Source organism: Ruegeria sp. AK11 (assembly GCF_056541095.1).
The window spans coordinates 55526-111005 of record NZ_JBQFXU010000008.1 but is presented as its reverse complement, the minus strand read 5'-3'; the positions used below and the strand labels follow the sequence as shown (position 1 = coordinate 111005).

At 57.5% G+C, this 55480-nt stretch carries 61 protein-coding genes (2 of these 61 cut by a window edge); 34 read left to right on the top strand and 27 right to left on the bottom strand.

Features of this window, described 5'->3' with window-relative positions; translation table 11 throughout:
- Nucleotides 1-585, top strand: the 3' end of a protein-coding gene (locus tag ACR0D9_RS16245; protein ID WP_480539449.1) for an amino acid aminotransferase. It extends 600 nt beyond the left edge of the window; the window shows 585 of its 1185 coding nt (coding positions 601-1185); the start codon falls outside the window, past its left edge; the stop codon is at nt 583-585.
- A gap of 71 nt (nt 586-656) precedes the next feature.
- Here the strand turns inward: ACR0D9_RS16245 and ACR0D9_RS16240 are convergent, their stop codons facing one another.
- Together ACR0D9_RS16240 and ACR0D9_RS16235 are read right to left on the bottom strand one after the other, a co-directional pair.
- On the bottom strand, nt 657-1982 hold the full coding sequence (locus ACR0D9_RS16240; RefSeq protein WP_480483879.1) for an ammonium transporter: 1326 nt from the start codon (nt 1980-1982) through the stop codon (nt 657-659).
- Nucleotides 1983-2015: 33 nt separating this feature from the next.
- On the bottom strand, nt 2016-2354 hold the full coding sequence (locus tag ACR0D9_RS16235) for a P-II family nitrogen regulator (protein ID WP_209507249.1): 339 nt from the start codon (nt 2352-2354) through the stop codon (nt 2016-2018).
- Between the two features lie 259 nt (nt 2355-2613).
- Between ACR0D9_RS16235 and ACR0D9_RS16230 the strand changes: the two genes are divergently transcribed.
- Complete coding sequence (locus ACR0D9_RS16230) at nt 2614-4788, top strand: transglycosylase domain-containing protein (RefSeq protein ID WP_480539447.1); 2175 nt, start codon at nt 2614-2616, stop codon at nt 4786-4788.
- A gap of 75 nt (nt 4789-4863) precedes the next feature.
- Here ACR0D9_RS16230 and leuB read toward each other — a convergent pair whose 3' ends face one another.
- Nucleotides 4864-5967, bottom strand: coding sequence for a 3-isopropylmalate dehydrogenase (leuB, locus tag ACR0D9_RS16225; RefSeq protein WP_209507247.1), 1104 nt, complete (start codon nt 5965-5967; stop codon nt 4864-4866).
- Nucleotides 5968-6058: 91 nt separating this feature from the next.
- Between leuB and ACR0D9_RS16220 the strand changes: the two genes are divergently transcribed.
- Nucleotides 6059-6586 (top strand): redoxin domain-containing protein, encoded by a 528-nt coding sequence (locus ACR0D9_RS16220; RefSeq protein WP_480539445.1) that lies wholly within the window; start codon nt 6059-6061, stop codon nt 6584-6586.
- 3 nt (nt 6587-6589) lie between these two features.
- On the opposite strand, the gene ACR0D9_RS16215 is transcribed toward ACR0D9_RS16220, so the two are convergent.
- Nucleotides 6590-7483 (bottom strand): LysR family transcriptional regulator, encoded by an 894-nt coding sequence (locus ACR0D9_RS16215; protein WP_209599231.1) that lies wholly within the window; start codon nt 7481-7483, stop codon nt 6590-6592.
- Nucleotides 7484-7567: 84 nt separating this feature from the next.
- On the opposite strand from ACR0D9_RS16215, the gene ACR0D9_RS16210 reads away from it, so the two are divergent.
- Nucleotides 7568-8470: a Rossmann-fold NAD(P)-binding domain-containing protein gene (locus ACR0D9_RS16210; protein WP_480539443.1), complete on the top strand. Its 903-nt coding sequence runs from the start codon at nt 7568-7570 to the stop codon at nt 8468-8470.
- Here the strand turns inward: ACR0D9_RS16210 and ACR0D9_RS16205 are convergent.
- From ACR0D9_RS16205 to ACR0D9_RS16180, 6 genes are all read right to left on the bottom strand, one after another.
- On the bottom strand, nt 8467-9495 hold the full coding sequence (locus ACR0D9_RS16205; RefSeq protein WP_480539441.1) for an endonuclease/exonuclease/phosphatase family protein: 1029 nt from the start codon (nt 9493-9495) through the stop codon (nt 8467-8469). The two genes, ACR0D9_RS16210 and ACR0D9_RS16205, sit on opposite strands and share 4 nt — an antisense overlap.
- Complete coding sequence (locus ACR0D9_RS16200; protein WP_480474695.1) at nt 9492-10322, bottom strand: hypothetical protein; 831 nt, start codon at nt 10320-10322, stop codon at nt 9492-9494. Before ACR0D9_RS16200 ends, ACR0D9_RS16205 begins: the two co-directional genes overlap by 4 nt.
- A 333-nt stretch (nt 10323-10655) precedes the next feature.
- Complete coding sequence (gene leuD / locus ACR0D9_RS16195; RefSeq protein WP_480483885.1) at nt 10656-11261, bottom strand: 3-isopropylmalate dehydratase small subunit; 606 nt, start codon at nt 11259-11261, stop codon at nt 10656-10658.
- 41 nt (nt 11262-11302) lie between these two features.
- Nucleotides 11303-11845 carry an HdeD family acid-resistance protein gene (locus tag ACR0D9_RS16190; RefSeq protein ID WP_480483886.1) on the bottom strand — a complete coding sequence of 181 codons (543 nt, stop codon included), beginning with the start codon at nt 11843-11845 and terminating at the stop codon, nt 11303-11305.
- Between the two features lie 37 nt (nt 11846-11882).
- Nucleotides 11883-13286, bottom strand: coding sequence for a 3-isopropylmalate dehydratase large subunit (gene leuC, locus ACR0D9_RS16185; RefSeq protein ID WP_480483887.1), 1404 nt, complete (start codon nt 13284-13286; stop codon nt 11883-11885).
- Between the two features lie 43 nt (nt 13287-13329).
- Entirely contained in the window at nt 13330-13425 is a 96-nt protein-coding gene (locus ACR0D9_RS16180) for an isopropylmalate isomerase (RefSeq protein ID WP_245220657.1), read from the bottom strand.
- A gap of 116 nt (nt 13426-13541) precedes the next feature.
- Here ACR0D9_RS16180 and ACR0D9_RS16175 point away from each other — a divergent pair, with 116 nt between their 5' ends.
- From ACR0D9_RS16175 to ACR0D9_RS16160, 4 genes are all read left to right on the top strand, one after another.
- Nucleotides 13542-14894, top strand: coding sequence for a mechanosensitive ion channel family protein (locus tag ACR0D9_RS16175; protein ID WP_480539439.1), 1353 nt, complete (start codon nt 13542-13544; stop codon nt 14892-14894).
- Between the two features lie 164 nt (nt 14895-15058).
- The gene (gene rsfS, locus ACR0D9_RS16170; protein WP_480483888.1) at nt 15059-15418 is read left to right on the top strand and encodes a ribosome silencing factor; all 360 of its coding nucleotides are present in this window, start codon (nt 15059-15061) and stop codon (nt 15416-15418) included.
- Between the two features lie 44 nt (nt 15419-15462).
- A complete protein-coding gene (gene rlmH / locus ACR0D9_RS16165) occupies nt 15463-15933 on the top strand; it encodes a 23S rRNA (pseudouridine(1915)-N(3))-methyltransferase RlmH (protein ID WP_480483889.1) in 471 nt (156 codons plus the stop codon).
- 1 nt (nt 15934) lies between these two features.
- Nucleotides 15935-16420 (top strand): flavodoxin family protein, encoded by a 486-nt coding sequence (locus tag ACR0D9_RS16160; RefSeq protein WP_480483890.1) that lies wholly within the window; start codon nt 15935-15937, stop codon nt 16418-16420.
- Nucleotides 16421-16423: 3 nt separating this feature from the next.
- Here ACR0D9_RS16160 and ACR0D9_RS16155 read toward each other — a convergent pair whose 3' ends face one another.
- Entirely contained in the window at nt 16424-16771 is a 348-nt protein-coding gene (locus ACR0D9_RS16155) for a hypothetical protein (RefSeq protein ID WP_480483891.1), read from the bottom strand.
- 35 nt (nt 16772-16806) lie between these two features.
- Complete coding sequence (locus tag ACR0D9_RS16150) at nt 16807-17517, bottom strand: DUF599 domain-containing protein (protein ID WP_480483963.1); 711 nt, start codon at nt 17515-17517, stop codon at nt 16807-16809.
- A gap of 80 nt (nt 17518-17597) precedes the next feature.
- On the opposite strand from ACR0D9_RS16150, the gene ACR0D9_RS16145 reads away from it, so the two are divergent.
- The 7 genes from ACR0D9_RS16145 to ACR0D9_RS16115 all read left to right on the top strand — a co-directional run bounded on the left by ACR0D9_RS16145 (nt 17598) and on the right by ACR0D9_RS16115 (nt 24917).
- Nucleotides 17598-19037 carry an FAD-linked oxidase C-terminal domain-containing protein gene (locus ACR0D9_RS16145; protein WP_480539437.1) on the top strand — a complete coding sequence of 480 codons (1440 nt, stop codon included), beginning with the start codon at nt 17598-17600 and terminating at the stop codon, nt 19035-19037.
- Nucleotides 19038-19087: 50 nt separating this feature from the next.
- Complete coding sequence (locus ACR0D9_RS16140) at nt 19088-20188, top strand: FAD-binding protein (protein ID WP_480539435.1); 1101 nt, start codon at nt 19088-19090, stop codon at nt 20186-20188.
- Nucleotides 20189-20192: 4 nt separating this feature from the next.
- Nucleotides 20193-21506: a glycolate oxidase subunit GlcF gene (glcF, locus tag ACR0D9_RS16135; RefSeq protein ID WP_480488163.1), complete on the top strand. Its 1314-nt coding sequence runs from the start codon at nt 20193-20195 to the stop codon at nt 21504-21506.
- A 120-nt stretch (nt 21507-21626) separates the two neighbouring features.
- On the top strand, nt 21627-22418 hold the full coding sequence (locus ACR0D9_RS16130; protein WP_480483895.1) for a trypsin-like serine peptidase: 792 nt from the start codon (nt 21627-21629) through the stop codon (nt 22416-22418).
- Nucleotides 22415-23230 (top strand): trypsin-like serine peptidase, encoded by an 816-nt coding sequence (locus ACR0D9_RS16125; RefSeq protein WP_480483896.1) that lies wholly within the window; start codon nt 22415-22417, stop codon nt 23228-23230. The genes ACR0D9_RS16130 and ACR0D9_RS16125 overlap by 4 nt, the downstream gene beginning before the upstream one ends.
- 122 nt (nt 23231-23352) lie before the next feature.
- Nucleotides 23353-23820 (top strand): Hsp20 family protein, encoded by a 468-nt coding sequence (locus ACR0D9_RS16120; RefSeq protein WP_209599221.1) that lies wholly within the window; start codon nt 23353-23355, stop codon nt 23818-23820.
- A gap of 170 nt (nt 23821-23990) precedes the next feature.
- A complete protein-coding gene (locus ACR0D9_RS16115) occupies nt 23991-24917 on the top strand; it encodes a DMT family transporter (protein WP_209507228.1) in 927 nt (308 codons plus the stop codon).
- Between the two features lie 167 nt (nt 24918-25084).
- Here the strand turns inward: ACR0D9_RS16115 and ACR0D9_RS16110 are convergent, their stop codons facing one another.
- Nucleotides 25085-26560 carry an NAD-dependent succinate-semialdehyde dehydrogenase gene (locus ACR0D9_RS16110; protein WP_480539433.1) on the bottom strand — a complete coding sequence of 492 codons (1476 nt, stop codon included), beginning with the start codon at nt 26558-26560 and terminating at the stop codon, nt 25085-25087.
- Nucleotides 26561-26845: 285 nt separating this feature from the next.
- Between ACR0D9_RS16110 and ACR0D9_RS16105 the strand changes: the two genes are divergently transcribed.
- From ACR0D9_RS16105 to ACR0D9_RS16075, 7 genes are all read left to right on the top strand, one after another.
- The gene (locus ACR0D9_RS16105; protein ID WP_267365200.1) at nt 26846-27925 is read left to right on the top strand and encodes a coiled-coil domain-containing protein; all 1080 of its coding nucleotides are present in this window, start codon (nt 26846-26848) and stop codon (nt 27923-27925) included.
- Between the two features lie 298 nt (nt 27926-28223).
- Nucleotides 28224-29342, top strand: a complete 1119-nt coding sequence (locus tag ACR0D9_RS16100; RefSeq protein WP_480539431.1) for a hypothetical protein — start codon at nt 28224-28226, stop codon at nt 29340-29342.
- A 55-nt stretch (nt 29343-29397) separates the two neighbouring features.
- Nucleotides 29398-31329, top strand: a complete 1932-nt coding sequence (locus ACR0D9_RS16095; RefSeq protein WP_480539429.1) for an AAA family ATPase — start codon at nt 29398-29400, stop codon at nt 31327-31329.
- 432 nt (nt 31330-31761) lie between these two features.
- Nucleotides 31762-32046, top strand: coding sequence for a hypothetical protein (locus ACR0D9_RS16090; RefSeq protein WP_480539427.1), 285 nt, complete (start codon nt 31762-31764; stop codon nt 32044-32046).
- 57 nt (nt 32047-32103) lie between these two features.
- Nucleotides 32104-33441: a DUF6638 family protein gene (locus tag ACR0D9_RS16085; protein ID WP_480539425.1), complete on the top strand. Its 1338-nt coding sequence runs from the start codon at nt 32104-32106 to the stop codon at nt 33439-33441.
- 1 nt (nt 33442) lies between these two features.
- On the top strand, nt 33443-33709 hold the full coding sequence (locus ACR0D9_RS16080; RefSeq protein ID WP_480483903.1) for a hypothetical protein: 267 nt from the start codon (nt 33443-33445) through the stop codon (nt 33707-33709).
- 10 nt (nt 33710-33719) lie between these two features.
- Nucleotides 33720-34364, top strand: a complete 645-nt coding sequence (locus ACR0D9_RS16075; RefSeq protein ID WP_480483904.1) for a DUF1523 family protein — start codon at nt 33720-33722, stop codon at nt 34362-34364.
- A gap of 53 nt (nt 34365-34417) precedes the next feature.
- On the opposite strand, the gene ACR0D9_RS16070 is transcribed toward ACR0D9_RS16075, so the two are convergent.
- The 6 genes from ACR0D9_RS16070 to ACR0D9_RS16045 all read right to left on the bottom strand — a co-directional run bounded on the left by ACR0D9_RS16070 (nt 34418) and on the right by ACR0D9_RS16045 (nt 41656).
- Nucleotides 34418-35512 carry a flagellar basal body P-ring protein FlgI gene (locus ACR0D9_RS16070; RefSeq protein WP_480483905.1) on the bottom strand — a complete coding sequence of 365 codons (1095 nt, stop codon included), beginning with the start codon at nt 35510-35512 and terminating at the stop codon, nt 34418-34420.
- The gene (locus ACR0D9_RS16065; RefSeq protein WP_480483906.1) at nt 35509-36516 is read right to left on the bottom strand and encodes a flagellin; all 1008 of its coding nucleotides are present in this window, start codon (nt 36514-36516) and stop codon (nt 35509-35511) included. Before ACR0D9_RS16065 ends, ACR0D9_RS16070 begins: the two co-directional genes overlap by 4 nt.
- A 2-nt stretch (nt 36517-36518) precedes the next feature.
- Complete coding sequence (gene flgK, locus ACR0D9_RS16060) at nt 36519-37970, bottom strand: flagellar hook-associated protein FlgK (RefSeq protein WP_480483907.1); 1452 nt, start codon at nt 37968-37970, stop codon at nt 36519-36521.
- 33 nt (nt 37971-38003) lie between these two features.
- Nucleotides 38004-39299 carry a flagellar hook protein FlgE gene (locus ACR0D9_RS16055; protein WP_267366907.1) on the bottom strand — a complete coding sequence of 432 codons (1296 nt, stop codon included), beginning with the start codon at nt 39297-39299 and terminating at the stop codon, nt 38004-38006.
- Nucleotides 39300-39390: 91 nt separating this feature from the next.
- Nucleotides 39391-40230, bottom strand: a complete 840-nt coding sequence (locus tag ACR0D9_RS16050; RefSeq protein ID WP_480483908.1) for a flagellar motor protein MotB — start codon at nt 40228-40230, stop codon at nt 39391-39393.
- 88 nt (nt 40231-40318) lie between these two features.
- Nucleotides 40319-41656 carry a FliI/YscN family ATPase gene (locus tag ACR0D9_RS16045; RefSeq protein WP_480539423.1) on the bottom strand — a complete coding sequence of 446 codons (1338 nt, stop codon included), beginning with the start codon at nt 41654-41656 and terminating at the stop codon, nt 40319-40321.
- An 87-nt stretch (nt 41657-41743) separates the two neighbouring features.
- On the opposite strand from ACR0D9_RS16045, the gene ACR0D9_RS16040 reads away from it, so the two are divergent.
- From ACR0D9_RS16040 to ACR0D9_RS16000, 9 genes are read left to right on the top strand one after another with little or no spacing between them, the layout of a single operon-like run.
- Nucleotides 41744-42130 carry a FlgB family protein gene (locus ACR0D9_RS16040; protein ID WP_480488145.1) on the top strand — a complete coding sequence of 129 codons (387 nt, stop codon included), beginning with the start codon at nt 41744-41746 and terminating at the stop codon, nt 42128-42130.
- Between the two features lie 12 nt (nt 42131-42142).
- On the top strand, nt 42143-42529 hold the full coding sequence (flgC, locus tag ACR0D9_RS16035) for a flagellar basal body rod protein FlgC (RefSeq protein WP_480483911.1): 387 nt from the start codon (nt 42143-42145) through the stop codon (nt 42527-42529).
- Between the two features lie 11 nt (nt 42530-42540).
- Nucleotides 42541-42831 (top strand): flagellar hook-basal body complex protein FliE, encoded by a 291-nt coding sequence (gene fliE / locus ACR0D9_RS16030; RefSeq protein ID WP_480483912.1) that lies wholly within the window; start codon nt 42541-42543, stop codon nt 42829-42831.
- Nucleotides 42832-42835: 4 nt separating this feature from the next.
- Nucleotides 42836-43108 (top strand): flagellar biosynthetic protein FliQ, encoded by a 273-nt coding sequence (locus ACR0D9_RS16025; RefSeq protein ID WP_480488141.1) that lies wholly within the window; start codon nt 42836-42838, stop codon nt 43106-43108.
- A complete protein-coding gene (locus tag ACR0D9_RS16020) occupies nt 43108-43818 on the top strand; it encodes a flagellar hook-basal body complex protein (RefSeq protein ID WP_480483914.1) in 711 nt (236 codons plus the stop codon). The genes ACR0D9_RS16025 and ACR0D9_RS16020 overlap by 1 nt, the downstream gene beginning before the upstream one ends.
- Before the next feature lie 21 nt (nt 43819-43839).
- Nucleotides 43840-44625 carry a flagellar basal-body rod protein FlgG gene (gene flgG, locus ACR0D9_RS16015; RefSeq protein WP_480507187.1) on the top strand — a complete coding sequence of 262 codons (786 nt, stop codon included), beginning with the start codon at nt 43840-43842 and terminating at the stop codon, nt 44623-44625.
- Complete coding sequence (gene flgA, locus ACR0D9_RS16010) at nt 44625-45041, top strand: flagellar basal body P-ring formation chaperone FlgA (RefSeq protein WP_480539470.1); 417 nt, start codon at nt 44625-44627, stop codon at nt 45039-45041. Before flgG ends, flgA begins: the two co-directional genes overlap by 1 nt.
- The gene (flgH, locus tag ACR0D9_RS16005; protein ID WP_480488139.1) at nt 45041-45772 is read left to right on the top strand and encodes a flagellar basal body L-ring protein FlgH; all 732 of its coding nucleotides are present in this window, start codon (nt 45041-45043) and stop codon (nt 45770-45772) included. Before flgA ends, flgH begins: the two co-directional genes overlap by 1 nt.
- Before the next feature lie 9 nt (nt 45773-45781).
- The gene (locus tag ACR0D9_RS16000; RefSeq protein WP_480539421.1) at nt 45782-46282 is read left to right on the top strand and encodes a flagellar basal body-associated FliL family protein; all 501 of its coding nucleotides are present in this window, start codon (nt 45782-45784) and stop codon (nt 46280-46282) included.
- A gap of 34 nt (nt 46283-46316) precedes the next feature.
- Here the strand turns inward: ACR0D9_RS16000 and ACR0D9_RS15995 are convergent, their stop codons facing one another.
- The 8 genes from ACR0D9_RS15995 to ACR0D9_RS15960 all read right to left on the bottom strand — a co-directional run bounded on the left by ACR0D9_RS15995 (nt 46317) and on the right by ACR0D9_RS15960 (nt 53481).
- Complete coding sequence (locus ACR0D9_RS15995) at nt 46317-46700, bottom strand: hypothetical protein (RefSeq protein ID WP_480539419.1); 384 nt, start codon at nt 46698-46700, stop codon at nt 46317-46319.
- The gene (locus ACR0D9_RS15990; RefSeq protein WP_480539417.1) at nt 46697-47785 is read right to left on the bottom strand and encodes an EscU/YscU/HrcU family type III secretion system export apparatus switch protein; all 1089 of its coding nucleotides are present in this window, start codon (nt 47783-47785) and stop codon (nt 46697-46699) included. Before ACR0D9_RS15990 ends, ACR0D9_RS15995 begins: the two co-directional genes overlap by 4 nt.
- A complete protein-coding gene (locus ACR0D9_RS15985) occupies nt 47782-48555 on the bottom strand; it encodes a flagellar biosynthetic protein FliR (RefSeq protein ID WP_480539415.1) in 774 nt (257 codons plus the stop codon). Before ACR0D9_RS15985 ends, ACR0D9_RS15990 begins: the two co-directional genes overlap by 4 nt.
- Complete coding sequence (gene flhA / locus ACR0D9_RS15980; protein WP_480539413.1) at nt 48552-50639, bottom strand: flagellar biosynthesis protein FlhA; 2088 nt, start codon at nt 50637-50639, stop codon at nt 48552-48554. Before flhA ends, ACR0D9_RS15985 begins: the two co-directional genes overlap by 4 nt.
- Before the next feature lie 9 nt (nt 50640-50648).
- Nucleotides 50649-51347 carry a transglycosylase SLT domain-containing protein gene (locus tag ACR0D9_RS15975; protein ID WP_480539411.1) on the bottom strand — a complete coding sequence of 233 codons (699 nt, stop codon included), beginning with the start codon at nt 51345-51347 and terminating at the stop codon, nt 50649-50651.
- A gap of 72 nt (nt 51348-51419) precedes the next feature.
- Nucleotides 51420-51848: an Lrp/AsnC family transcriptional regulator gene (locus ACR0D9_RS15970; protein ID WP_480474766.1), complete on the bottom strand. Its 429-nt coding sequence runs from the start codon at nt 51846-51848 to the stop codon at nt 51420-51422.
- 52 nt (nt 51849-51900) lie between these two features.
- A complete protein-coding gene (locus tag ACR0D9_RS15965) occupies nt 51901-53220 on the bottom strand; it encodes an MFS transporter (protein WP_480483922.1) in 1320 nt (439 codons plus the stop codon).
- A 3-nt stretch (nt 53221-53223) separates the two neighbouring features.
- Nucleotides 53224-53481, bottom strand: coding sequence for a metal-sensing transcriptional repressor (locus ACR0D9_RS15960; RefSeq protein WP_480474768.1), 258 nt, complete (start codon nt 53479-53481; stop codon nt 53224-53226).
- Nucleotides 53482-53614: 133 nt separating this feature from the next.
- Between ACR0D9_RS15960 and ACR0D9_RS15955 the strand changes: the two genes are divergently transcribed.
- The 3 genes in view from ACR0D9_RS15955 to ACR0D9_RS15945 are tightly spaced (at most 11 nt apart) and all read left to right on the top strand, a layout consistent with a single transcriptional unit that may run on beyond the window.
- Entirely contained in the window at nt 53615-54229 is a 615-nt protein-coding gene (locus ACR0D9_RS15955) for a ribonuclease D (RefSeq protein ID WP_480483923.1), read from the top strand.
- On the top strand, nt 54226-55194 hold the full coding sequence (locus tag ACR0D9_RS15950; RefSeq protein WP_480483924.1) for a KpsF/GutQ family sugar-phosphate isomerase: 969 nt from the start codon (nt 54226-54228) through the stop codon (nt 55192-55194). The genes ACR0D9_RS15955 and ACR0D9_RS15950 overlap by 4 nt, the downstream gene beginning before the upstream one ends.
- Before the next feature lie 11 nt (nt 55195-55205).
- Nucleotides 55206-55480, top strand: the start of a protein-coding gene (locus ACR0D9_RS15945; protein ID WP_480539409.1) for an LPS export ABC transporter periplasmic protein LptC. The gene runs 325 nt beyond the window's last position; 275 of the gene's 600 nt are visible here — the first part of the coding sequence; it begins with the start codon at nt 55206-55208; the stop codon falls past the right edge of the window.

The window sequence follows — 55480 nt, the reverse complement described above, 5'->3', positions numbered from 1 at the left end:
CTGGGCCTCGTTGCGATGATCGACATTGCCTATCAGGGCTTTGGTGACGGTCTGGAAGAGGATGCGCAAGGCGTGCGACTGGTGGCGTCATCGGTAAAGGAATGTCTGATTGCGGCGTCATGTTCGAAAAACTTCGGCGTCTATCGTGAGCGCACCGGGTTGCTGATGGCCGTCAGTGACAACGCGGCTGAAACGGCGTTGAATCAGGCCACGCTGGCGTTTTTGAATCGCCAGAACTACTCCTTCCCGCCGGATCACGGCGCGCGCGTGGTGACGACCATTCTTATGGATGAGGCGTTGCGGGCAGACTGGGCAACTGAGCTGGAAGAGGTTCGCCTGTCCATGCTGGGCCTGCGCCAGCAATTGGCTGACGAGTTGCAGCGTCTGGCCGGATCCGACCGGTTTGGGTTCATCGCCCAGCACCGCGGCATGTTCTCGCGCTTGGGTGCGGCCCCGGAACTGGTCGAGAAACTGCGCGTTGAACACGGTATCTACATGGTCGGCGACAGTCGCCTGAACATTGCCGGGCTGAACGCAGCGACTGTGCCGATTTTGGCCAAAGCAATAGTGGATGTCGGGGTGTAGACGCAGACGCGACATTTGAAACGAAAACCCGGGCGCGAACGCCCGGGTTTTTTGTCAGGTGAAGGCAAGGCTTAGCCTTTCGAGAATTCGGGGTATGCTTCCATTCCCAGTTCAGCCATGTCGAGGCCGTTGATCTCATCCTCTTCGCTGACACGGATGCCGACGGTGGATTTCAGGATCGCCCACAGGATCAGTGCGCCGACAAAGGTGAAAACGCCGTATGCGACGATGCCCAGAAGCTGCGAGCCCAGGCTCGCGTCACCGTAGAAAATGACGGCGATGGTGCCCCAGATGCCACAGAACAGGTGAACCGGGATGGCACCGACAACATCATCGATCTTGAGCTTGTCCAGCATCGGGACCGCGAAGACCACGATGATACCACCCACGGCGCCGATCCACAGGGCACCGAACAGGGTCGGGGCCAGCGGCTCGGCCGTGATCGAGACCAGACCGGCCAGTGCGCCGTTCAGCACCATCGTCAGGTCAGGCTTCCTGTACAGAACCTGGGTCAGGATCAGCGCTGCAACCGAGCCCGAAGCCGCGGCCATGTTGGTGTTGGCAAAGATGCGTGACACGTCCGATACATCGCCCACGGTTCCCATCGCCAGCTGCGAGCCGCCGTTGAATCCGAACCAACCCAGCCACAGGATGAACGTTCCCAGGGTCGCCAGTGCCAGGTTAGAGCCGGGCATCGGGTGAACTTTGCCATCTTTGTACTTGCCGATCCGCGGGCCTAGGATAAGGGCCCCTGCCAGCGCAGCCCAGCCACCGACCGAGTGTACGATGGTCGAACCGGCAAAGTCTGAGAAGCCCTTGGCATCCAGCCAGCCGCCGCCCCATTTCCATGAACCGGAAATCGGGTACATGATGCCTGTCAGCACGATGACGAAGATCAGGAAAGGCCAAAGCTTGATCCGTTCCGCCACGGCGCCGGAAACGATGGATGCGGTCGCGGCCACGAACACAAGCTGGAAGAAGAAGTCTGAACCGACCGAAGCATAGTCCAGTGCCGCATCCGCCGGCGCAACACCAACCGCATCAAGCGTTGTGGTCGAAAAGAACGGGCCAAGCCAGCCCGTGATGGACCAGCCGTCGCCTGGATACATCAGGTTGAATCCGATCAGCCAATACATGATTGCGGCAAATGAAAACAATGCCACGTTCTTGATCATCTGCATGGCAACGTTCTTGGATCGCACCAGACCGCCTTCCAGCATGGCAAAACCTGCAGCCATGAAGAAAACAAGAAAGCCCGCCATCAGAAACAGAAGCGTGGTAAAGATATACTGGGTGTGCTGTGCCGCTTCGCCGGTTGCGGCGGCCTCTTGCGCAAGACCCATCTGCGGCAGCGCAACAATGGCGGCGGCAGGGATGAGAGATTTCATCAGGTTCATTGTCAGTCCTCGAATGATTGTGAGTGGGCGCACTTACAGCGCGTCCTCGTTGGTTTCCCCGGTACGCACACGCATCGCCTGTTCGACATCGAGGACAAAAATCTTGCCGTCACCGATCTTGCCGGTTTTGGCGGTTTTGGTGATGGTCTCGACGATCTGGTCGGCCATTGTCGCAGGCACCACGATCTCAAGCTTGATCTTGGGCACGAAGTTCACCGCATATTCGGCACCACGATAGATTTCGGTGTGACCGGACTGTGAGCCGAAGCCCTTGATCTCGGTTACCATCATGCCGCGCACGCCAGCCTCGGTCAGTGCTTCGCGCACCTCCTCCAGCTTGAACGGCTTGATTGTCGCAATGATCAGTTTCACGTCTTTCCCCTATGATTGTCCGGTGGGACCGGCTTGTTTGCACCTGCAGAAAAAAAGCGCGCCGCGGCGCAGTAAGAAACGCTTTCGGGGCCAAAACCTGTCGGAAAATAATGCGAAGTTGCACAATTTTTGCACAACACAGCCGTTGCGACTAATAATTGAGCACTATAGAGAGGGGAAATTCCGGAAATTCGGACCTCTACATACTGCGGTTGTCGAGGTATGGTGACCAAAAAGTATAACCGGGCAGAGTTTGAGCATGACTGAGTCCAAGCGCCGCAAGCCGACATTGGTCGCGGATAGACGGTACCCTTCAAAGGGCCGAAAACCGGCGGCGACCAAATGCGCGGCGGGCAAGAAATCGACGGCGCGCAAAACGGCCACGCGCAAAACCACACGCAGGAAAACCCGCAAGTCATCAGGGGGCAAAGGCGGTGGTATCTTTCGCCGTTTGTTCTGGTGGATCTGGCGGCTGATCTGGGGCCTGACCTGGCGTGTCGGTGCGATTTCGGCCATGCTGCTCGCGCTGGCGGTGGGTATCGTCTACGCCACGTTGCCGGATGTGGATGCCTTGCTGGATGGGCGTGCGCGGGGGTCCGTGACCTTGCTGGATCGTGACGGCAAGGTCTTTGCCTGGCGTGGTGATCAGTTTGGTGGCGTGATCACGGCCGATACCGTGTCTCCGCATCTGAAAAACGCGGTTGTCGCAACCGAAGACAAACGATTTTACCGGCATTTCGGGGTCAGCCCGCGTGGTGTCGCCAGCGCGGTCAGCATCAACCTGAAAGAAGGCCGCGGGCCTTTGTCCGGGCATGGCGGATCGACGATCACGCAACAGACCGCGAAACTGCTGTGTCTGGGTGTTCCCTATGATCCCAGCGATTGGGATTCCGAGGCCGCGTATGAGGCCGACTGCCGTCAGGGTTCCTTGTGGCGCAAGGCCAAGGAGGCTGTCTATGCGCTGGCAATGGAGGTGAAATACTCCAAGGACGAGGTCCTGACGATCTACCTGAACCGCGCCTTTCTTGGCGCAGGCGCGCGTGGGTTCGAAGCCGCAAGCCAGCGCTACTTTGGAAAATCTGCCGCCGAGGTTTCGCCCGCAGAGGCCGCGATGCTGGCTGGTCTGCTGGTTGCGCCTACACGCTATGCGCCGACCAACAACCTGCAACGGTCTCAGGATCGGGCGCGGCTGGTTATCGGTCTGATGGAGGATCAGGGATATCTGACCGCCGCACAAGCCAGCGAAGCGCGTACGCGCCCGGCGCAACTGTCTGAAGCGGCTGCTGCCCGAGCGGGCGGCTATTTCGCAGATTGGGTTGTTTCGGAACTTCCCAGTTATTTTGGCGACAACACAACCGAAGATGTTGTGATTCAGACGACTTTGGATCAGCGGATTCAGCGATCGGCGGAAGAGGCTTTGCAATTCATCTTTCAGGAAAAGGTGCGCGAAGGCTCCAAGGCGCAGGCGGCCATCGTGGTTATGTCCGCGGACGGAGCGGTAAGAGCCATGGTCGGCGGCCGAGAAACACGGGTTGCCGGGGTGTTCAACCGGGCCACCATCGCCAAGCGCCAAACCGGTTCGTCCTTCAAACCTTTTGTCTACGCCACCGCGCTGGAACTCGGCTATTCGCCGCTGGATACGGTGATGGATGAACCTTACTGCGTGGACATTCCCGGGTCCGGTCAATGGTGCCCCAAGAACTATACCAACAAGTACTACGGGCGCGTGTCACTGGCGGATGCGTTGAAGAACTCGCTGAATATTCCGGCGGTGAAAGTTGCCGAGATTTCGGGTTTGGATAACGTCCGCACCGTGGCCAGTGGTTTTGGCATTGCCAGCGATCTGGCGCAAGGTCCGGCCTTGGCGCTGGGCGCGTCGGAAAGCACGCTGATTGAGATGACGGGGGCTTATGCAGGTATTCTGAACGGCGGCTCTGCCGTTGAACCTTATGGCCTGACCGAGTTGAAGCTACTGGGTGATGAAGCACCTGTCATGGTTACGACAACCGGTATCGGTGAACGGGTGATTAACGACGCGGCTGCCAAACAGCTGACATGGATGATGGAACGTGTGGTGTCCGAGGGCACAGGTGGACGGGCCAAGTTGCCCGGCTGGCAGGTGGCGGGCAAAACGGGCACAACCCAGGCGGCGCGGGATGCATGGTTCATCGGGTTTACTGCGGATTACGTAACCGGCGTTTGGATGGGCTACGACGACAACACGCCCCTATCTGGTGTGACCGGTGGAGGTTTGCCCGCGGAAATCTGGAGAGAAACCATGCTGCGAGTCACCGAAGGGATGACACCGACACCCTTGCCGATGATGGCACCAGCGCCGCCGGTTCAGGTCGCACAGCCACAACCGCGCAGAAAGCGCGGAGGCTTTGCCGATGATATCAACAATCTTCTGAAGAATATTTTCGGTGGAAACTAGAGCCTTCTCTGAGGGAAAAAACGAAAAAAGGCGGTGCATCGGGCACCGCCTTTTGTCATTTCGCTGTTTCGTGTTTCAGACGCTGGCATCCAAGGCCGCAAGGATCGCGTCGCCCATTTCAGTGGTTGATACGGGCTGAACGCCCTCATCTGCAAGCAGGTCGCCGGTGCGTACACCATCGGCCAGTACTTTCTCGATCGCGGCCTCCAGACGATCCGCTTCTTCGCCCTGATCAAAGCTGTAGCGCAGGGCCATAGCAAAGCTGAGGATACAGGCGATCGGGTTGGCTTTGCCCTGACCGGCGATATCCGGGGCCGAGCCATGGACGGGTTCATACATTGCCTTGGGCCGACCATTAGCCATCGGCGCGCCCAGAGAGGCCGAAGGCAACATGCCCAGCGACCCGGTCAGCATCGCGGCGCAGTCGGACAGGATGTCACCGAACAGGTTGTCGGTCAGGATCACATCAAACTGTTTCGGTGCGCGCACAAGCTGCATCGCGCCGTTGTCAGCGTACATATGGCTCAGCTCAACTTCGGGGTAGTCCGCTGCGACGCGGGTGACGACTTCGCGCCACAGGATGCCCGATTCCATGACGTTGGCTTTTTCCATCGAGCACAGCTTTTTGTTGCGGCGCATTGCCAGTTCAAAAGCCGAGCGCGCGGCGCGTTCGATCTCGGATTCGGTGTAACGCTGGGTGTTGATGCCGACGCGTTCGTTGCCTTCCTCGAAGATGCCGCGCGGCTCACCGAAATAGACGCCCGACGTCAGTTCGCGCACGATCATGATATCCAGACCGGCAACGATGTCTTTCTTCAGCGAAGAGAAATCGGCAAGCGCGTCAAAACACTGCGCGGGGCGCAGGTTCGAATACAGGTCCATTTCCTTACGCAGGCGCAGCAGGCCACGTTCGGGTTTCAGGCTGAAATCCAGATCGTCGTATTTCGGACCGCCGACGGCGCCCAGCAGAACCGCGTCAACCTCTTGCGCCTTTGCCATGGTCTCATCGGACAGAGGCTTGCCGTGGGCGTCATAGGCGGCACCACCCACCAGGTCCTCGCTCACGTCAAATTGAAGACCACGATTGGCACCGAACCAATCGATGATTCTGCGCACTTCGGCCATAACTTCTGGGCCAATTCCGTCTCCGGGCAGGATGAGGAGCGAGGGGTTGGGCATGAAGGGTCTCCTTGCGTTTTGTTGCACAGGCCCTAGCGTCTGCGCAGCATCGGGTCAATGAGACAGACCTGTCAAAACACAAGGAAAACACATGCTGACACCCGGAAATCTGGTTCCTGCGCTGAAAATTGAAACTGTCGCCCATGGCAGTTTCGACCTCGAGACCAACAAGGGCGAAAACGGAACGCTGGTGATTCAATATCGCGGATTGCATTGCCCGATCTGCATCAGGCAGATGACCGAGGCCGAGGCGGCGCTGGACGATTTCGCGGCGCTGGGTGTCGAGGTTATCATGATCACCACCGATACCGCCGAACGTGCCGCTGAAACCGCAGCAAAAGCCAATGTTTCCCGCCTGCGTGTAGGCCACAGCCTGCCCCTGTCTGAGGCACGGGAGGGTTGGGGGCTGAACATCTCGACCAGGCGCGAAGGCAGTGCCGAACCAGACCTGTTTGCGGAACCCGGACATTTTTACATCGCACTTGACCGGACGCTTTATTTTGGGTGGCAGCAGACCACGCCTTTTGGACGTCCGTCGATGTCGGATATCGCGGGTGGTCTGAAGTTCACTTTGGGCAATAACTACCCGGCGCGCGGAACGTATACGGGCCCACTTTGATCCTCAGAGGCTGGCCTTGAGCCCTTCTGCCAGCAAATCCCAGACCCTGCGGATACGTGGGGTCTGGCGCATGGCCTGCGGCGCAGCCAACCACACGGGCAGAACCGGGATTTCAACATCCAGCGGCAAGATTTCGACATCCGGGTCGGCTTCTGCCATCTGGACCTGACTGAAGCCAATGCCGCATCCCGCGCGGATCAGTTCCCAATAGGCGCTTTGCAGATCGCAGCGGGTCGCAAAACTGTTGCGGCTTGCGGGCCATCCTTTTTCGCGCATGGCCTTGATGATTTCCTGATTGGCGTCAAACCCCACAAGGTCGTGGGAAAAAAGTTCCTCGGGTGTCTTGGGGCGTCCCTTACGGTCGAGATAGGACCTGGCCGCGCAGAAGCATAACGGCACCTCACCCAGATAACGCGAAATGATATCCATTTGCGCGGGGCGATACATGCGAACGGCAATATCTGCCTCGCGGTACAACAGGTTTTCCGTGGTATCGGTGGCGACCAGCTCAAGTTGAATGGCGGGTTCCTGCCTTCGGATATTCGCCAGAATCGGTGGCAGCAAGTGATGCGACGCGAAGACCGAAGCGGTGATGCGGACCGAGCCTTCAAGCTGCTGCGACTGCCCTGCGGCGGCAAGGCTGAAGGCAGTCATGGCGCTGTGCATTTGCTGCGCCATTGGCAAGAGTTGGGAACCTGCCACGCTCAGTTTTAGGCCACGCGCGTGCCGGTCGAACAAGGATACGCCCAGTTCGGTCTCAAGGCTTTGTACTTGCCGCCCCAATGTGGGTTGGCTGCGATCAAGGTGCCGAGCAGCGGCAGACAGGGATCCTGTTTCGGCCACGGCCAGAAAGCTTTGGATCAGAGACCAATCCGCATGTGTCAGTGCTTTATCCATTCATAATTGAATACACATTCTACATTTCCCGGCAATTCCATACGTGCATTGAATGGATAGATTGGTCTGAAACAGGAGGCATCAATGACACAAACTGCTCTGATACTCGGCGCGTCGGGCCGGTTTGGGCGCAATGCTGCAAAGGCGTTTCGGAATGCGGGTTGGACCGTGCAGACATTCCGTCGCGGGTCCGGTTCTCTTTCCCAGGCGGCAAAAGGGGTGGATGTCATCGTAAATGGGTGGAACCCGCTCTATCCTGATTGGTCGCGTGAAATGCCCGACCTGACCAGACGCGTGATAGACGCCGCGTCCGAGACCGGAGCCACCGTATTGGTTCCCGGCAACGTCTATGTGTTTGGAGTGGACACGCAAGGCCCATGGTCCGGCCTTACACCGCACTTGGCCACCAATCCGCTTGGCCGTATCCGGATTGAAATGGAGGAGGCGTATCGCGCTTCAACCGTCAGAACGATCCTTCTGCGAGCAGGCGATTTCATTGACACTGAGGCATCTGGAAACTGGTTCGATCAGGTCATGATCAAGCATCTGTCGCGCAATCAATTCGTGTATCCCGGAGATCCGGAGGCCCCGCACGCCTGGGCCTATCTGCCTGATCTGGCCCAAGCTGCCGTCGCGCTATGTGAAATCCGAAAGGATCTGCCGCGGTTCTGCGATGTTCCTTTTGCTGGCTACACCCTGACCGGAGCTGAGATCGCGCAGTCTCTGACGAGAGTGACCGGGCGGGACATATCCGTGAAGCCTATGCAATGGTGGCCATTGCAGCTGGCGCGACCATTCTGGCGCATGTCCTCACACCTGATTGAAATGCGGTATCTGTGGCAGGTGCCGCACCAGTTGGACGGATCGTACCTGACCGAGTTGCTGGGTTCTGTGTATCAGACAGATCTGGATGATGCATTGCGTTCTGCGATCTCTCCCAGCCTTGTGGCTTTGCCCTATGCGAACGGAGAGTCGGTCACGCCTTAAGGCAGGGTGACGTCAATCCAGACCAATCGGTGCCTGCTGGCACGTAGGGCAGATTCGTATAGCTTGCTGCCTTCTTCCGGCCACGTCACACCGGCGTCCGAAATGCGCAGGTCGGCGGACGGCAACACATAATCCACGCGCATTTCACCCGTGGCCTTCCAAGCGACCGTTGAGGTCGAGCCTGACGGGTCTTTCGGCAGCGGGTCTTGCAGACGGGGATGGGCCAGAAGGGACTGAATGGCCTGTTTACGGCCCTCCCCACGCGTTGGGTCAAGGTTGGCATCGCCGGCGATCAAAAAGGGACTTTCGGGGACTGGCCCCAGTTCACCGTTCAGTAAAACGGACCAGAGCCGGATCTCATCCTGATTGCGCAAGCCATTTCGATCCTCGGGCCCATCGAAAACGGGTGGCGTCGCATGAAAGGTCATCAAGTTGAGCCGCCCATAAGGGGTTTCGATCGGTACAACCCAGTGTGCGGTCGAAGACAGGCGTTGTATCTGATGTGCCGCGTCAGACGGGAAGGGGTGCCCGTTTACGCCAGGCAGGGTGGCGCCCGGTAAACTGCGCCACAACAGTTCGGAATAATCCTGAACCTCGGCGGTGATAATTTCGTATCGCGACAACAACGCCAACCCACCCTGACCGGTGAACTGCCCCCAGCCTTGGGCGTCGCCGGGGCCTTGGGTCTTGTCATCACCGTCCAGATCAAGCGAGGTTTCCAGGCCGGCATTGGGTTGTGTGGCAAGGTAATATCCATAATCAAGCCCCGCGTTGCGCAGTTTCCCAATCAGGGCGATTACAGCGGTATTGTTCAGATCCCAGTCGATACCCTGAAGGGCGATTATGTCAGGGCGCGCCGACGCAATAACGTCGACAACGGCCAGAACCTGCGCGTCATCGCGTTGAATGTCGCGAAGCAACAAACCGGGACCATTTCTGCTAAGCTCGGTATTATAGGTGGCAATGCGCACGACTTCTGCCTGTGCCGCAAAGGGCAGCCATAGCAGACACAAGATGCGGATCATGCGGTCTGTGTTGACTCGCTGGTCGAATAGGCGCGGCGTTTTTCCATGATCAAGCCCGCGATCCTGAGGGTCGCCATGCCGCGCATGATCATGCTGGCGGGCAGGAAGGCCCATGCGCTCATGGTCCAGATCAAGGTCTGTGGATTCCCGAGAGAGATCGGGGCGATCACACTGCTCATCAACTTGATTATCGCCGGAATGAGGAATGGCAGCAGAATGCCGATACAGATGTTCAGGCGGCCATCCCGTTGAAGGCGCGTAACGACATCGCCCCCTTTGGTCGGGTCAAACAGCGGCAGGTTTGTCCAAACATTGAAGGCGCCATTTCCGGTTGGCCAACCCCGAACCCTGACCGCATAGGCAAAGCTGACAATCGTGACCAATGCCGCGACATAAGCTACGCTGGCCGTGATGCGGACAAGTTCAATCAAGGCGTGGCTGGCATCCGGGGGCAACATCAACACGATGAGGCGCACCGGAGAATAGGGGAAGTCCACCACATTTGCGACAGCCAAACCAACCGAATAAGAGAATGTGGTCAACTGCGTTGGTTCAAAGGCGTTTTTGCAGATCAGCGTCAGAAAGGTGACCATCGACATCAGGCCGACAAACCGAAGGCGATTGACCGGGGGCGCGTCGCGGAATTCGATAAAGCTGGGAAAGGCAGAATTGTATTCGGCAAAGGTCAGGATAAACGCGAGGATCGCGAGAAAGACCAGTATCTCGGTCCCGTTCGTAGATGAGACAGGCAGGTACAACGCAGGTGTCAGCACCATAAGTGCAACAAGTATACCGCGTATCGCCGCCCCTGTTGTGCGCGCAATCACTATCCGAACCCTTTTTCAAACCGGATCAGCCGATCTTTGTCGACTTGTTTCCAACTTGTGCCCGTCGCTTCGTCTGACGTTGACGGATGCCTCTTCAGCGTCAACATGAACGATAAGCGGCATTTTGCTCAAGCCGAGGTGCAGAAAACACGGGATTTCGGGCAAAAAGATGGCGCAACTGGTGCGGTATTGCATCATTTTCGACGCAAATCCGACGTGTATCTCAAATTGATATCCACATGTTGTGGTTTTCGAAAAATCAACCCCAAGAATGCGAGCGGGGCCGCCTTGGCGACCCCGTCAGGTTGAGTATCCACAGATTCGTCCCCAGAATCACACCCAGGGGCGGGCCTGACTGGCGTGATCCTCGAACTTGTCGATGTGATGATCTTTTTCCATCGTCAGCCCGATATCATCCAGACCATTCAGCAGGCAGTGCTTGCGGTGAGGATCGATTTCGAAATCGATCACGACGCCGTCCGATGTGGTGATCTGCTGGTCTTCCAGATGTACGGTCATGCGGGCGTTTTCGCCTTTATGCGCATCATCCATCAGGATCGCGTGGTGTTCTGCCCCGACAACAATCGGCAGAATGCCGTTCTTGAAACAGTTGTTGAAGAAGATGTCGGCAAAACTGGTCGAGATCACGACCTTGATGCCGAAATCCTTGATCGCCCAGGGCGCGTGTTCGCGTGAGGACCCACAGCCGAAGTTGTCGCCAGCAACCAGAATCTCGGCCTCGCGATAGGCGGGCTTGTTCAGGACGAATTCTTCATTCTCCTGACCGTCATCGTGATAACGCATCTCGTCGAACAGAACGACACCCAGGCCCGACCGTTTGATGGTTTTCAGGTGCACTTTAGGGATGATCATATCGGTGTCGATATTGATCAGCGGCATTGGGGCGGCCACCCCGTGGACTTTTTCAAACTTATCCATGTTCACACTCCTGCGGGAGAGGGCCGCGCCCAGACCCCGCGTTAAGCTTGTTTCGTTTCTTTTGGTGCGTCCTTGACGAAGAACGCCATGAAGACAAGGCCGAGCCCGTTAAAGATCATCTCGATCCCCAGCAGGATGCCCAGCAATTGCAGCAGCACTGAAGGGTCCATTGCAGCAAAGCGCCAGATCAGGATTGCAAGAACAATCGACATGATGCCCGAGACCAGCGTCGCCCAGAAATACTGTGTTCCACGCATCTGGAACGACAGGATCACGCGGGCAATGCCGCCAGCCATGAACAGGATCAGGCAGACGGTTGCCAGTGTCAGCGTTCCTTGCAGTGGGTGATCCAGAAAGGACCAGCCCAGAAACAGCATCACGACACCCATGATAAGTGACAGTATCTTGTTGCCGGTCCCTTCGACTGTGAAGCCGCCAACAACCTGCAATGCGCCCGAAATCAACAGCAATACACCTGTGAACACCGTCACGGTAATTGATGCCACGACCGGTGCGCCCAGCACAAAGATGCCGAACACGATGGACAGAAGTCCAAGCAATAGCCATTTTGTCCAGTCACTCATGTCTTCAATCCCTCAAATATCCAGTTATGAGGGTAGCTTACATCATTTCACGAACGTCTGTCAGCCGTCCTGTGATTGCCGCTGCGGCGGCCATTGCCGGGCTCAGCAGGTGGGTACGCCCGCCCCGGCCCTGACGGCCTTCGAAGTTGCGGTTTGAAGTCGCGGCGCAGCGTTCACCCGGTTGCAACTGGTCGGGATTCATCGCCAGACACATCGAACATCCTGCCAGACGCCACTCGAAACCGGCTTCTTTGAAGATATCCGCCAGACCTTCTTCTTCGGCCTGCGCGCGGACGAGGCCCGAGCCCGGAACGACCATGGCGCGCATGCCGTCCTTGATCTTTTTGCCTTTCAGAATCTCGGCGGCGGCTCGCAGGTCCTCGATCCTGCCGTTGGTGCACGAGCCGATAAAGACGGTGTCGATCTCAACTTCGCTCAGCTTCTGGCCGACTTTCAGTCCCATATACTCTATGGAGCGGCGGGCTGCATCGACTTTGCCGCCTTCGAAATCCTCGGGGTTCGGGACGGTTGCGGTGATCGGCAGAACGTCCTCGGGGCTGGTGCCCCAGGTCACGACCGGCGCGATGTCTTCGCCGCGCAGAGTGATGACCTTGTCGAAATGCGCGTCTTCGTCGGTGTAAAGCGTTTTCCACCATGTCAGAGCCGCTTCCCACTGCGCCCCTTTCGGCGCGTGCGGGCGGCCTTTGACATAGTCGAACGTTGTTTCATCCGGCGCGATCAGGCCGGCACGAGCCCCGCCTTCAATCGCCATGTTGCAGACGGTCATGCGACCTTCCATCGACAGATCACGGATCGCTTCGCCGCAATACTCGATGACATAGCCGGTACCGCCAGCAGTGCCGGTCTCACCGATCACAGCCAGAGTGATGTCCTTGGCGGTCACGCCCGGTTGCAACTTGCCGGTGATTTCCACCTTCATGTTTTTGGACTTCTTCTGGATCAGCGTTTGCGTGGCCAGAACATGCTCAACCTCGGACGTACCGATGCCGTGGGCCAGCGCGCCGAATGCACCGTGGGTCGCTGTGTGGCTGTCGCCGCAGACAACGGTCATACCCGGCAGGGTCCAACCCTGTTCCGGTCCAACGATGTGGACAATGCCCTGGCGCACGTCATTCACCGGGTAGTAGTGAATGCCGAAATCCTTGGCGTTCTTGTCCAGCGCCTCGACCTGAATGCGTGATTCCGGGTTTTCGATCCCATTCACGCGGTCCGGTGTGGTCGGCACGTTGTGGTCCGGTACAGCGATGGTTTTTTCCGGCGCGCGCACTTTACGGCCTGCCATGCGCAGCCCTTCAAATGCCTGCGGGCTGGTGACTTCGTGCACCAAATGGCGGTCGATATAAAGCAGGCAGGTTCCATCATCGGCTTCGTGCGCGACATGGGCATCCCAGATCTTGTCATAGAGTGTCTTGGGGGACATCGGTCCTCTCCCGTATGTAATGAGAAATAGCTGGCGAGTTGGCTCAGGCGACGGATAGGCGCGCCAGAACCGTGCGGGCAGCGCCAAAGAACCGTTCACGCAAGCGCGCGCGATCTTCCAGATTCTGAAGTTGGGCCACATTGAGTCTCATGCGGTTCAGATATACCGCGCCCTTCCGGCAATCAAGGTTCAAAACCAGTGTCAGGCTTGCATCGCCCTGCATTGCTGTCCAAGCTGGCCCCGCAGGAGACGTGCATGAACCAAGACCTGATCCCAAGTACGCTGACCGACCTCTATAACAACATGGTTGCGGCTTTTTCCGCGCAATTCGAGAGGCTGCTTGATCTGATCGTCACGCCAGGCTGGCGACAATATCAATTGCTCATCATCCTGTTGCTGTGGGCGCTGGCTTTGCTGCTGAAATTCCTGACCCAGTCTAGATGGGATGCCTGGGCTCGTTCACGCACGGGATGGCCAAAATGGCGGCTGCGGGTTCTGGTACAGCTGATGCGGCGGTTGGCGCTGGTCTACTTCATCCTGCTTTCGTGGGCATTGTATCTGACCATGCAGCAGCTCACCTGGCCATCGCGCAGCTATATTATCGGGGTGATAGCTACGTTGGCGGCGGCGTGGCTGGCGATAGCACTGGTCGCGAGACTGGTCCAAAACCGCACGCTTCGCCGGATTTTCAAGTGGGCAATGTGGTTCTACGCAACGCTTGTCGCGCTGAATCTGACGGATGATGTCGCGGGTTTTCTTGACGGTGTCGCGATTTCCATTGGGGACCTGCATATTTCGGCTCTTGGGATTCTCAAGGCAACTTTGCTGATTGGCATCCTGCTGACACTGGCCCGTATCGGCACGCGCGCAGCCGAACGCGCATTGCAAAGCAATGACGACATAACCCCGTCCATGCAGGTGCTGCTGTCAAAAGGCATACAGGTTCTGCTTTACGGGGCAGTCTTTATAGCTGCGATCCGAACGTTGGGGTTCGATCTGACCGGCATCGCGCTTTTGTCTGGCGCCATCGGCGTGGGTATCGGGTTCGGTTTGCAAAAAGTGGTGTCGAACCTGATATCGGGGATCATCATCCTGATGGACCGCTCGATCAAGCCGGGCGACGTGATCTCGTTGGGGGATACGTTCGGTTGGATCAACTCGCTTGGCGCGCGATATGTGTCGGTCGTAACACGGGACGGGCGCGAGTACCTGATCCCAAACGAAGATCTGATTACCAACCAGGTGGTGAACTGGTCTCATTCCGACCGGTTCGTGAGATTGGATCTGGATTTTGGTACCAGCTATGACGACGATCCGCATAAAGTGCGCGCAACCGCAATCAGGGCGGTAAAGGCGGTTGCCCGGGTCCTGAGCGGCGGCAAACATGAACCGGTTTGCCACATCACCGGTTTTGGTGACAGCAGCGTGGATTATGTGCTGAGGTTCTGGATCAGCGACCCGACAAAGGGGCTGACCAATATCCGGGGCAATGTCTATCTGGCGCTCTGGGACGCATTCAAGGAAGAAGGCATCTCGATCCCCTTCCCACAGCGCGAAATCCGACTGTTACCGGACGGCGCAACTGCGCAACAGATCATCACAGAGTAAGCGTCTGTGGACGCCCTGCAGCGTGCATTCATTGAAATGTTGCATTCCCCTTGCTACCTTATTAGTACCCCGGCGCCGGGGTTTCGCGGCGCGCAGCAAAGGAGGACTATGTCCTGTCTCTACATACACAGGCGGGTTTGCCCGCCGATGATGGGGTCAACATAATGGCCCACTCTCAGTCAATCAGCGACAAGCTGCTTGAACGAATCCTTTCCTCACTTTCCGATGACAAGGCCGAAGACGTCGTGCAGATCAACCTGCAGGGCAAATCATCGGTTGCGGATCACATGGTGATTGCCTCGGGTCGGTCGACCCGTCAGGTTTCGGCCATGGCGGAAAAGCTGACGGATCGCATCAAGCAGGAATTCGGTTTCACCTCGAAGGTCGAAGGCAAGGACACCGGCGACTGGGTGCTGATCGATACGGGCGACGTGATCGTCCATATCTTCCGCCCCGAAGTGCGTGAATTCTATCAGCTGGAAAAGATGTGGCTGCCTCAGAGCGGCAGCGCCTCGGCGAACTGAGGCGCTATCCCGGCCTGCATTAACAGGCCGGAGGCGAGAGAGACATGCGTATCAGCATAGTTGCGGTCGGGCGATTGCGCGCCGGACCCGAGAAGACACTGCTTGACGATTACCTGACCCGATTTGACCGGACCGGCCGTGCGCTGGGCCTTGGGCCTGCGCAGGTGATCGAGGTTGAAGACAAAAAAAACGCAGGCATGGCAGCCGAGGCCACGGTGCTGCGCAGGGCCCTGCCCAAAGGGGCGGTGTTGTGCACGCTGGATGAACGGGGGCGGGTCATGTCCTCGCCCGATTTCGCGAAAAAGCTGGGTGATTGGCGCGACGCGGGTCGGCAGGACCTGGCGTTTGTGATCGGTGGTGCGGACGGAATTGACCCAGTTCTGCGGACCGAGGCGGATTTTTCCATTTCATTCGGGTCGATGGTCTGGCCCCATATGCTGGTCCGTGTGATGCTGGCCGAGCAACTTTACCGGGCCGCGACCATTCTGTCAGGTGGCCCCTACCACCGGGTCTGACATGGCGCAGCTTCTGATCGTTTATCACTCCCGCACAGGCGGTGCCCGGCAGATGGCCGAAGCCGCGGCCGAAGCTGCGCGAGGTGAGGCTGACACAAAGCTTATGCCTGCCGATCAAGCCGGGCCGGAAGATCTATTGGCTGCCGATGGCTACATCTTTTGCGCGCCAGAAAATCTGGCGGCAATCTCGGGTCTGATGAAGGAATTCTTCGACCGTTGCTACTACCCGGTGCTGGGAAAGCTAGAAGGCCGACCCTATGCGCAGATGATTTGCGCAGGATCGGATGGCGAGAATGCCGCCCGTCAGATCGCACGGATAGCCACCGGTTGGCGATTGAAAGCTGTTCAGCCTCCGCTGATCATCTGCACTCATGTACAAACGCCCGAGGCCATCTTGGCCGAAAAGACAATCCCGCAAGACCAGCTGGATCAATGCCGCGAGACAGGAGCCGCTTTGGGTGCGGGTCTGGCCATGGGTATTTTCTGAGGATCAATCCAGTTTGACCACTGTGGTGCCTTCATTCCATCCATCGACGATGCACCGTGCCTGAATTTGCACCTGAGTCATGCCTTCGGGAATGACCACCCCGCCCAGAGAGCGGGTAAAGGGTTGTTCGGTTTCGTGTGGATGGAGCAGGACGCGCATTCCCAACTCGTTTCCATCCATATCCAGAACACGCCAGCCGTCGGCGTAATGATCCCAACCCGTATCGGGATGCCGGATCGTCACATCGAACCGCCATGTATCACCGTTTGCACTGGTGAGGACCTGTTCGATTGTTGGCGGGTCGGCAAGGGCAGGGCTCGCCAACATGGCGCAGAGAATCAAGTATCGCATCGCACCAGTGTAACCAGTGTGGCGGTGTGTCGGTATCACGTATCCGTGCTGGCCGCTCGGGCCATCAGTATTTCCCGCGAGTGTGAGGTGAACTCGCGCCGATACAAGACGCCAAACGTGACCGCTGTACCCAAAATGAGCGCGACAGGTCCAAGAAACCATGCCAACGACGCCAGTGCAAAATAAGTGGCGCGCAGACCACGGTTGAAGCTGCGCGCGGCGGTGACACAGATCTCAGCCGCCTGACCGGCGCGGGGATAGGTTTGCGGGTCTTCGGGGTCATTGGGAACTGCAGCCATCAACACGGCGCAGTATCCGAAAAGGCGGTGCGCCCAGACATATTTCAGAAATGCGTTGGCCAGTAGCAATACGACGAAAAGGATTTTGATCTCCCAGACCATTGCCGGGACACTGCCGATGGCGAGGTCGATTGCGACGCCTGCCAGCCTTTCGGTGTTGCCCAGCAAGGCCAGCCCGCCCCCGATGGCAATCATCGTGGTCGACGCGAAGAATGTACTGCCCTGCCGCATGGCCGCCACGACCTGTGCGTCAAACATGCGCGGTTGGCGGGTCACCATCTCGCGCATCCAGTCGCGCCGGTAATCGTCCATCATAAGGGCTACGGATTGCCTCTGCGGTGACGGATGTTCAATTTTCCACCCAATCCACAGCCAAGCAACCAGCAGTAGAAGCAGCGATGCATAGTCCAGAGGGGCAAAAAGAGCGGCACGTTCGATCCAGGTCATGACCGCGACAGTAAGGCCGGGCATGGGAACTTGCCAGCGCGATAAATTGGTAATATTATTTTACCAAAAAGAGGAACGCCATGGAGATGCCAAAGCCAAGCCCGGATGTTCTGAGCCGGAAATCTGCGCTTGTTGCGCGGCTGTCGCGGGTTCTGCCCGAAGAGGCGATCATCCACGACCCCGCCGAAACCCGCGCTTACGAGTGTGACGCCTTGACGGCTTATAGATGCCCGCCAATGCTGGCCGTGCTGCCGTCAAGCACACAGCAGGTTTCGGATGTTCTGCGCATTTGTCATGACGAAAACGTGCCTGTGGTGCCGCGCGGGGCGGGTACTTCGCTGGCCGGTGGAGCCTTGCCGACTGCGGATTGCGTCATTCTGGGCGTCGCACGGATGAATGAGGTGCTGGAAATCGACTATGACAACCGCTTCATCAGAGTACAGACGGGTCGCACCAATCTAAGCGTTACCGGCGCGGTCGAAGAAGAGGATTTCTTCTACGCCCCCGATCCGTCTTCGCAGCTGGCTTGTGCCATCGCGGGCAATATCGCGATGAATTCGGGCGGTGCGCATTGCCTTAAATATGGGGTGACAACAAACAACCTGTTGGGCGTGACCATGGTCATGATGGATGGCAGCGTTGTCGAAATTGGTGGTGCGCATCTGGATGCACCAGGTCTGGACCTGTTGGGTGTCATCTGTGGGTCTGAAGGCCAGCTGGGTGTGGTGACCGAGGCCACGTTGCGTATTCTTCGCAAGCCCGAGGGCGCACGACCGGTCCTGATGGGTTTTAATGACAATGAGGTTGCGGGGCAGTGTGTCTCGGACATCATCCAATCGGGCATATTGCCGGTCGCGATCGAGTTCATGGATACATTGTGCATCAGGGCCTGCGAAAACTTTGCCCATGCCGGGTATCCCGATTGCAACGCGCTGCTGATCGTCGAAGTGGAGGGGTCTGACGCTGAAATAGATTTTCAGCTTTCGAAAATCATCGAGATAGCAAAACGCCATGACCCGGTTGAATTGCGCGAAAGCCAGTCGGCCGAGGAAAGCGCCAAGATCTGGTTGGGTCGGAAATCTGCATTCGGTGCCATGGGACAATTGAACGATTACATGTGTCTGGATGGCACGATCCCGGTGTCAGCCCTACCAACCGTTCTGCGTCGTATCGGAGAATTGAGTGGGGAGTTTGGGTTGCCGGTCGGAAATGTGTTCCACGCGGGCGACGGAAATATGCATCCGCTGATCTTGTTCGATGCCAACAAACCCGGCGATCTGGAAAAATGCGAAGCTTTTGGGGCAGAGATTCTGAAGCTGTGTGTTGACGAGGGCGGCTGTCTGACCGGGGAACATGGTGTGGGGATCGAAAAACGGGATCTGATGTCGCATCAATACTCACCTGCCGACCTTGAGGCGCAGATGGCGGTTAAGGACGTTTTCGATCCCAAATGGCTGCTTAACGCGGCCAAAGTGTTTCCGCTCGACGTGTCAGAGCCGCGGCGAATGGCAGCAGAATAAAGGGGGCGCTGCCCCCTTGCCCCCGGAGTATTTTTGAAAAGATGAAGCCAATGAGACCTGAGACTGAGGCCGATCTGGCAAAGCTGGTGGCCGGGTTGGAAAACCCTGTACGCATTGTCGGAGGCGGGACGCGTGGAATTGCCGACCCGTATGCGGAAATCGAAACCGGAGCTTTGCGCGGTATCACGCTTTATGAGCCCGGGGCGCTGACCCTTGTAGCGCGGGCAGGGACACCCTTGGCCGAGATCACGGCAGTGCTGGAAGCAGACGGTCAGCACCTCGCGTTTGAGCCGATGGATCATCGCGGATTGCTGGGGACTCAGGGTGAGCCGACCATTGGCGGCGTCGTCGCGGCCAATACTTCGGGCCCGCGACGGATACAAGCCGGGGCCTGCCGGGATTTTCTGCTGGGGGTACGCTATGTCGATGGGTGCGGGCAGGTGATCAAGAACGGTGGCCGCGTGATGAAGAACGTCACCGGGTATGATCTGGTTAAATTGATGGGCGGGTCCTGGGGTACTTTAGGAGTTTTGACCGAAGTTTCGCTGAAGGTGCTTCCAAAACCAGAACGGGTGGCAACATTATCTGTTGGGGTCCGGGATGCTGGTACTGCGGTTCGGGTTCTGTCCGCCGCGCTGAGATCTCCGTTCGAGGTAACGGGGGCTGCGTATGATCCTGACGCCGGGAAAGCCCTGCTTAGGCTCGAAGGTTTCACGGACGCGGTTGCATATCGCACAGGCAGATTGACGGCTGAACTGTCCCGGTTTGGTGAGATTTCAGAAGAAGCAGGTGCAGACACGCTTTGGGCTGGTATCCGCGATGCTCATCCGTTTCAGAGGCAGGACGGGGATGTCTGGCGGCTTTCCGTAAAACCCGGAGATGCGGCCGAAGTTTCTGCGCGTGCTGAAGCGGATCAGTTACTGTTTGACTGGGGCGGCGGACTTGTCTGGCTGCGCGTCCCTAAGGGCACGGATCTGCGCGCGCGCCTAGGTGTGTTTTCTGGCCACGCGACACTTGTACGAGCGGATGCAGAAACAGTCGCGCGACTGGGGCGCTTTCAACCGGAGACCGCGGCCGTCTCGACCCTGACAAAGGGATTGCGCGCGAAGTTTGACCCACGTGGTTTGTTCAATCCAGGGCTGATGGGATAGGTTTATGCAGACATCATTCACTGAACGGCAGCTGCAAGACCCGGCAACCAAGCGCGCAAACGAAATTCTGCGAAATTGCGTCCATTGCGGATTCTGCACGGCGACTTGCCCGACTTATCAGGTTCTTGGCGACGAGTTGGACAGTCCGCGCGGGCGCATCTATCTGATCAAGGATATGCTCGAAAACGAGCGGCAGCCCGACGAAAAGACGGTCAAACATATCGACCGGTGCCTGTCCTGTCTGGCTTGCATGACCACTTGCCCGTCAGGTGTGCACTATATGCATCTGGTCGATCACGCGCGGGAATATATCGAGGCGAATTACAAACGCCCTTTGACGGATCGCATTTTGCGTTGGGTTCTTGCGCAGATCCTGCCCTATCCGATGCGCTTTCGCTGGGCCCTGATCGGGGCGAAACTGGGTCGCCCGTTTCGGTTTCTCATGCCAGATGCCCGGTTGCGTGCCATGCTGGACATGGCGCCCAAGAACATTCCGTCGGTCAGCCGTAATGATGATCCACAAAGCTTTGCGCCCGAAGGCGAGCGGAAAAAGCGGGTGACCCTGATGACGGGCTGCGCGCAGAAAGCGCTGAATACCGACATAAATGACGCCACGATCCGTCTGCTGACCCGGCTGGGATGTGAGGTTGTGGTGGCTGAGGGTGCTGGATGTTGTGGAGCACTGACCCATCACATGGGAAAGGTGAAAGACAGCCATGCAGCCGCAATCGCTAATATCAGAGCCTGGGTTCGCGAGATGGACGGCGACGGATTGGACGCCATCGTGATCAACACCTCGGGTTGTGGGACGACGGTCAAGGATTACGGGCATATGTTCCGGAACGACACGCTATCGGATGATGCTGCACGGGTCTCGGGTATCGCGATGGATATCAGTGAGCTGGTTATGCAACTGAATTTGCCCGAAGGGCGTGATCAGGACCTCACAGTTGCGTATCACGCAGCGTGTTCGCTGCAGCATGGGCAGAAGATCAAGACCTATCCCAAAGACCTGCTGAAACGTGCCGGGTTCCAAGTGGTCGAGCCCGCCGACAGCCATTTGTGTTGCGGCAGCGCGGGGACTTACAACCTGATGCAGCCGGAAATCTCGGGTCAGTTGAAGCAGCGCAAAATCAAAACACTTGAGGCGAAGAAGCCCGATATCATCGCCGCAGGCAATATCGGTTGCATGATGCAAATCGGGTCCGGCACCCAAGTGCCAGTCGTTCATACGGTCGAGTTGCTGGATTGGGCAACAGGGGGGCCGAAACCACCCGCGTTGCAACGGGCAGGAGATTCTGTTCCAATTTTGCGATAAGCCACTCTGATGCCGCCCCGCATCATTTCCTCAGGAAATTCACCTGAACACCGATCGCCCTATTTTTGCCCAACGTGACACGTAGGACAAAAGCTTCAGAGTGAGTCCCCGGAGACCCGAGTGCGCAAATGGATTAAGGCGATTGTTCTTTGTGCTTTGCCGATGGCGGCTACAGCACAGGACACCAGGCTGGAAAGCCTGGAGACCTCGGATTCCGGGCGCGAATGGATGGCTGTCGGTCGTCTGGATATTGCCGGAAAAGGGTTCTGCACCGGAACGCTTGTGTCGCCGACCCTTGTGCTGACAGCGGCGCACTGCCTGTTCGACAAGGTGTCCGGGCAGCGGGTGAACCCGTCCGATATCGAATTTCTGGCCGGGTGGCGGCTGGGCCGCGCTTTGGCTTATCGAACGGCAAGACAAGCTGTAATTCACCCGGATTATCAATTCAGTGCTGAGTCGTCGACGGACCGTGTCGGCGCAGATGTCGCCCTGATCGAGCTTTGGCAGCCGATCCGCAACACATCGGTCATTCCGTTTGAATCAGGAGATCAGCCGCGCCGGGGTGCGGAAGTAGGCGTGGTGTCATATGCACATGACCGGTCAGAAGCGCCTTCGTTGCAACAGGTTTGTTCGGTCATGAACCGGCAGGCAGGCGTTATGATCATGTCTTGCGACGTCGACTTCGGGTCTTCAGGAGCACCGGTTTTTTCTTTTACAGGCGCGCGCCCTCAGATCGTGTCGGTTGTGGCGGCAAAGGCCAGCATGGATGGCCAGAGCGTTGCGATCGGAACTGCGGTTGAACATTCGCTGCAATTGCTGCGAGACGAGCTGTCTGCCGGGCACGGATTTGGATTGTCGACCTCCGGTTCGGGGACGGGCAAGAACGTCGGTGCAAGGTTTATCCGGCCATGACCAAGGTCTTTCTAAGTCTGCTTTTGGGCCTGAGTGTTCTGGCGACCGCATCCCATGCGCAAGCCAACAAACGCAAGCTGACAGACCGGGACGACCTTTACGGTTGGGAAGCAATCGGGCGGCTGGATGTGCGCGAAGAGTCCTATTGCACAGGTACTCTGATCGCGCAGGACATGGTGCTGACCGCTGCCCATTGTGCTGTCGACCGCCGTACCGGGGAAACATACGCGCCCGAAGACATCACGTTTCGTGCGGGTCTGAGCAACGGCAGCGCGTTGGCCGAGCGTCAGATTACGCAAATTGCCGTTCTGCCCGGCTACGCTTCAAATAACCCGCTTTCGCACGAAGGCGTTCGGATGGATGTCGCCCTGATGCGGCTGAATGAGCCCATCCCGTATTCGATTGCCGATCCTTTCGTGTTGCACAGCGGGCGAGTTTCGGGAAACGAGATCAGCATAGCCTCGTATGGGCGCGGACGATCCGAGGCGATCACGCGGGAAAGGTCGTGCCGCGTATTGGATCGCAGGCAGGGCCTGATCACTTTTGATTGCGACGTCACCTTCGGGTCTTCCGGATCCGCCATTCTGGCAAAAAACGGCTCGCGCTGGCAGGTTTTGTCCGTGGTTTCAGCGGTAGGCACGAACGGTCGCAGAAAGGTGGGGTTCGGCATGGAGCTTGACGAGATAGTGGCCGAACTCAAGTCTATCATGCGGCGCGATGCGCCAAAACCAACGGCTACGATCCGCCGGTTACAGGCTGGGTCCGGCACGTCCGGGTCTGGTGCGAAATTCATCAGCTCCGGCGGGGGTTGAACTCGGTCAAATCGCTTCCCATGTCACTGATATCGGATCGCCACAACGGGGTCCGTCATTAACATTGGTCCGTCCAGCCGGAGGGCCAGATCGTGAATCGCTCAAGACTGAGGATATGACACATGCGTACATTTGATTTTGCACCGCTGCACCGCGCCACCATTGGCTTTGACCAGATCGCCGACATGATGGATCGCGTTCTGACCAATGATGTGGCACAGCCAAGCTATCCGCCCTACAACATCGAAAAAACCGATGTCGACACGTACCGTATCTCGGTGGCCGTCGCTGGTTTTTCGGAAAGCGACCTGTCCGTTGAAGTGAAAGAAAACTCGCTGGTTGTTGCCGGTAAGAAGGCATCCGAGGACAAGAGCCGCAGCTATCTGCATCGCGGCATCGCAACCCGCGCGTTCGAGCGTCGCTTTGCTCTGGCCGATCATGTCCGTGTCACCGGCGCAAGCCATGAAAACGGAATGCTGAACATCGACCTGAAGCGAGAAGTGCCCGAGGCCCTGAAACCGCGCCGGATCGAAATTACCTCGGCTAAAGCCATCGAAAAAGACGTGGTTGACGCCAAGGCCGTGAACTGAGGCTTTGAAAGCCTGGCGGCAGTCTCCTCCTCCCGGACTGCCGCAACACCCGCGCCCCGCGTTCCTCCAGACGCGGGGCGTTGTTTTTTGATGTCAGCGCCTATGCTCATCAATGCGTCGGCCCGGTAAACTCGGCTACACTCATCGCGAACCTGTGCTAGAACTTGCAGATGTCGACGACATCCACGCAGACCAGACCGGCTATTCCGCAACCGCTTGCGGTTGTTGGCGTTCTTTTTGCTTCAATCTGTTTCGGGCTTGTTCCCTATTTCAGCAGGGGGCTGACTGAGCAGGGCGTTGCACCTTTCGCGGTCGCATTCTATCGCTACATCGTTCCAGCGGTTTTGTTACTGCCAGTGCTCATCGTACACCGAAAAGCCTGGCGCGAGATTTGTTGGGGTCTTGCGGTCGGAGTGGTGATGGGGCTTGGCTGGATTGGATATGTCACAGCCTTAAAGACACTGCCCGCATCGACGGTGGGCGTGCTCTATATGACATATCCGGTTTTCACGTTGATCATTGCGTGGGCTTTGTTCGCAGATACTCCCACAAGGCGCGCGTTTCTTGCGTCTGGCCTCATCATTCTGGCTGCCATCATAGCAGGCTCGCCAGCATCCGTTCCGTTCGAGCACATTCCTACGCTTTTAATCTCGCTGGCTGCGCCATTTGGTTTTGGCTTCGGGATTTCTGTTTTGGTCCACAGGTTGTCCCGAATTGCGCCACTTGCACGTATCGCCTCGGTGTCGCTGGGATCGGTTCTTGGGCTTTTGCCTTTGATGCTGAGTGCAGACGTTTCCACGCTGCTTCCTGACGGTCAGTCCGATTGGGTTCTGATCATTGGAATTGGATTGGTCACGGCGCTTGTGCCGCAGCTTGTCTACACGATCTGTTCGCCGCTGATCGGCGCTTCTCAAACTGCAGTTGTCGGAAGCATTGAATTGCCCACGATGTTTGCAGTCGGGTTCTTTGCGTTTGGAGAAGCAATCACTACTGCGCAAGCCATAGCCTGTGCTTTGGTTTTAGGAGCGATTGCAATCACCAGAAGTCGGGTGACGCGCACCGTAACGACCGTGATAGCCAAAGAGGAGAAGACGTAAGTTTGGGATCGGATCGGGCCTATAGAAAAGTCCCCACGAAGCTTGCCCGCAGGGAATTCATGCTTGGTGAAATAAGGTCATTGCCCAGCCGTCACCGGCCCGTTTGACCGGAACAACGCTTCGCCTGTGGGCAGAATGGCCACCGCCCCAAGGCGATGGCCGCCAGATCAGACCGACATGCAGACGTATTTCATCTCAAGATAGTCTTCCATGCCGTGGTGGCTGCCTTCGCGACCCAGACCGGATTGCTTGACGCCGCCGAACGGGCCCAACTCGGTCGAGATGATGCCGGTGTTCACGCCGACAATGCCATATTCCAGCGCTTCGGCCACTTTGTAGACGCGGCTCAGATCTTTTGCATAGAAATACGAGGCCAGGCCAAAGATTGTGTCATTCGCCATTGCGATCACGTCATCTTCATCCTCGAACTTGAACAGCGGGGCCAGCGGGCCAAAGGTTTCGTCCTGCGCCACCATCATGTCCTGAGTCACTCCGGTCACGATGGTCGGCTGAAAGAACGTACCGCCCAGATCGTGAGGCAAGCCGCCGGTCAGAACGGCGCCGCCCTTGTCCGTAACATCCTTGATATGCTCTTCCACCTTGGCGACCGCATCGGCATTGATCAGCGGACCGGTTGTGGTGCCCTCGGCCAGACCGTCGCCGATTTTCAGGGCTTCGACCGCCGCTTTCAGTTTGGCAGCGAACGCGTCGTAAACACCGGCCTGTACATAGATGCGGTTGGCACAGACACAGGTCTGGCCGTTATTGCGGAATTTGCACAGCATCGCGCCTTCGACCGCAGCATCCAGATCCGCGTCATCAAACACGATAAAGGGTGCATTGCCGCCCAGTTCCATCGAACATTTCATGACCTGATCAGCAGCTTGCCGCAGCAGGATGCGCCCCACCTCGGTCGAGCCGGTAAAGGTCAGCTTGCGTACACCGGGGTTTTCGCAAAACTCCTTGCCGATCTCGCTGGCCTGGGAAGAAGGCACTACGTTGAACACGCCAGCTGGCACGCCGGCTTGTTCCGCCAGACGCGCCAGAACCAGCGCGGAAAGTGGCGTTTCTGCCGCCGGGCGGGCAACAAAAGCACACCCCGCCGCCAGCGCAGGTCCTGCTTTGCGAGTGATCATGGCGTTGGGAAAGTTCCAGGGTGTGATCGAGGCCGCTACACCAATGGGCTGTTTCAGCACCATGATCCGTTTGTCGCGCTGATGCCCCGGGATGGTCTCGCCATACACGCGCTTGGCCTCTTCCCCGAAAAATTCGATGAAGGAGGCACCATAGCCGACTTCGCCGATGGCCTCAGCCAGTGGTTTGCCCTGCTCCGCGGTCAGGATCTTGCCCAGATCTTCGGCGTTCTCCATCATCAGGTCGAACCAGCGCCGCAGGATCACCGCTCGTTCCTTGCCGGTCAACTTGGCCCATTCCTTTTGCGCGGCTTCGGCCTGTGCAATTGCTCCGGCGACTTGCGTTCGGCTGACATCGGCCACTTTGGCCACCACATCGCCCCGGGCCGGGTTGGTCACGTCGAAAGTTCCGTTGTCACCGTCCACCCACTGACCACCGATATAGGCTTTGGTTACAAGCAAGTCAGGATTCTTCAGAATTGATTTCAGATCGGTCGTTGCGTCCAGCATGTCATTCTCCGCGCAGAAGTTGAGTTGCCGCACCCAATCAGGTGTTGAGGGCTTTGTCTATGTCCACCGATGCGGGTCGATCAGCCCAGATTTGATCAAATTATTTTCAGGCCCAATCGTTGCAGCATAGTCGCAGCGTTGAGTTCTACGTCAGGTTGCGATCACGTGGCTTTCCTTTCCACCCCAAGTTTGCCAGAGTTTGCGTGATTTTTGGACTCAAGGGGATGTAAATGACCGTAACATTCCCTATCTTATTGGGTAATTAAAGAAAAAAGGACAGCAGAGATGTCGAACCAGCAATTCGAAGCGCTTATCAAAGAAACGCAAACGAAAGTGCGCGAAAGCCAGTCGCAGATTGAGGGGCTGACCTCACGGATCGAAGCGGCGCGGGCCAAGATTGGAACGGCCGAGGCCGATATCGACATCGAAAATGCCACGCTTGAGGATGTTCACGCCCATACTGAGGTGATGAACGCCAACATCGCCGAGCTGATCATGGGTCTGGACGATGTTACCAACGCGTTTTCCAAGGATTTCGACGAGATGCGCTCGAAAACCGGGTGGGAGTCGTTTGTCGGCATCTTTTCCAAGGGAAAATCCGAGTCGCTCCGGCAAGAGCGGATGCGAACGGCCAATATCGACGACAAATTGCAGGACCTGATCGCCAAATCCGATGTGATCGTGAAGCTGTTGCAAGGGCAGCTGACTGTGCTGGAAGAGCAACGCGTAAAGGTCGAGGATAACCTGACAGGCACGCTGGACGATCGCGAGGCAACCGTGGCCGAACTGGAAGCACTGCGGGCCGAGATCCAGGGCATGGACCCGGCGATTATCACGCTGGAAAACAAGATCAGTGTCGAACAGGACGCCGCCGCGCGCACCCAGCTGGAAACTCAGCTGGCCGAGCTGAACAAGCAATACAACGCCAAGGTTCAGGAAGAGCAGGTCAAGTTGGCCAAGTCTCAGACGCTGGAGCGTTATATCGAAAAGGGTAAGACCTGGGTCGATTCACTCCAGAACCAGGCGGCGACGCAGATGGTGCTGATCAACAAGCTGCAGACAGACACGCAACAACGCGTGGTGCTGTATGACGCCCTGACAAAATCGCTGAAAACCGCGCAGCAACAGGACGTGGCCCACCGCATCAACGAGATCGGCGTGCAGACGGACCAAGAGGCGCAGACGGCGATGGCCGCCATCGGCACCGCGACCAACCAGAAGATGGCCGACATGCTTGAGGCACACGAGGACCACATGGTCTTTGCTCGCGATGTGCTGGAGAAAAAGGCCAAGGCGGATGAACGCTTTGCCCGCCGGTTTGCCTCGATTGTCGAGAAGCATGATAAGAATTTGTATGGTGGGTAATGCTCAGAAACCCCGTAGTCAAATACATCGGAGTTTTGGCAGCATTAGTCTTGTCGCTTTACTTTGCTTACTTGGCGAAAGACCTTCCGGTGTTCCAACTTGAAGGTTCTGCCAAGTACCTTTGGTACATTCCCGCAGCGATATGGACGATAGGTTTTGCGTATCTGTTTGTGCAGACGTGGTTTGGGATAGTTTGGGTGTTTGTTACCATCCTAAAACTCTTGGACAGAATGACAGCTAGTTGGCCGCCGTCCTTAAGGAATTTGTTTGGCATCCAAGACTTTGGATCTAAAAGAAAATGACTAACCCCACCCAAGACCATGTCGGCCTGACCGACACCTTCGCCTCGCGCCGCTATTTCCGCAAATTCGAGGTGATCACCGTCCACCTCCTGCGCGTGGCGGCGACGATGGAGGCCGAGGGCGCGATCAGCAAGCAAGAGGTGCGGATCGTGTCACGCTACCTCTCGGGGCTGCTCTACACCTTTCGCGCGCTTAGCATGAAATACCTGCTGGTTGGGCGCGATACGGGGCGGTTCTTTGGCAGCCTCGCCATGGACAAGCGCGACAGCGGCTTTCCGGTGGCGGCCGAGTTGTTGACCATGGCCAATGACGCGCAGCAGGCGCAGGTGCATCTGGCGAATATGCCCTCGGAAGATGACCTGAAAACCGACATGATCCGCACGATCATCGGTGATCGGGAGATCCCCACCAAGCTGCAATTTGCGCTGTCGCAAAGGCTCTATTACGAAGAGTTGCTTATGGGTCAGCTGTTCTGGGCGCGCAACGATCCCGAATGTCACTGGATAGGGAATGAGGGAGAGCGGCGCAAGTTCATGATCCACTGGGCGGTCTATGACAGTCTGGTCAACCTGCCCGTCATCTATCTGATGCAGCTGGAGGACACAGGCAAAACCGCCCTGCCCAAGGACCAACGCCGCTGGCCCGAAGTGCAGGCCCATCTGATGGCGCAATCCTTGGGCGGGCTGAAACTGGTGACCATCGCCAAGGGCTTTGATCAGGATTTCGATGACCTGCACCCCAAACACCTGCGTCGAATCCATGTGGGGCCGATGTATTCCTCGGCCTATACCGAACAATCCGGCCCTTTGCGGCAGGTGTTGGAGGATGCGCAATCGCCTCAAGGGCAGGATTGGGCGCTGGCCTGGACCACCGAAGAGCTGCACAGCGAAGAGGTCATCGAGGAGCGCGCCGGCTGGTTTTCAACTGTCGAGCGCGAGGTCTTTGCGCTGGATCCTTTCGGCGGGCAGGGGGCCGAGACCGGGGCCACCCGCACCCAACGCTCGATCATCCTGCCGCAGCGCCCGTTTCAGGTGCTGGCTGAACGCAACCCGCCGGGCTTTGCAGATGTGCGCAAGTTCGTCGTCAGCAATGCGGGGCAGGTTTTGAGGTACTAATTTTCGCCTTCGGCGAGAGTATTTTAGAAAAGATGAAGCAAGGGCGGTTTTTGAGATGAGTTTGACGTCAGATCAGATGGAATTGCGCGAAGACGACATTCGCAAGCATTATCCGGCAGCAACCGCTTTGCTGAACGGGTTCGAACACGCGCCGCGGATTGCCAAAGCCGTGGAAACCACCGTTGAACGCTCACCAGGTGTTTCGACTGGTCGGCGGTTTCGCTCGACGACACCGGGGTTGGTGACACGCCGGACCGTGCGCGCAGACGGGGTGCATCTGGTAGAGAGGATCGAAGCCTCGGACGATGGTGACGCCTTGGTTTCGCCGCCGCAGGCAACTGCACAACAGGCGATCCGCCGCGCCATCGCAATCGCTTTGGCCGTGGCCGACACTTATGCGGAACAGACCCCGCTTGCCGATCTGAAACGCGCGAACCTTGCCGGGGATCTGCCTACCGCGCGGAAGACCGAGTTTTCAGAGGTTCTGACAGCCGAAGCGCTGATCACGATGCACACGTTCGGCAATGCGCTGGCCTATCTGTTGTCCTCGCATCTGGGTGAGACCACGGTTGATATTGGTGAGATCGAAGAGGTCCTGACAGACAACGGCCAACTTGCCCTGCACGGCGCGTTGTGGGAACTGGACCAGACGCTGGCCAAATACGCCTCGGACGATGCCCACCTGATCGCCGCCACCAGTGCCTATGCCGAGCAACTGATGGAGAAGTCAGCCCTGCGCGCAGGGTCCGCAGGTTACCTGGCCCCGTTCCAGAACGCAGCCTGGCATATCGAGGCCGACGATCTGACGATCCGGGGGTTCGAGCCGGCCTCCAAGGCCAAATCCACCACCTTGACCATGACGTTCAAGAAGCCGAACGAAGTGGTCGGCAACCATATCGCCAAATATCAGGCGATGAAGCTGGCCAAGATGGTGATGGCCTATGATTTCGACCGCCGCCTGAACCCGTTTGCGGAACTTGGCGGGTTCATCTTTACCTTCATGGGTGACGGAAAGCCGGGCACCGGTAAGACCACGCTGATCCAGATGATGGCCGGGCTGATCAACGAGTATTGCCAGAACGCAGGCTATCCGTTCCGCTATCAGAACCTGAGCACCGACAATATCGACAGCTATCAGGGCAAATCCGGCCAGAACGCCAAGGCGTTTATCAACACGATCATCGACCCCTCGGTCATCGGCTTCGGCACCATCGACGATATCGACCAGTTGGCGGGCAAGCGCGGCGACCGGCAGTCCTCGGCCGGGCAGTTGGAAATCACCGCTGTGCTGATGGAGAGCTTTGCCGGTGCCAACACCGTCGTGCGCGGCAACTGCACCTTTGGCATGTTCTCGAACTACCCCGAGAATGTGGACGACGCCCTGCGCCAGCGGGCGGGAGCGCGGTTTCTGGTGGACGGGCCGCAAACGCGTGAGGACTACATCGACATCTTGCACCTGTTGATGGGCCGCAGCCACGACATTCCGCTGGGCGAACACGAGGCCTATGCCGCGCAGGAAATCAAGAAGGCCGTTGCCGCCAGCTTCGAAAGCCACGCCCGCCCGCATGAGGACGCGCTGTTGCAGGTCTATGACCGGGTGTCCGGTGAGATCGGCCAGATGGACACGATCGCCAAGCTGGGCACATACCTCAAGGCGATCCAGCAGGCGGATGAGCGTTTTACCGGGCGGGCGATCAAGAACATCACCGACGCGGTCAAGGTCCGCGCGATGGATTTCGAACTACCCGACGAGTGGATGGAAAACCCCGACCTGTTCCTGTTCCGCGACTATGACACCAAGAAGGCCATGATCGAGGACCTGCGCCAGCCAATCACGGTCGAGATGGTGATCCAGGAGATCAACCGCTATGCCGACAGCGAGTTCCGCTATGCCGACAAGAGCGACGAGGTCGCGATCGAGAACGCGGTGCGTGAGATGGGTCGGATGGAAGAGGCCAAGCGGCGGCATCTGGAGGGGAAGGGGTGAGTGTCGAATGGGTACTTTTGATCGTAACGAGCACCGTTTTGCTCGTAGACGTAGTCGTTTTGCGGCTGGGTTTTCCTATGGAGAATAAGCACTTCAGGCTATTCCGTTTTTTGATGTGGTATAGTGCTGTTTCGTTGGCACTTATGATTTTACTTCTTATTGTTTGGGCGATGTTCGCGCAAAACCTTGATGGTAAAACGGTCAAAAAAATTTGGGATACCGTAGTGCCCATCCATTCATTTTTCTCGCTTTTCTACGCAGTGTATCTTGAATGGTTCTCTGATTGTTTCCGCTCAAGGAGTGAATCATGATGACTGAGAACATTGGGGTAATCGCGACGCAGCCGCGACGCGCCCGACCCGCCCCCCAGGGCGGGCGCGTTCCGCACCCACCCTCGGGCCGGGCGCATCGCCACCGTTGTACGGGAGAGGAATGTTTCATTTGAAAGCCAAAGGATTGAAGCGGGTCATTTTTATTCTGGCGATTCCGTTGTTGGGCGCCTGGCTCATTACCTTTGCCGAGTTCGGAGCGGTATGGCCGATTTCTACCAATCCAATCGCGGAGGGTGGTGAAACACCCTGGCGTTTATTTAGAAAGACCTTTTTCGGTCTGGCTGTTGCCGCCTTCGCCATTGTGGATTTACCTGAAATTCTGGGCTGGAGTATCCGTGAAAAGCGATTCAATTCCCACTCTCGCGGAGACAGTGAAAATGACTGATTCTCCGAATTGCGGCGTTGGTTTTGGGGAGCGCATTCAACATGCGCAAGCGTTCCCATGATCCGCCTCATCAAAAAAGGCCTGATGTTTGGCAACCTCGTCCACATCTCCAGCCCGGCTCTGGTCGAGCGGTATAACCGTGCGCTGCGGCATCTGGCGGGCAAGACCACTCAGCTTTCGGATTTCCATGTCGATATCTCGGGCTATTCGCCGGAGGTGGGGATTGAGCTGGAGGATGAGCTCTACCTCAACCCCAATGGGGTCAACCGGCAGTTCATCCTGCTGACGACCGAGCAGAAACGCGCGCCTTTGCTGAACGTCAAGTTCTCGACCTCGCGCGATATCCTGCGCGAGTTCATCGAGATGAACGAGGCGCAGCTGTTTGCCCTGACCGCCACCGATGCCGTGGCCGGAGAGTTGGTGAACTCGGTCTTCAAACTCAGCAGTCCCCACGATCTGTTCAATCTGCGCAAGATCGAGATTGAGGCCGACACCGCAGGCGGCACCTTGCGTAAGGCGCAGCAGCTGGCGGGCATGGTCGAACAGTTCAAAACCGCCGAGGACGCCTGGTTCGACGATGTGCTGATCGCCAGGATGATCGAGACCGCCACGGAGACCGGCGACGTTACGCGCAACCCCGTCCATCTGCGTCACACGGATTTTGAGCAACGCAACTTCTGGACGGCGCATTTTGGCGGGCTGTACCTGTTCCCGGACCTGGATCACCCGGCGGCGATCTGTATGGGTGACAGGCCTGACGATTTGCCGATCAAATACGTTTTTGACCCGTTGCAGCGGAACCAGATTGCCAAGTTTCTGGATTACAATGATCTGGTCGAACCCATCGTCAAGGCGCGCGGTGTAGACGCTGCCGCAATCCTGCAGCAGAAGATGGATTTCCTGACTGTCGATGCGGCGGCGGATGCGGATGTCGACCTGACCGGGCTGGACCGAAGCGATATGCGGCGGTTGGCGCGCACTCACTCGGATGGCTTGCCCGAAGCCTATCACGGCCTTGCGCAACTGTTGCGCTGGGCAAGCGACGGGGGGCCGTGGCCGCGTATCACGTCGGATCATCCGGCTTATTTCTACACTTTGCGCGCCGCTGACACGCCGAACCGTGATCTGGTGAACATGCTGCTGGCCGAACTGGCCCCGCTGGACCCGCGCCAGATGTTCATTTGCCACAAAGAGCTGTTCTATAGCACCTATTCCAGATGGCCCGAGAGCAAGAAAGCCTATGTTGCCGACTTCCTCGCGCGCGAGTATCAGGTGGACAAGCAAGGGGCCCGTGCCGCGCTGTTCGGCCATGAGCCGGATATGAGCGGAGAAGACCGGGTCAGCGATGACATAATCGCGCGTGTTGGTCCGTGGGGTTCGGTAAGGAAAGGCTGAAATGTTCGGGTTATTGCGCCTTTTGCTGATCTTGTTGGTGATCCAGTCGATCGCCTATGTCGCGCTGTCTTTCTACTCGCGCGGGATACGCCGTCGCAAACTGGAAAGCTGGTGGGATGAGAAGGGCAAGACAGGCAACAAGGACGCTTTTGTCGAACGCGGATTGCATGTGTATGACAATTCGTTCCGGCGCAAACTGATCCTGGGTGTCTATATTGTGCCATGGGTGGCGATTGGCGCACTGATCTACATCGTGAATTACATGTGAGGGTTTAGGCATGGCCTATGTGAAATGGGCGTTCATCATCATCTTCTGGGGAACGATCGCCGTGATCCTGCAATACTCGCTGCCGCAACATGATGTTGTGCGTATCGTAAACACCTACGAAGAGCGGCAGGATCTGAACGACTGGACACGGATTTTCTGGTCCGAACCCGAAGACCAATCCACCAGCCTGTCCAACCGGGATGTGCAATTCATTCAGGCTGTGCGCGAAAATGGCAAGCCGATCGTGTACCGAAACGAAGACACCGGGTGGGGGTGGCCACCCTACTTCAAGTTCGACACGGCGAACCTTTACACCGAAGCCAATGATGCGAAATCGACCAAGGAAAACCCGAAATGGGTGGTCGTGACCCATTACGGGTGGCGCAACGAGTTCATGTCGATCTTTCCCAACGCCATTTTCATCAAACATGTGGACGGGCCGGATGTGCAGGTTATTCCCTGGTTCAACATCATTTTCCTGACAATTTTCGCCGCGCTGGTCTGGGCGGTTTGGGTGCGCTGGCGCAGGTTCCGAAAGGCCCGAATTGATCCGATGATCGAGAATGTGGAAGACGGCTTTTATGCGGCCGGTGACGCGATTGAAGAACGCCGAAACAGATTTCAGCGCTGGCTGGACAGCTGGAAATCGAAATAGGCCTTAACGTCACGGGCGTGTTTGTGGCACACCCGTTGGACCAAAGATATCGGCTACCTGACAACAAATTCTGCGTGCAAGGCGCCCGCCGCTTTGATGGTTTTCAAGATATCGATCATATCCTGGGGCGATACCCCCAGCGCATTTAGACCTGCGACAACCTCGGACAGGGTCGTAGCTTCGGGGATTTCGGCAAGGCCGGTTCCTTCTTCCTCTTCGATCCCTGCAATAGTGCGCGGAACGACCACTGTTTCGCCCCTGGCAAACGGATTGGGTTGCACGGCAATCGGTGCTTCCTGAACTGTCAGGGTCAGATTACCCTGAGAGACAGCCACACGCGATATCCGGACTTCCTGCCCCATTACGATGGTGCCAGAGCGCTGATCGACCACCACACGCGCCTTTGCTTCCGGCTCGACCAGAATATTCTCGATACGCCCAATGGCATGGGCCGTCGACACTGCCTGAGTTGCAGCAATGTTGAGTTCAACCGTGCCTGAATCGCGCATGATTGCTACAGCTCTGTTGAACTCGGTGTTTATGGCGAATTCGATACGCGCGGCCGTGGTGAAATCGGGTTCTCTCAACGCAAGGCGCATTTGGGTTAAAGTTGACAAGTCGAACTCAATTTCACGCTCAACACGCGCGCCGGACGGGATTACACCCGAGGTTGGCACCCCACGCACGACCGACGCAGCCTCTCCTTCAGCGGAAACGCCACCTGCAAGGATTGTGCCTTGTGCAACCGCATAGATTTGCCCGTCTGCTGCGTTTAGTGGGGTCATAACCAGTGTCCCACCCAACAGACTGTTTGAATCGCCTATCGCCGAAACCGTTACATCAATTTGGCCGCCGACTCTGGCGAAAGGCGGCAGACTGGCTGTCACCAAAACCGCTGCCACATTCTTGGGCCGGAAATCCTCGCCCGTTACGTTGACACCCAAACGCTCCAAGATGTTGGACATGATCTCTTCGGTGAAAGGAGAGTTGCGCAATCCGTCGCCGGTTCCGTTCAAACCGACAACCAGGCCATAACCCACAAGATCATTACCCCGTACACCGTCGAAATCGACAAGGTCCTTGAGGCGGATTGCCCCCGCCCAGGCTATACCGGGAACAAGGATCAGGAGAAGTATCAGCGCCCTCATCTCAGGAAATTCACCAGCGAAAGGTTCGCATTGCGAACGGTTACCGAATAGAGGCTTTCCAACTGAAACTGCACCGTTTGCAATTTCGCCGCTGTTTCATAAGGATCTGCTGCGATCAGCTCGTTCCGGCTGAATTCCAGACTGGTTCGGGCCATCGAATTTCGCGTGGCGGCCTGTTCGATGCGGCCCTCGGCGCTGCCGACCTGGGCCCGCAAGTTTACTGTGGCATCCTGTGCGTTGGCCAGATCGACGCCCAGCTGGGTGAACAGGGCGGTGCGCTGGTCGGAAGAAAGAGCCAACGTATTGTCGGTGGCTAATGCCGCTGTTGCAACATCCCTTAGGGCCGCCTTGAATGCCGGGTCGGTTGCCGTGAGTGGCAGCGTAACGCTTTCATTTTCCGAGATCTGCATAGGAGAGAGTGTGGTGCTCGCACCCTGATAAATCATGGCGTCAAACCCGGCAGGGCTATTGAACCATGTGTCGGCAGCCAAGCGTATGTCGGCGACGGTCACAGCCCCCGTCAGTTGTGTCTTCAACGCAGCCAACAGCGTGTCAGTCGAGGGCAGTGGCGAGACATCCGTGGCTGTACCCGAAAACAGACTGCGCCCACCAACTCGCGTGTTGAGCGCCGATACCATCGTGTCGAGCTCATTCCTGGCATGATCTGACGCCTGCGCATGATTTACCGGCTGATTGGCCGTTCCGTAGGCCAACAGAGACGCGGTTATTTCGCCAACCGAATCTCCAAATGTCTTCAGGCTCAACTGCATGGCATCCGTGAACAGGGCCGCTTCGGCTGTGGCGATGCCAAAGGCGTCGAGTCTGGCAAGCGAACGGTCCAGGTCCAGGATCTGAGAGTAATCTCCGCCAAGTCGGCCGGATATGTCCTGCACTTTGCCGGTGGACATCTCGTAAGAGAGAGTTTCGATCTGTGTTTTGATTTCAGTGGCGCGGGTGCGAAGGGTCATACCGCGCGCCAGATCGCCGATAGCAGTCAAGTTCATGCTCATAACCTCAGAAGCGTTTCCATAAGCTCATCGACGACCGAAATGACACGCGCGTTTGCTGCGTATGTCTGTTCGATCTGCATGAGGCGCTGTAATTCCTGATCCGTATCGACGCCTTGTTCGGCCTCAATCTGTGACATTTGTTGTTGGCTGTTGCTGGCAAAAACCTTCCGCTGCTCTGCAGCGTGGGATTGCGCCCCGGCTTTCGACATAAGCGCCTCGGTCAACTCGGCGGCGCGCATGTTTCCAGTGCCAAACAGCCCGCCAGGTACGGTGCGCGCATCATTCAGAATGGCACCGAAAGCACGCAGTTGCGACGCTTGTCCGGGATCGCCCGGCGTTGCGGCACCCAGCCCGGCGCGGAGCTTCCAGCTGTTCCCGCCGTTGTCGGGGTCCGCAACCGAATTCATCGAAATGCGCGATGACAGCCCGACAAAGGTTGTCGGGTCGAACCGATTTCCGTTGTCTGTGAACAGACCGGGATCTGTCGCAAGTGCCGTGGGATCCAAGCCCGGCGTTTCAAATCGTTCGATAAGATCGCGGGCAACGGTATCAAGCTGCAGCTGCGCCTCAACCGCCAATTCATCGCGAATTGAAAACTGGGCCATCAACGCGCCGCCACGGATTTGCGCAGTGTCCCCGCTGGTGCGTACCGGGTTGCCGTTCATAGCCAATCCGGACAGGAGACCATTTGCAACCGTCATGTGGGGTTTCGTCTCACCGGTCGTGGAAAAGGTGAACTCGGACGCCTTACCTTCAAGAAGTATCAACCCGCCGTCTGAATAGAGCGATACCTGATCGTTGGCACGTGGCACAACGTTGACCGGGATCAAAGTATTGACCTGATCGATCAGGACTTGCCGTTGATCCAGCAAGGCCCCGATATCGCCGCCGGAATTTTGAATGGCCGGAATCTTTGCGTTCAGAACTTCGATGTCTTTCAGAACCAGGTTCAGGCTTTCGATCTGATCGCCTATCTTGCGGTCCGCGTCCGAGCGTGCCTGTCGCACACCCTCAGAAGCCGCGTTAAGCTCTGCCGTAAGGTCGCGCGCCGCGCGCGCCACTTGATCAAGTCTTTCGATCGAGTCGGGTAGACTGGCTGCGGTGATGAAGCTGTTTTCCAAGGCAGACATACGGCTGGCAAGGGATGGCGTGCTGTCTGCTGTTCCTACAAGGTTTTCGAACCGTGAGCGGAAATCCGAAATGGAGGATTGAAAGGCAAGCTCGGCGTCTGACGACCGTCTGTTGGCCGTCAGAACCGGGTCCTGATGCCGGATTACCCCAACCGCACGCACGCCATTGCCAGATATGGGACTTGTCGCCAGTTCAAGGGACCTGCGCGCATAGCCCGGTGTCAGGGCATTCGCGATATTCCCCGAGACCACAGCCGCCCCGCGACTGGCCGCTGTCAGCCCACCCAATGCGTTATTGAGTGCCGTCGACATATTCATGAGGCCGCTCCTTTCCTTTGGTCAGCGCCTGGATCAGCGCTTCAAGTTGGTCGTTTCCTGAAGCATCTCGTCCACCGTCTGGATCACCGTGGCACTGGATGAATAGGCGCGTTGTGTCTGGATCAGAGATGTCAGCTCGGTTGCCACATCCGTGGTGGATTCTTCGCGTGCGAAGGAAACGATATCACCGGTTGGGCCTTCGCCCGCGTTCCACAGAAAGAACGTGCCGCTTTCGCGGGAAGGCGCGTAGGTTTGACTGTCCAGCGCTGTCAGGCCGTTGGGATTGGGAACATCGGCCAGCGGGATCTGGAACATTCGGCGGCTGACACCGGTATCGTAGAATGCATAGACATAGCCACTTTCATCGACCTGAACGCTGGTCATCGTACCAACGGCAGATCCATCGCGCGTGATTGAAACCGGAGCAAATGTATCGGATAGCTGAGTAATGCCATCGGAATCGCCGATCAGTCCGATATTGACCTCCATCGGGCCGCCAGCGACATTGACCATGACACTGCCGGTTACTGGATCGTAAGCGCCACCGGATACAGGAGTGACGCTGGCCAGCGTACCACCAGCCGTTCGATTATCGGTAAAGGTCAAAGTGTACTCCCCGATAATCGCGCCACCGGATGCTGAATCGCGCAGAACCATGGTCCATTCATTGCTGCTGCCAGTTGCGGGAACGGTCGGGATCAGCTGAATATCAATACTTTCGGATTTCCCGAGATTGTCGAAATACTCGACCGATAAAGGCTGTGTGTCGCCCGGCGCACCCGCATCTGTTGCCGTTGCGGGAAGGTTCATACGCAGGTTCATCTTTGTTGTCGGGGCACCGGACAACTGGTTGACGCTCAACTGAATTGGTTCAAGCGCGGCGGGCGTGTCGCGTGGAACGGGCGGGATGGACCCGTCTGCCGCAGCACGCCATCCCAAAAGAACAAGGCCGGATTCGGTCACCAGATATCCTTCGTCGTTAGTCCGGAAGGAACCTGTGGTCGTCAGCAACATCTCGTTCGAATTTGCGCCGACCTGCGAGCTGGATCGTACCGGCAACATGCCGCGTCCGCGCACTGCAAGATCGGTAGAGTTGCTGGTGGTCACCAGTGATCCGCGCTGATCAATCATGCGCTGGCTGGTCGTGCGCACGCCCCCTGCCGAGTAACTGCCACCCTGGCCAGACGTGACCATCGAATGAAAGTCAGTTTCCACTCGTTTGTATCCGTAGGTCGAAGAGTTTGCGATGTTGTCGGAAATCGTTGCCAACCTGTTGGCGTTGGCCTTCAACGCCGCCACACCGGCATTCAGCGAAGAGGAAATTGTCATTGGCGCGCCCTTCTGTTGCGTCAAGCTTCGATGCAACAGGTAACGCGCTGCCCCTTAACAGCGCGCTAACAGGTAAAATGCGTTCTATCCTTTAGGGTCGCCGCAGAAATATCACTTCGATTCTGTTGTTCCGAACCGCCATCGGATTGTCGGTGAAGAGTTTTCGGTCAGCATGACCTGTGACGCGATCCATCCGGCTTGCCGCTACGCCTTTGTCCTGTAACAGCTGGCGGACTGATTGCGCCCGGGCAGTGGACAGTTCCCAGGCGGTATTGCGAACCTGCACAACAGGAGATGCGCTGACATGGCCTGTGACAGCAATCGGGTTGGTCACGAGATCCGAAGAACGCGCTATGATCAAAGCAAGCGCCCGCAAGATCCCGGTTGGTTTCCCTGAACCGGGGTCGAACAGTGGCTGGGTGTCCGTATCGAATAGCTCAACAACGAATCCTTCGTCGGTGACGCGTGTCACGATATGCCTGAGAAGCTTGTCCGACACCTCGCTTTCACCGGTTCGCCCCAAAAGCTGAGCTTCAAGCGTCGAGAAGTCTTCGGTGTCACCTTTGCCACCACCGATGGCATCCAAACCGGTTGACCCGCGTGCCTGACGGGATTCAGTTGCGTGTTTGGTGCTGGCCCCGGCACCATCCCGCAGCAATGTCTTTTCCGACAACATGCTGTCGCCGCCAAAAGCACCGTCTCCGCCGCCGGATTCGGGGCTCAGGGGGATTGTCGGGGCGAAGTAATCCGCCAACCCTTTGCGTTGCTGTTCAGTTGTCGCGTTCAGCAGCCACATCAACATGAAGAAGGCCATCATGGCCGTGACAAAGTCGGCATATGCAACTTTCCACGCACCGCCGTGGTGACCATCACCACCCGACACACGCTTCTTCTTGATGATGATTGGCGCCGCATTGGTCTGCGCACCCATCTCCACCACCTATATTATCACCCGACTTTTTGCCTAGCAGCGCAGGTCTTAAGGTGGCCTTAATACTTAAAACTGTTTGGAATTCTGCCTAGCGTGGCAAGCTGATCGATGCACGACGCAGTATCAATGACAAGCGGTTAAAGCTGTTTTCGATTCCCTCAGCTTCCGGTTTGGCAAAAAAGGCGTCCAATTCCTCGTGAACGCGAACGGCCTGATCCAGCAGCGGATCAGACCCTTCGGCGTATAGCCCGGCCTTGATCATCACTTCGGACTGCTCGTAACTGCCCACGAGTTTTCGGGTTTCTGTGATCATCTGGTTCTCGGCCTCGGATGCGGCTCCCGGCAGGCTCCGCGACACAGATCTGCTGACGTCAATGGCCGGGAAACGCCCCCGTTCGGCGATGTCGCGGCTGAGTACAATGTGCCCGTCCAAAACGCCGCGCAGAATGTCAGCGATGGGTTCATCCATGTCCGAGCCGGCCACCAAAACGCTGAATACCGCGGTAATATCCCCCTGTTCCTGCGTTCCGGGACCTGCGCGTTCGCAAAGACTGGCGATCAGGGGGGTGACAGAGGGTGGATATCCCCGCAAAGACAGGGATTCCCCCATAGAAACAGCGATTTCACGATGCGCCTCGGCGAAGCGGGTCACGGAATCAGCCAGAAAAAGAACGTTCAAACCCAGATCCCGCAGATACTCGGCTGTCGACATGGCCGACCAGGCACACCGCCTGCGCGCCAATGCCGACTGGTCAGAGGTGGCGGCCACCACGATTGTGCGTTTCATGGCTTCGGGGCCAATGGCCTGCGCGACAAATTCATTCACCTCGCGTCCGCGCTCGCCAATCAGAGCGACTACGACGACATCGGCCTGCATGGACCGGGCCAGTGTGGAAAGCAGGGTCGACTTACCGACACCCGACCCGGCAAACAACCCCACCCGCTGCCCGCGTACGACGGGCAACACAGTGTTGAGAACCGACAAGCCGGTGGCCATCCTCTGCCCCAAAGGTTTGCGTGCCACGGCTGGTGGAGGGGCCTGCATGATATCGCGCGTCTGCGATCCGCTCAGCAACGGTTTTCCATCCAAGGGTCTGCCAAAGGGGTCGATTACCCGTCCAAGCCAGTGCAATCCTGGTGCAAAATCTGGTGATGGGTCAAGGTAGACGCGATCCCCCAGGCTCACGCCGTCGGGCGCCGCATTGGGAAGCATTTTGATATGGCCAGCACTGACATGAAGCACCTCGCCCGCAAGATCGGACCCGACGCGCCGCCGCAATGTCAGCAAATCCCCGACCCGGGCATGCGTGTTCAAACCACCGATTTCGATCAGACCCTGTGCGACGCCGGTAACCAGCCCCACGTGACGGACTGCGGTCATCCTGTCGAGTTCGTGTTTCAGAAGTACCGGGTCGAGATCAGACATCGTGGAGTCTCCAACTGAGTTCTGAAAACGGTTTCTAAAGGAATCAGGGTTAAGCCTTGATTGAAATTGATCGAGGGAGAAGCCCCGATGTTCTATGACCTGAACGTCTTTAAGACAGCGTACGCAATGGCAACCCATGCCGGGCAACGGCAAGCGGTCATTGCACGCAACATGGCCAATGCGGATACGCCGGGCTATCAGCCGCGCGATATCGAGGCCTTTCAGAAAGCTTTCGAAACCACCGGGCATGACGTGACCATGGACGCCACGCGGCCGGGCCATCTGCATGGCAGTATCGGTGCGCAAAACTGGGCTGAGGTTGAAGCTGTCCCATCAGGTGATCCCAATGGCAATGGTGTGTCGCTTGAGGAAGAGATGCTTAAATCGGTCGAGGTCAAACGACAGCACGACCGAGCGCTGGCGATCTACAAATCCTCAATGGACATTCTGCGCACCAGTTTGGGTCGCGGATAAGGGGCGGCAGGTATGAGCGATTTTTCCCATTCCCTTGTTGCGTCAGCCAGTGCTTTGCGCGCGCAATCCGCGCGGTTGCGGCATGTGTCCGAAAACATCTCGAACGCGGACACGCCCGGCTATCGACGCAAAACCGTACCGTTTGAAACCGTGCAGAAAAACGGTGGGGACATGGTGCAGGCTGGCCGAGTGACGCTTGACCAGCGTTCGCTGAGCCGCATCTACGACCCCGGTCATCCGTTGGCAGATGAAAGTGGTCACTACCAGGGCTCAAACGTCGATTTGATGATTGAAATCGCGGACGCCCGGGAAGCCCAGCGCAGTTATGAGGCCAACCTAAAGATGTTTGATCAGACGCGGCAGATGTCGTCGTCGCTGATGGAATTGCTCAGAAAATAAGGACTGCCAGAATGGATATCCGATCACTCAACGCCGCGCAGAATTATGCCGGCGCACGCTCTGCCACACAGGCCGATCCCGATCATGGCGGGGCGGCACAAGGATTGAGGGCGACCTTTCAGGACTTTGCAGCCACGCTCAGACACAGCGAACAGATGTCTCAGTCTGCGATGGTCGGTCAGGCTGATCCCCATGCACTGGTTCAGGCGCTGGCCCAGACCGAACTGGCGGTAGAAACCGCAGTGATCGTCCGCAACAAAGTGGTCGAAGCCTATCAGGAAATCCTGAGAATGCCGGTCTGACCCGATGCTCAGCGAAGGGCTTTTTTATGACATCGTTCGTCAGGCGTTGTGGGTTGCGGTCATTACATCCGTCCCGATCCTTGCCGTGGCTCTGGTTTCTGGCCTGATTGTCGGTCTGTTCCAGGCGCTGACCTCGATACAAGAGATGACCCTGACCTTCGTTCCCAAATTGATCGCCATTGTCATCGTGTTCTGGATTTCGATGGGGTTCATGACTCAGACCCTTGTTACGTTTTTTACCGGAACGCTTGTTCCCTTGATTGCAGGAGGCCGCTGATGGACACGGCTTACGTCACCCTGTCCCGCCAGTCCGGGCTAATGAATGAAATGCGACTGGTGGCGAATAACATCGCAAATGCCAACACGACCGGATATCGCCAGCAGGGGCTGGTGTTTTCGGAATACGTGCGGGACATTCCGAACAATCCGTCCCTCTCCATGAGCCGGGCCGAGGCGCGCAACACATCGTTGCAACAAGGTGTGCTTACGAAAACCGGAGGGCAGTTTGATTTCGCCATCGAAGGGGACGGGTTTTTCATGGTTGAAACCCCGGATGGCAACCGGCTGACGCGTGCGGGCAGTTTCTCGCCAAATGCCGAAGGCGATCTGGTTGCGATGGATGGTGCGCGTGTTCTGGATGCCAACGGTGCCCCGGTCTTTATCCCGCCCGATGCAGCTTCGATTGATGTCGGCAGTGATGGGACGTTGAGTGTCAACGGCCAGTTTCTGGGCCAGTTGGGCGTTTTCAATGTCGCTGATCCGCAGGAGCTGGTCCGCGAAGGAAATACGCGGTTTCGTGCCAATGGTGCGATAGACCCGGTTGATGAACCCGTTGTTTTGCATCGCTTTCTCGAAGGTTCGAACGTCAACGCTATGCAGCAGGTGACCCGCTTGGTGGAAATCCAGCGCGCCTATGAGCTGGGACAAAGCTTTCTTGACAGCGAAGACGAACGCGTGCGCGGGGCGCTCAAGGCGCTGATGCGCTGAACGGTAAAAGGAGAGTTTGACATGAGAGCCCTGAAAATTGCCGCCACCGGAATGACCGCGCAACAGATGCGGGTCGAGACGATTTCCAACAACCTGGCAAACATGAACACCACTGGCTACAACGCCCGCCGGGCCGAATTTGCCGATCTGCATTATCAACAGATGGCGCGCGCCGGAACTGTAAACGCCTCGGACGGAACAGTATTGCCGACAGGTATTCAACTTGGTCTGGGCGTGCGGCCCGCAGCTGTTACCGTGCAACTGGAACAAGGTGCTTTGTCAGCCACCGGCAGTGATCTTGACGTGGCGATCGAAGGGCGCGGATATCTGGAAGTTACGCTGCCCAGCGGTCAGTCCGCGTATACGCGTGACGGCAGCCTCAAGCGGTCGGCAGAGGGTCTCATTGTCACCTCCGACGGTTATGCGGTTTCGCCGGAACTCACCGTTCCCGACGACGCACGGTCAATTTCGATCAATGCCGCTGGCGAGGTCTATGCATATTTCGACGACACTCCCGAGGGGCAATTGCTGGGTGAGTTTGTGCTTGCCAGCTTTTCGAATGCCAAGGGGCTGGAAGCCGTTGGCAGCAATCTGTTCAAGGAGACCGAGGCGTCGGGTGCCCCGGTGCTGGGAACTCCGGGAAGTGATGGGCTGGGTACATTGCGACAGGGTTATCTGGAAGACAGCTCGGTCGATGCAGTGCGCGAGGTAACCGAACTTATCGAGGCGCAGCGCGGCTACGAGATGAATGCCAAAGTCATCTCGGCTGTGGATCAAATGATGAGCGCGACAACGCAGGTGCGATGATGCGAGGGATCGGCATATGTTTGGCACTACTGGCTCCAATCGCAGCACAGGCTGACATTGTGGTTCCAACCCGCACGATCCGGGCCAAGGAAATCATTTCCGCAGCGGATTTGAAAACAAGCTCGACGGATGTCCTAGGTGCGGTGACTGACCCTGATCTTCTGATCGGGCAAGAGGCGCGAGTGGCACTGTATCCCGGCAGGCCGGTCCGAGAAATTGATGTACGCCCCCCCGCCATCGTTGACCGCAACGATCTGGTCGTCCTGATATTCGACCGCCAAGCCTTGTCGATAACTGCGGAAGGCCGCGCCTTGGGGCGTGGCGCTGCTGGGGATCGCATCCGGGTCATGAACCTGTCGTCCAGAACAACTGTAACCGGCCAAATCCGCGCGGATGGCCAAGTCGAGGTTAAGTGATGACCGGACTGTCGAAAACTCTCCTTCTCATAGCTTTGTCTTTGGCCGCGTGTGGTCGTCTGGATCATCTTGGCAAGCCCCCGAGTTTTACACCAAACGAAGAATCTCCCGAGCAGGTTGCCATGCTGTGGCCGGGTCTGCCCTTGCACACGCAACCACAACGCACCGTTGACCGCTCATCTCTTTGGAGCGGAGGGCAGCAATCCTTGCTGGGCGATCAGCGGGCGATCAAGAAAGGTGACATACTAACAGTTGTCATCGAGTTGGATGAAAAAGCTGAGATATCAAACAACACCAGACGGTCCAGATCAGGCTCGGAAAACCTTGAGGTTCCTGGCCTCTTTGGTTTGCCCCAGCGCGTGCAAAAACACTTACCTGACGGGGCATCGCTGGATGAAGCCGTGTCCATCGAAGCGGATTCCTCAAGTTCTGGGCGGGGATCTGTGAGGCGAAACGAGAAACTAACCCTGCGTGTCGCCGCGACGGTTCTGGATGTTCTGCCGAACGGGGTTCTTTCGATTTCCGGCTCGCAGGAGTTGCGGGTCAATTTTGAGCTGCGCGAGCTTTTGGTGGCCGGGTATGTCCGCCCTCAGGATATCTCGCGACAAAACGAAGTCACCTACGACAAGATCGCCTCGGCGCGGGTGTCTTATGGTGGAAGAGGTCAGATTACGGATGTCCAGCAACCCCGATACGGCCAGCAAGTTCTTGATTCACTCTTGCCGTTCTGAGGTGCGACCGTGATTGCAAAACTGGTTCCAGTCGTTTTCCTGATTGTCGGCCTGGGTGCGGGTATCGGTGCCGGGCTGTTTCTGTCACCTTCGGGCGAGCCCGACAAAACAGCCGCCGAAAAAGAAGTGGCAAAAGAAGAGAAGGCCGGTCACGTGAAGTCTGAAAAGTCCAAGGAAAAAAAGCCAGCCTATGGGTATCTAAAGTTGACCAAACATTTTGTCGTTCCGGTGGTTGGGGATGACGAAATCGAAGCGATGGTCACTTTGTCTCTCAGCATTGAGGCGAACACAGCAATTGAAGAAACGTTTTATTCCATTGAACCCAAGCTGCGGGATGCCTTTCTTCAGGTTCTGTTTGATCACGCAAATAACGGGGGTTTTGATGGGACGTTCACCGAATCCCGAAATCTGGATGTCTTGCGTAAGTCCCTGTTGGAAGAGGCAAAAAAAGAACTGGGTGAAGATGTTTCAAAAGTGCTGATCATGAGCGTGAACCGTCAAGATACCTGACGAAGGTCGCTTCACGGTACGGATCCGGCCAGCATTAACGGGTTTGCTTTCGGGCAACGGCCTGCCGATGGCTTTTCAGCTGCTGCTCCCGCAGGGTTGCGACGGCTTGTTTGCGGCCAAACGCAATTCTGAGCGACTCCAGACCGGCCAGTTTCTGAGCGCGCGTTTGGGCAAGTCGCATGTTCAACGCGCGGCGCGTGGCAGATTCCCAGCCATTCCAAAGAATGTCGGCCCCGGATATCTGATATCCTTCTGTCCAACCGCTGGCTTTGCGCACCTGGTCAAGCTGATGATCCAGTTTCGCCAATTGGTTCTGAATTCTGGCCTCGGCCTCGAGGATTGGGCGGAGTGTCTGAAATTGCTTCTGGAAAGCGACGTCGGCTATTTTGTCCAGCCCGCTTAACTGAGTGTCCTTCATCGGATCTGCTCCTTTGCACGTTTCCGCATCGCTTCGGCGAACCTGATTGCAGCGGCAACGGGGCGAAAATGTTCTTCGGAGATCTCCTGCCCGATGTCGACAGTTGCGTGAAGCGCACGCGCCGTCGGAGGATCCGAGCGGATCGGAACGCCGGCCTGAGCCGCAGCAGAACGGATGGAAGCGGCTACTGCATCCACACCTTTGGCAACACAAACAGGTGCGCTGCCAGTAGCCCTGGTCCATTTCAGTGCAACAGCAAAATGGGTGGGGTTTACGATAACAACATCCGCGCCCGGAACATCTGCCATCATCTGGCTCGAGGCGATCTCCTGTGCACGTTGACGGCGGTGTTGCTTTACATACGGGTCGCCTTCGGCGTCCTTAGTTTCATCCTGGAGCTCTTTACGCGACATGCGGTTCTTGCGCATGTGCTCGGCGTATTGCCACAGAAAGTCGATTACGCCGATGCACAGGGCGATGGTAACCACAATGAACAGGAAGCGAAACAACAGGTTCATCATCAGCTGTATGGATGACGTTGCCGGGGCCGCGCTGGCAGACAGAATTTCGGCCAGGTTCGACTTGATGAAAAGTGCGAGGCACAGGCTGTAGATCACCAGTTTGGTTGTACTCTTGGCAAACTCGAACAAGCCACCGCGCCCGAACTTGTTTTTGGCATTCGAAACAAGGGAAATCCGCGAAAGCTTTGGTTTCAGTTTGCTGGGGGCGAACACCAGCGTGCGTTGGGCAATCAGGTTTAGCAGAACGGCCACCGCGGGCAGGCAGAAAAGCACGGCAATGGGTGGTAACGCGCCACTCAGAATTCCGGCAACCGTCGCTGTCGCAGGTCCCATGTTCAGAAGGTTCGCGATCTGGTCGGATTGGTCGATCAGGACCATGAACAGAGTTCCCAATTGCGCGACCGCGTACTGCCCTGCCGCCAACAATGCGATCAGCAGTCCGGTATATGCCGCAACAACCGACAAGTCGTTGGACTTGGGAACTTCACCCTTTTCACGGGCTTTCTGGAGCTTTTGCGGCGTCGGCTCGTATGACTTGTCGCTGTCGTCATCGGCACCGCTCATCGCTGGCCTCCGATCGGGTTCATGAAGAAGGCAATCAGCGCGTCAGACCAAACAGAGAGGATCAATGGTGCGCCCGCAAACAGCAAAAACAGCCCAGCAAACGTTATTGCTGGCGCGCCCACGAAGGCGACCATCAATTGCGGCATGGCTCGGTTGATAACCCCAAGTGCAAGATTGTAGATCAACGAGGCGATGACGAATGGCGTTGCCAGTGAGAAGGCCAACCCAAAGCTGCGTGAGATTTGTCGCACACCCCAATGGGACAAATCTGCCGAGCTTGGCACCAACCCTATGGGGAATAGGGCATAACTCTGGATCAGGAATTGCGCGGCCCGTACGTGCAAGCCCATGATGACGGCAAGCGTTAGTCCCGCGATCGTTAGCAGGTATCCCATTGCCGGAACAGGATCAGTGGCCGCCGCACCCAGCAATTGCGACAATGACGTGGATTGCGCGGCAATGGATCCGGCGGTTTGCAGCGCTAAAACAAACAGCCGCAGCCCGGTTCCAAGCGCCAGCCCAATCAGGATTTCTGTCCCAACCAACCGCCCCAGCGTCCACAGGTTGAGAGACAGGTCCAAAGGTTGGGTTGCCGGAAAAATGATCAGGGTAAAGGCGACGGATATCCCCAGTTTCATCCGTGTTGGAATGCTGCGCTCGCCGAAAGCAGGCAGCAGCGAAACCAAAGCAGAGACGCGCAGAAAAACCGCGAAGGCCTGCCAGAGCGGTTCGGCCAGCTGCGTCAACAATTCTGGCGGCAGAGCGATCACGCGGGAACAGTTCCTACCAGCGCGGGTTTGGCTTCCAACCCGATTTCCTCAAAAGAAAGGACCGGGTTTGGAACGCCGCGCGCATGCATGATCGTACGCAACAACCGGCGTCGCCGGGTCGAGGTCACGACAGCAGGAAACAGACCGTTATCAGCCGATCTGGCGATACTGCTGACCATGCCGTCGGCCAGCTTGTTAAACAGGTTCGGCGGCAGTGCGACATCCAGTCCGGCGCTGGGCGCGTCGACCTGATAGGTGGTGAACGTTTCCTCCCATTCGGGGGCCAGTTGGATCAGCGGGATCGAGCCATCCTCACGCTTCATATCGGCGACCAGTTGAAATCCGAGACGCTGGCGCACCAATTCGCAGATGCCCTCAGGCTGGGTGGTTGTCAGCCGTGCTTCGGCAACGCTTTCAAGGATCAGGGCCATGTTCCGGATCGAAACCCGTTCCTCCAGAAGCAGTCGCAGAACGGCGTGCAATGTGTCCATTGGCACTTTGTCGGGGATCAATTCATCCAGCAACTTGCGGTTTGCCTCAGCCCGAACTGGGTCGCTCAGGCGGGTCATTTCGGTCAGCAGGCGGCGCAGGGATTTCAACGTCAGCAAGCGCGAGAAGTTCTGCTTGATAATCTCTAGCAGATGCGTGGCCAGGATCTCGGGCGGTGAGACGATAGTGGCCCCGTTCAACGCTGCGTCCTCCTGATGTTTGGGCAGGATCCAGCGGGCAGGCGCGCCGTAAACCGGCTCGGTCACGTCATTGCCTTCGGGCAACAGATCGAACCCGTCCTGAACCAGAGCCAGAACCAGATCGGGGTTCAGAACGCCGCGCGCCTGTTCGACCCCCTGAACCTTGATCACGTAGGTTCCGGTTGGCAGGTCGGCTCGATCAGTCAGGCGAATTTCGGGCAGGATCAATCCGAAGGTAGACGCCACGTAGTTGCGCATATTGGCAATGCGGGCATCCAACCCGGTTCCGGGATTCAAAACCAAGCTTACCAGATCGGGTGCGAATTCAAGGTGCACGTCATCCAGGTCCAGAATATCACCAATAGCCTGCGAGACCGACACCTCGGTTTCGGTCGCCTGCGAATGCAATGACGGATCTGTTTCTTTCTGCTTTTTCCGAATTCTGTAGGCCGCATAACCAAGTACAGCTGCACCGAGGATGAACGGCAGGAAAGGCAGGCCGGGCACCAGCGCAAACAGGACCATAAGAACCGCCACGGTAGACAGCGCAGCCGGATGACGCCCAAGTTGGGAGAAAATGGCATTGTCGGTGGCACCCTGTGTTCCGCCGCGCGCCAGCAGCAATGCAGAGGCAATCGAGATGATAACCGCAGGGATTTGCGAGACCAGACCATCACCGACGGTCAGGATTGCATAAGTCTCGAACGCGAAAGCCACCGGCATTCCGTGCACGATCACCCCCATGACCAAACCCATAACAAGGTTCAAAAGAGTGATCAGAAGGCCGGCAACGGCATCACCTTTGACAAATTTCGACGCACCGTCGAGCGAGCCGAAGAATGTCGTTTCCTGCTGTTCGCGTTCCCGCCGTTCCTTGGCTTGCTGATGGTCGATGGCCCCGGCTGACATGTCGCTGTCGATGGCAAGCTGCTTGCCCGGCATCCCGTCCAAGGCAAAGCGCGCGCCGACCTCGGCCATACGGGCGGCCCCTTTGGTGATGACCATGAAATTCACGATCAGCAGTACGCCGAAAACCACAAGACCCAGAAAGATGCTGCCGCCCATGACGAAATTGGCGAACCCTTCAATCACGTCACCAGCTGCGTTGGGTCCAGTATGCCCCTGACCGATGATCAGTTTGGTCGACGAGACGTTCAGCGACAGGCGCAGCATCAGCGATGCCAGCAGGATCGTTGGGAAGGACGAGAAATCCAGCGGACGTTCGATGAACAGCGTCAGAGTGAAAATCAGGATGGCCAGCGCGAAAGAGGCGGCTAGCCCCACATCCAGCACCCAGGCAGGCATGGGCAGGATCATCATGACGATGACGGTCATCAGCGCCAGTGCCAACAGGACAGTGGGCGAAAACAGGGACCGGATGTCAATCTGGGGCACGCAGGTTTCCTAATTGAAAGGGATGAAAGCAGTTGCTGTGCTATTGGTCGGGACCAGAGAGCCCAGGGCAGTGGTGGCGGGTGAAGCCACTAGCACCGGAATCAAGGGCGTTCCGGCCCTTGTGAACGGATCGCGTGACTTGCCAGAAAACCCGTGCGAGGGCGGGTTGTCCAATTGAGCCATCACTGTCTGGAACCGACCACGATAAGCCTCGGCCAGAGCATTCGTGCGGGAATGATACGCCCCGGCCGCAGCAGGCCACGAACCAAGTTCGAAATAAAGGTCTTTCAGGAAGCGGGCGGCGTAGGTTGCGTTCGCATCCGGCTCAAACATCGCATCGATCGAGCGGAAGGCCTTGCCATGCCAGCGATAATTGACCTGGAAACACCCGACGTCAAAGCTGCGAGAGCCTGCTTTGAAAATTTTGAAAACATAGGCCTTGGCCTCGGCCTCGGACTTGAACCAATACCCCTGACCTTCGGCATTTATGGCCCAAGGCCAGGGCTGCAACTGCCCGTCTATCTGTCGGCCGGTTTCGACGCGAGTTATGGCGCGCAGCACGTCCAGCGGAACATCTTCGGACAGTGCCGCACGGTGCGCGGCCTGATCACAAAGCCCGCCTGTCGGTGCTGCGTGCGTAGCAGAACCCGCCTGCGCCAACAGCACAAGCAGTATCATGAAAGTAATCGGTATTCTGCGAATTGGCATTCTGCCGGTCCGGGATTCTGGTGTTCCCGGCCAAGCTAGCCGCCGATCGGTTTACAGAGGGTTATCGCAGCCTCAGTTTCGGTCGATCCTGCGCCCGAAAACAACGCTTGTATTGGTGCGCAGGACGCCGGGGATCTTCGCCAGATCGTCCACCAGAATGTCCAGATCCTCCAGCCTCGGGGCATCTGCGGTCAGCATCAGATCGAATTCGCCGTTGATCGACAGGCACAGTTTGACCTCGGGATAGGCCTCGAGCCGTTTAAGGATCCGGTTGGTTTCCTTCTGCTGCACTTCCAGCATGACGATGACCTGCACTTTGGGCGTGTCTTCTGTGGACCCAAGGCGCACGGTGTATCCCGTGATTACGCCGCGATGCTCCAGCCGACTGATCCGTTCATGCACAGTTGTGCGGGCCACACCCAGCGAGGCCGCGATCTGCGTGGTCGAGGCACGCGCATTGGCTTGCAGGGCGGCGATGATACGGCGGTCTAGCTGGTCCATTGGGGCTCCGGTTTGCGGTAAGTCCGGGTTTAGATCAGATTGACGCCCTTTCTCAAGGCTCACGCGGTATGCGTGGGTGCAGGTCGTCGATTATGATCGGGTGCGCGTGCGGGCCCGCCCCGGCCAGATGCGGATGATCGGCTGGCAGATCGGGGTGAGTGTGAACAACCGGTTCCTGATCGTCACGCGGCCAAAGGCTGACTGCCACAATCACGCCTGCCACGGACAGAATGGACATACTGCCGAGCGCAACAGTCGGCCCATAGACGGTCATTATCCATCCAGCCAGCGGATACAGCACCAACCAGCAACCGTGTGACAGAGTAAACTGTGCGGCAAAGACAGCTGGGCGGTCTTCGGGATGGGCCGAACGGGTCAACAAACGACCCGAAGGCGTAAGGGTTGTAGAATACCCAAAGCCAGTAAAAGCCCAAAAAACGGCAAGGACACCCAGCGTAAGCGGGATCGTCGCGGTCAGAACCGAGGCGACGGCCATAGCGCCCGACGCAAGAATGGCTCCGGACAGCATAACCTTGCGATCCTCGATCCGATCCAGCAGTCGGGGCAGAGTAAACGCCGCCAGCATCGACCCGCCGCCAAATCCGGCCAGTGCAATGGCCACGGCGCTTTCTGACAGGCCAAGGGTGGCCCGCACGATGACCACTGTGTTGACGATTACCATCGAACTCAGCGCTGCGGCGCTCCAATTAAGCGCAAGCAGCCCCCTCAGCCGGGGCGTTTTCAGGTAGATGCGAATTCCGCGTGTCGTGCGGTCATAAATCCCGCGTGGTTTGCTGGGCTTGGGCGAGGGCAGGACGACCGAGACCACCAGCAATGCCGAGGCAACAAACCCCAGCGCTGTGCCCCAGAACAGGCTGTTGAAGCTGACCAGCAACAGAAGTGCCGCGGCAAACATCGGGCTCAGCAGGCTTTCCATGTCGTAGGCAAGACGTGACAGTGACAAAGCGCGGGTATACTCGTTTTCGTTCGGCAAGACGTCCGGGATCGTTGCCTGAAAAGCAGGCGTAAAGCCTGCCGAAGCGGATTGTAGCACGAAGATCAGCACATAGATTTGCCAGACCTCGGTCACGAAAGGCAGGCATACAGCGACTGCGGCGCGGATCAGGTCCAGAAGAACCAGCATTTTCCGACGGTCCAGCCGCTCGGCAAATGCAGCGGCCAGGGGGGCCACGGTGACATAGGCCACCATCTTGATCGTTAGCGCGGTGCCCAGCACAAGGCCAGCAGCGTCTCCGGCCAGATCAAAGGCCAGCAGCCCAAGCGCGACTGTGGCCAGCCCGGTTCCGGTCAGGGCGACGATCTGGGCAGCAAACAGGTGGCGGTAGGTCCGGTTTTTTAGAATGCTCAGCATGGTTCAGAGGTATTTCGTAATGGCTTTGAAATCCTCGATCCCGCCGCTATCGCCATCGGAAGACAGGCAATGGTCGATGTGATCATGGATCAAGGCGCGCTTGGCGTTGGTGACCGCTTTTTCAACGGCAAACAGCTGTTGGGCGATGTCAGAACAGGGCGCCTGACCTTCAAGCATGGCAATGACCTTTGCCAGATGCCCGTGGGCCCGTTTCAGCCTTGCCGTGATATGCGGATGCGACTCGCGGGGTAAATTTGTCATGACGTATCCCTATCCCCCCCATGAGGATATTGTCAATCTTGTTGCGGGGATTTGCCCGTGACTTTTGGACGGCGTTGAGTTTATGGACCAAACCGCCTATCTCGGAGGCGATACCGCACAAAGGAATAGTCGGGTGGCGAACCATTTGTACAAAAACGACCTGCCGGACGGGCTGGATCTGGGCCCTGTTGTGGCCATTGACTGTGAAACCATGGGTCTGAACCCACATCGGGACCGCTTGTGCGTGGTTCAGATGTCGGGTGGTGACGGCAACAGCCATATCGTGCAGGTGGAAAAAGGCCAGACTGAGGCGCCGAACCTATGTGCCCTGCTGGAAAACCCTGACATTCTGAAGCTGTTCCATTTCGGGCGCTTCGACATCGCCGCCATGTACCATACATTTGGTGCTCTGGCCGCGCCGGTCTATTGCACCAAGATCGCCAGCCGCCTGGTGCGGACCTATACGGACCGGCATGGGCTCAAGAACCTGTGCCAGGAACTCATCAGTGTCGATATTTCCAAACAGCAACAAATGAGCGACTGGGGCGCAGTCTCACTTACGGACGCTCAATTGGATTATGCTGCGTCTGACGTTCTTTATCTGCATCAGCTGCGTGATGCGCTAAACATTCGGCTGGCTCGCGAGGACCGGACTGAAATGGCGCAGGCCTGTTTTGACTTCCTGCCGATGCGTGCGAAACTGGACCTCGCCGGTTGGCCCGAAACGGATATCTTTGCGCACTCATGACCGATACCGAAGCATTCCTGAAAACCGCCCGTCAGGTGGTGACTGACGAAGCCCGCGCGCTGGACGTACTTGCCGACAGTCTGGACGCGCATTTTGCTGAAGCCGTGCAGCTGATCCTTCAGGCCACCGGGCGCATCATAATCAGCGGCATCGGCAAGTCAGGCCACATAGGTCACAAGATTGCGGCCACGCTGGCCAGCACCGGAACGCCTGCCTATTTCGTGCATCCGGCCGAGGCCAGCCATGGTGATCTTGGCATGGTCTCCAAGGGTGATGTGGTTCTGGCGATTTCGAATTCGGGCGAGGCACCGGAACTTGCCAATCTGCTGGCCTTTACGCGCCGCTTTGGCATTCGGCTGATTGGATTGTCCAGCAAACCTGACAGCACATTGATGAAACAGGCCGACGTACATCTTCTGATCCCGTCGATGGGCGAGGCCTGCGGTTTTGGTATGGTGCCGTCGATCTCCACAACGCTGACCCTTGCCATGGGGGATGCACTGGCGATTGCCCTCATGAAATACCGCGATTTCCGGCCCGAGGATTTCCGTGCCTTCCATCCCGGTGGCAAACTGGGCGCTCGGCTGAGCACAGTACAGGATCTGATGCATGTCGGAGAGGCCCTGCCTCTGGTTGCGGCACATACTCCGATGAGCGATGCGCTGATCGAAATCAGCCAGAAGGGGTTTGGTGTTGCTGGCGTAACAGACCCGCAGGGTCAATTGGCAGGGATCATTACAGACGGTGACTTGCGGCGCCACATGGATGGGCTGCTGAACAAAACGACCGAGCAGGTCATGACCCCCAACCCCACAACCATATCCCCGGGTGCGTTGGCGGAAGAAGCGGTAGCAATCATGAATGACCGTAAGATCACCTCGCTCTTCGTGGTTGACGAGGCGACATCAGGTCAGGCTTTGGGGCTGCTTCACATCCACGATTGCCTGCGCGTCGGTCTGGGCTGAGGGAGGCTGAAGTGGACAGATATTCCCGCATGGTGCAGTTCCTGAAGGTGCTGTTGCCGCTTGCGGCTATTGTGATGTTGTCCACGGTATTCCTGCTGTCCCGCAGCATCGAAACAAACGTTTCCGTGCCTTTCGCGCAGAAAGACATTGATGAGAGACTGGCACAACAGGTGGTAACGCGGCCGGATTACCGCGGAACGACCCGCAAGGGAGAGACCGTGCATATCGAGGCGGTGCAAGCGACGCAGGGCACCGAGGCGTCGGTTCCGACCGCGTCCGAGTTTCG

Bases quoted from the DNA above. Each gene is read 5' to 3' on its own strand.
- leuC (WP_480483887.1), bottom strand. From the start codon at position 13,286: ATGTCCCCCAAGACACTCTATGACAAGATCTGGGATGCCCATGTCGCG.
- ACR0D9_RS16215 (WP_209599231.1), bottom strand. From the start codon at position 7,483: ATGGATAAAGCACTGACACATGCGGATTGGTCTCTGATCCAAAGCTTT.
- ACR0D9_RS15950 (WP_480483924.1), top strand. From the start codon at position 54,226: ATGACCGATACCGAAGCATTCCTGAAAACCGCCCGTCAGGTGGTGACT.
- ACR0D9_RS16055 (WP_267366907.1), bottom strand. From the start codon at position 39,299: ATGACAATTTCCTCTTCGCTGAATGCCGGTGTGGCGGCGTTGAAGGCC.
- ACR0D9_RS16110 (WP_480539433.1), bottom strand. From the start codon at position 26,560: ATGCTGGACGCAACGACCGATCTGAAATCAATTCTGAAGAATCCTGAC.
- ACR0D9_RS16105 (WP_267365200.1), top strand. From the start codon at position 26,846: ATGTCGAACCAGCAATTCGAAGCGCTTATCAAAGAAACGCAAACGAAA.
- flgA (WP_480539470.1), top strand. From the start codon at position 44,625: ATGCGAGGGATCGGCATATGTTTGGCACTACTGGCTCCAATCGCAGCA.
- ACR0D9_RS16150 (WP_480483963.1), bottom strand. From the start codon at position 17,517: ATGACCTGGATCGAACGTGCCGCTCTTTTTGCCCCTCTGGACTATGCA.
- ACR0D9_RS16155 (WP_480483891.1), bottom strand. From the start codon at position 16,771: ATGCGATACTTGATTCTCTGCGCCATGTTGGCGAGCCCTGCCCTTGCC.
- ACR0D9_RS16220 (WP_480539445.1), top strand. From the start codon at position 6,059: ATGCTGACACCCGGAAATCTGGTTCCTGCGCTGAAAATTGAAACTGTC.
- ACR0D9_RS16140 (WP_480539435.1), top strand. From the start codon at position 19,088: ATGAGACCTGAGACTGAGGCCGATCTGGCAAAGCTGGTGGCCGGGTTG.
- ACR0D9_RS16020 (WP_480483914.1), top strand. From the start codon at position 43,108: ATGGACACGGCTTACGTCACCCTGTCCCGCCAGTCCGGGCTAATGAAT.
- ACR0D9_RS15970 (WP_480474766.1), bottom strand. From the start codon at position 51,848: ATGGACCAGCTAGACCGCCGTATCATCGCCGCCCTGCAAGCCAATGCG.
- ACR0D9_RS16080 (WP_480483903.1), top strand. From the start codon at position 33,443: ATGTTCGGGTTATTGCGCCTTTTGCTGATCTTGTTGGTGATCCAGTCG.
- ACR0D9_RS16040 (WP_480488145.1), top strand. From the start codon at position 41,744: ATGTTCTATGACCTGAACGTCTTTAAGACAGCGTACGCAATGGCAACC.
- ACR0D9_RS16045 (WP_480539423.1), bottom strand. From the start codon at position 41,656: ATGTCTGATCTCGACCCGGTACTTCTGAAACACGAACTCGACAGGATG.
- ACR0D9_RS16100 (WP_480539431.1), top strand. From the start codon at position 28,224: ATGACTAACCCCACCCAAGACCATGTCGGCCTGACCGACACCTTCGCC.
- flgK (WP_480483907.1), bottom strand. From the start codon at position 37,970: ATGAATATGTCGACGGCACTCAATAACGCATTGGGTGGGCTGACAGCG.
- ACR0D9_RS16070 (WP_480483905.1), bottom strand. From the start codon at position 35,512: ATGAGGGCGCTGATACTTCTCCTGATCCTTGTTCCCGGTATAGCCTGG.
- ACR0D9_RS16065 (WP_480483906.1), bottom strand. From the start codon at position 36,516: ATGAACTTGACTGCTATCGGCGATCTGGCGCGCGGTATGACCCTTCGC.
- ACR0D9_RS16115 (WP_209507228.1), top strand. From the start codon at position 23,991: ATGTCGACGACATCCACGCAGACCAGACCGGCTATTCCGCAACCGCTT.
- leuD (WP_480483885.1), bottom strand. From the start codon at position 11,261: ATGGATAAGTTTGAAAAAGTCCACGGGGTGGCCGCCCCAATGCCGCTG.
- ACR0D9_RS16120 (WP_209599221.1), top strand. From the start codon at position 23,353: ATGCGTACATTTGATTTTGCACCGCTGCACCGCGCCACCATTGGCTTT.
- ACR0D9_RS16075 (WP_480483904.1), top strand. From the start codon at position 33,720: ATGGCCTATGTGAAATGGGCGTTCATCATCATCTTCTGGGGAACGATC.
- fliE (WP_480483912.1), top strand. From the start codon at position 42,541: ATGGATATCCGATCACTCAACGCCGCGCAGAATTATGCCGGCGCACGC.
- ACR0D9_RS16050 (WP_480483908.1), bottom strand. From the start codon at position 40,230: ATGGGTGCGCAGACCAATGCGGCGCCAATCATCATCAAGAAGAAGCGT.
- ACR0D9_RS16230 (WP_480539447.1), top strand. From the start codon at position 2,614: ATGACTGAGTCCAAGCGCCGCAAGCCGACATTGGTCGCGGATAGACGG.
- ACR0D9_RS15960 (WP_480474768.1), bottom strand. From the start codon at position 53,481: ATGACAAATTTACCCCGCGAGTCGCATCCGCATATCACGGCAAGGCTG.
- ACR0D9_RS16085 (WP_480539425.1), top strand. From the start codon at position 32,104: ATGATCCGCCTCATCAAAAAAGGCCTGATGTTTGGCAACCTCGTCCAC.
- ACR0D9_RS16145 (WP_480539437.1), top strand. From the start codon at position 17,598: ATGGAGATGCCAAAGCCAAGCCCGGATGTTCTGAGCCGGAAATCTGCG.
- ACR0D9_RS16210 (WP_480539443.1), top strand. From the start codon at position 7,568: ATGACACAAACTGCTCTGATACTCGGCGCGTCGGGCCGGTTTGGGCGC.
- flgC (WP_480483911.1), top strand. From the start codon at position 42,143: ATGAGCGATTTTTCCCATTCCCTTGTTGCGTCAGCCAGTGCTTTGCGC.
- ACR0D9_RS16125 (WP_480483896.1), top strand. From the start codon at position 22,415: ATGACCAAGGTCTTTCTAAGTCTGCTTTTGGGCCTGAGTGTTCTGGCG.
- ACR0D9_RS16025 (WP_480488141.1), top strand. From the start codon at position 42,836: ATGCTCAGCGAAGGGCTTTTTTATGACATCGTTCGTCAGGCGTTGTGG.
- rsfS (WP_480483888.1), top strand. From the start codon at position 15,059: ATGGCCCACTCTCAGTCAATCAGCGACAAGCTGCTTGAACGAATCCTT.
- glcF (WP_480488163.1), top strand. From the start codon at position 20,193: ATGCAGACATCATTCACTGAACGGCAGCTGCAAGACCCGGCAACCAAG.
- ACR0D9_RS16190 (WP_480483886.1), bottom strand. From the start codon at position 11,845: ATGAGTGACTGGACAAAATGGCTATTGCTTGGACTTCTGTCCATCGTG.
- ACR0D9_RS16095 (WP_480539429.1), top strand. From the start codon at position 29,398: ATGAGTTTGACGTCAGATCAGATGGAATTGCGCGAAGACGACATTCGC.
- ACR0D9_RS15995 (WP_480539419.1), bottom strand. From the start codon at position 46,700: ATGAAGGACACTCAGTTAAGCGGGCTGGACAAAATAGCCGACGTCGCT.
- ACR0D9_RS16205 (WP_480539441.1), bottom strand. From the start codon at position 9,495: ATGATCCGCATCTTGTGTCTGCTATGGCTGCCCTTTGCGGCACAGGCA.
- ACR0D9_RS16240 (WP_480483879.1), bottom strand. From the start codon at position 1,982: ATGAACCTGATGAAATCTCTCATCCCTGCCGCCGCCATTGTTGCGCTG.
- ACR0D9_RS16175 (WP_480539439.1), top strand. From the start codon at position 13,542: ATGAACCAAGACCTGATCCCAAGTACGCTGACCGACCTCTATAACAAC.
- ACR0D9_RS16160 (WP_480483890.1), top strand. From the start codon at position 15,935: ATGGCGCAGCTTCTGATCGTTTATCACTCCCGCACAGGCGGTGCCCGG.
- flgH (WP_480488139.1), top strand. From the start codon at position 45,041: ATGACCGGACTGTCGAAAACTCTCCTTCTCATAGCTTTGTCTTTGGCC.
- rlmH (WP_480483889.1), top strand. From the start codon at position 15,463: ATGCGTATCAGCATAGTTGCGGTCGGGCGATTGCGCGCCGGACCCGAG.
- ACR0D9_RS15990 (WP_480539417.1), bottom strand. From the start codon at position 47,785: ATGAGCGGTGCCGATGACGACAGCGACAAGTCATACGAGCCGACGCCG.
- ACR0D9_RS15965 (WP_480483922.1), bottom strand. From the start codon at position 53,220: ATGCTGAGCATTCTAAAAAACCGGACCTACCGCCACCTGTTTGCTGCC.
- flgG (WP_480507187.1), top strand. From the start codon at position 43,840: ATGAGAGCCCTGAAAATTGCCGCCACCGGAATGACCGCGCAACAGATG.
- ACR0D9_RS16090 (WP_480539427.1), top strand. From the start codon at position 31,762: ATGTTTCATTTGAAAGCCAAAGGATTGAAGCGGGTCATTTTTATTCTG.
- leuB (WP_209507247.1), bottom strand. From the start codon at position 5,967: ATGCCCAACCCCTCGCTCCTCATCCTGCCCGGAGACGGAATTGGCCCA.
- ACR0D9_RS15975 (WP_480539411.1), bottom strand. From the start codon at position 51,347: ATGCCAATTCGCAGAATACCGATTACTTTCATGATACTGCTTGTGCTG.